The organism is Streptococcus sp. A11 (genome assembly GCF_043674225.1).
GTDB lineage: Bacteria > Bacillota > Bacilli > Lactobacillales > Streptococcaceae > Streptococcus > Streptococcus suis_V.
In genome coordinates this window covers 1-54,455 of record NZ_JBIMJS010000016.1, presented here as the reverse complement: position 1 = coordinate 54,455, position 54,455 = coordinate 1, and the positions used below count along the sequence as shown (strand labels likewise).

Here is a 54,455-nt window from a genome sequence, read left to right as displayed (position 1 = left end):
TGAGTGGTGGTACTCTTATCATATCAGGGAATCTTCTTTTTGACTTCTAGAAGTCTCACATCTATTGTAACGCTACAAGATAGAGGGAGTTTTTCTAGGGATATTTATTGCCAAACTTTCTTATTTTTGATAGAATATTCTTAATTGAATAGAAGTCTGTGAGACTAGTACACCTATGGAAACTGCCCAGGGAGTTGAGCCGTGACTGCAAGCTCAATCAGTGAAAGTTGGTCGAATTCACTCACGCAAGGACTTAGAATGAAGGTCTGCCTAGCAGATGAAAACGGATGGTACCGCGTGACAACGCTCCGATACGAGTGGTGTCATGCGTTTTTTTTATTGGAGGAATTATGTCAAATATTGAACAACAGTTGGCTGAATTAAGCCAAACCACACTTGAAAAGTTAAAAGAAATCCAGCACAAAGGAGAAAAAGAACTGCAAGACCTGCGTGTTGCAGTTTTGGGTAAAAAAGGGTCCTTGACGGACCTGTTGAAAGGTTTGAAAGACCTGTCTAACGACATGAAACCAATCGTTGGTAAGCAGGTTAATGAAGTGCGCGATGTGCTGACGGCTGCTTTTGAAGAAACAGCTCAGAAGGTTGCAGCAGCAAAAATCCAACAACAATTAGCATCCGAAACCATTGATGTGACCCTGCCAGGTCGTCAGGTCAAGGTCGGAAAACGTCATGTTTTGACCCAAACTTCTGAAGAAATCGAAGATATTTTCTTAGGCATGGGCTTCCAAATCGTTGACGGATTTGAAGTGGAAAAAGATTACTACAATTTTGAGCGGATGAACTTGCCAAAAGATCATCCAGCGCGTGATATGCAAGATACCTTCTACATCACAGAAGAAATTCTTATGCGGACCCATACCTCACCTGTTCAGGCACGGACTATGGACCAACATGATTTCTCAAAAGGTGCCTTGAAGATGATTTCGCCTGGACGTGTATTCCGTCGTGATACGGACGATGCGACCCACAGCCACCAGTTCCACCAGATTGAAGGCTTGGTTGTCGGTGAAAATGTATCCATGGGCGATCTCAAAGGTACGCTTGAAATGATTATCAAGAAAATGTTTGGTGAAGAGCGTCAGATTCGCCTGCGTCCATCATACTTCCCATTCACAGAGCCTTCTGTTGAGGTAGATGTTTCCTGCTTCAAGTGTGGTGGTGATGGCTGTAACGTATGTAAGAAAACAGGCTGGATTGAAATCCTCGGTGCCGGTATGGTACACCCACAAGTATTGGAAATGAGTGGAATTGACTCAACCAAGTACTCTGGATTTGCCTTCGGTCTTGGTCAGGAACGTATTGCCATGCTTCGCTACGGTATCAACGATATTCGTGGTTTCTACCAAGGTGATGTACGCTTTTCGGAGCAGTTTTAACGTAGCACTACTTAAGGCTGACAAAGTCAGCTCTTAAGTAGACGGGAATCGCTATTCTGCGACTTTCCTAGCTACCTTACGACGGATTTCAAGCAAAAAAATCGTTTTGCTTGAAATCCGTCGTAATCTGATAAAGGTTAGTAGATTGTTGTTTGAGAGAAACGGAAGCCGCTCTAGCGGTCTACCTACTCCCCTCACTAGGTTTAGAGTTGAAAAGTATCGTTTTCAACTCTAAACCGTTGGACTCCGATACTCATAAATGGTGCTGAAGCACCTATTTATGAGACGACAGTCGCTATGGAGAACTGTCTAATTGTCTCACTAGTTCTAAGGTTGAAAAAATGTCGTTTTCAACCTTAGAACGTCGTAACCACGGACGAGTAAAGTGAAGGGGAAATCGCTATTGAGCGACTTTCCTAGCCCGGTTAGAAATGAGAGGCAATGAGATGCAGATTGATCCTATACGTTTGGAAGAGGTTTCCGTTTTGCAGGAGTTGGCCAAGCAGACCTTTGCTGAAACCTTTGCTCACGATAATGACACTAAAGAATTAGAAAACTTCTTCGAGGAAGCTTATTCGTTAGATGTTTTGACCCGTGAGATGTCGGACCCCAATTGCCAGCATTATTTTCTAAGGATTGATGATCAGGTGGCTGGTTATCTCAAGCTCAACCAAGGTCCTGCCCAGACGGAGCAGGAGTTGGAAAATGCCTTTGAAATTCAGCGGGTCTATCTCTTGCAGGCTTTTCAAGGCCGTGGTCTTGGGAAGGTCTTGTTTGAATTTGCTTTGGAAAAAGCAGAGCAGTCAACTTGTGACTGGGTCTGGCTGGGAGTCTGGGAACATAATTATAAAGCTCAGCAATTCTATGCAAAATACGGATTTGAAAAATTTGGCCAGCATGAATTTGCGGTCGGTGATAAGATTGATGTGGATTGGCTACTGAAACGGCCTTTGCACCAGAAAGGATAATATGTTAGTAAGTTACAAATGGTTAAAAGAACTGGTTGACTTTGATGCGACAAGCCATGACTTGTCTGAAAAAATGTCAACAACAGGAATTGAAGTAGAAGGTGTTGAGCAAAAGAGTGCTGGCCTTTCTAAGTTGGTTGTCGGTCAGGTTGTGTCTGCTGAGCCAATTCCAGATACCCACCTCAACATCTGTCAGGTCAATGTGGGTGACGAAATCACGCAAATCGTTTGCGGTGCTCCAAATGTCAAGCCAGGCATCAAGGTGATCGTCGCTCTGCCAGGAGCTCGTATCGCTGGCAACTACAAGATTAAGAAAGGCAAAATCCGCGGGGTTGAGTCTTTGGGTATGCTCTGCTCATTGAGCGAAATCGGCGTGTCCGACTCAGTTGTGCCAAAAGTCTATGCGGACGGTATCTACCACCTGCCGGAAGATGCAGTCGTGGGTGATCCAGTCTTTTCATACCTTGACCTCGACGACGAGATTATTGAGTTGTCCATCACACCAAACCGTGCCGACGCCCTCTCTATGCGTGGTGTGGCTCACGAAGTGGCAGCTATCTATGACAGCAAGGTCAACTTTAAGCCTGTAGCCTTGGATGAAAGCGACAAGAAGGCCAGCGATGTGATTGAAGTGGCCATTGAGTCAGACAAGGTGACTGCCTACACGGCCCGTGTTATTGAAAATGTGACTATCGCACCGAGCCCGCAGTGGTTGCAAAACCTGCTCATGAACGCAGGTATTCGCCCGCTTAACAACGTGGTGGATATCACCAACTACATCTTGCTCTACTTCGGTCAGCCAATGCACGCCTTTGACTTTGACAAGTTTGATGGCAAGAAAATCGTGGCTCGTCAGGCAAAAGAGGGTGAGAACTTGGTAACTCTTGACGGCGAGGAGCGTGACTTGATTGCTGACGACATCGTCATTTCCGTTGCGGACAAGGCGGTTGCCCTCGGTGGTGTCATGGGTGGTGCTAATACTGAGATTGACAATAATTCTAAAACGGTTGTTTTGGAAGCTGCCCTCTTTGACGGCAAGTCTATCCGCAAGACCTCAGGTCGCCTCAACCTTCGCTCTGAGTCCTCTTCTCGATTTGAAAAGGGTATCAACGTAGCGAGCTTGACGGAGGCTATGGACACAGCAGCTGCTATGATTGCAGAGCTGGCTGGTGGTCAGGTCTTGTCTGGTATCGTTGCTGCGGGTAGCGTGGACACTTCGAACGTCCCAGTCACAGCAACTATTGATTACGTTAACCGCTCGCTCGGGACTAATCTTGACTATGCCAAAATCGCAGATATTTTCCGTCGTTTAGGTATGGAAACAACTGGCGATGCAAGTCGGTTTACAGTCGCAGTACCACGTCGCCGTTGGGACATTCGCATTCCAGCAGACTTGGTAGAGGAAATCGCTCGTATTTATGGTTACAATAATCTGCCGACCACTCTTCCGAAAGAGGACGGAACAGCAGGTGAGTTGACCCTGACCCAGAACCTCCGTCGCCAAGTTCGTAGCCTGGCAGAAGGTGCAGGTCTGACAGAAATCATTTCTTACGCTCTGACAACGCCTGAGAAGGCTGTGGAGTTTGCGGCTCGTCCAACCACAGTCACCGAACTCATGTGGCCTATGACTGTTGACCGCTCTGCCCTTCGTCAGAACATGGTGTCTGGTATGCTAGAAACAGTGGCCTACAACGTGGCTCGTAAGAACAAGAACTTGGCTCTCTACGAAATCGGTAAAATCTTTGAACAGTCTGGCAATCCAAAAGAAGACCTGCCGCAAGAAATCAATAAGTTTGCCCTTGTCTTGACTGGTTTGGTAGCTGAGAAAGACTTCCAGACACCAGCTGTGCCCGTTGATTTTTTCCATGCCAAAGGTATCTTGGAAGCTATCTTTGGTCATTACAAGTTGGCTGTTGACTTTGTGGCAACCAGTGAGATTGCTGCCTTGCACCCAGGTCGTACAGCTGAAATCCATTTGAATGGGGCTGTGATTGGCTTTGTCGGTCAGGTACATCCTCAAACGGCTAAGGACTACGGTATTCCAGAAACCTATGTGGCTGAAATCAATCTGGATGCGATTGAGGAAGCTCTCCAGCCTGCTCAGCCATTTACCGAAATCTCTAAATTCCCAGCGGTTAGCCGTGATATTGCCCTGCTCTTGAGCAGTGATGTCAAACACCAGGATGTCCTGGATGCCATTGCGGCTGCGGGCGTGAAACGCTTGACCAAGGTAACCCTCTTTGATGTCTATGCGGGCAATAATATTGAGGTTGGTAAGAAGTCTATGGCTTACAACCTGACTTTCCAGAATCCAGCGGATAGCCTGACGGATGAAGAAGTGGCTAAGTACATGGAGAAAATTAGTAAGGCTTTGGTAGAGCTTGGTGCTGAAATTCGTTAAACTTTAGTCTTTCATTTTATCTTTTATTACTTCGTTAACTCGCTTTGCCGTACTCCAGTACTGTCTGCAGCTCGTTGCCTAGTACTAAAAGCAAACTGAAAGACTATACTACTAAATCCTAGTCAGCGGGCTAGGATTTTTTGGAGGGAAGTATGAACACTCAAGATATTCAAGAAAAATTTTTTCGAGATGGGAAGCTTATCGTTATTCCTAAAAAATTAAACAGCAAGCAGGTCTTATTTGCCTACTTGCGTGATAAACTAGGTGAAAGAGGTCAGGTTTTTACTGAAAAAGAAGTCAATGCTTTCTTGGCAGAAATCTACGATGATTTTGCCATTTTGCGGCGATATTTGGTGGATTATGGCTACCTGACACGAGATGACTATGGCCGTGAGTATAAGATAGCAGAAGAGAGGTGACCAAAATCACCTCCCTTATCTTTTATAAAATAAATGGTTCAATTTTCAAGTCTACTTGCTCACCGTATTTAGCCAGCAAATCTTCTGCCAAGGGGTGATAGAGTTCCCTCAGTTGCTCAATCTTGTCTGGAAATTGTTTGCCGATGTAGTCAAATTTACATTCTACAGTGTGAAAGAGTTGGTGGAAGAGCTCGTTGATGGCATGAAGTCTAGCAATCATCTCCTCATCCCCTTCCAGCCATTCAGGGATTTCGACGCGGTTGTCGACAAAACCATCAATCAATTTTACAGGGAAGGACCCGTATTCTAAGACAAATTCGTACATAGTTGTTCTCCTTGAGTTTTCCATATTTTAGCACAATCCTCACAAAATGGGTAGAAAGTTGATTGTTGATATAGTAAGTATTTGCAAGAAAGGATTTTTTCCCGTAAAATGGAGAAAAAAACACGAGGAGTAAACATGGATAAATATCATATTCCACCGGTTTTGGTGTTTGAAAATTATGAGTTGGTTGAGGTCTCAAATGGTCGAGTGGTCATTGAGACAAGAGTAGTTGAGTCTTCCTTGAATATTTATGGCATGACCCACGGAGGTTATCTGTTTACCTTTTGTGATAATGTTGCTGGACTGGCTGTTTTCTCTCAGGGATACAAGTGTGTGACCCTCCAGTCCAATGTTCATTTTACAAGGGCGGGCCATCTGGGAGACAAGTTGACTATCACGGCAGAAATTGTTCACGATGGTCGTTCAACCAAGTTGGTAGAAGCAGTTGTTACCAATGAAAAAGGTCAAAAATTAGTCAGAGCTAGCTTCACCATGTTTGTGACGGGAACCTTTGAAGAAGAATCTTAAAATTTTTGTGATTTTATGAGCATTATTTTTGAAATCGGTAACAGACATGTGTATAATGGATAATGTAAAAAAATATATTTTCGAAAGTGAGATTTTCCATTATGGCTAAAATCGTCGTTGTGGGTACAAACCACGCTGGTACTGCATGTATCAAAACAATGTTGTCAAACTACGGTGCTGAAAATGAAATCGTAACATTTGACCAAAACTCAAACATTTCTTTCTTGGGTTGTGGTATGGCACTTTGGATCGGTGAACAAATCGATGGTCCAGAAGGTCTTTTCTACTCAGATAAAGAGCAATTGGAAAGCATGGGCGCAACCGTTCACATGCAATCACCAGTTGTAGACATTGACTTCGAGAAAAAAGAAGTTACTGCAATTGTTGACGGTAAAGAGCACGTAGAATCATACGAAAAATTGATTCTTGCGACTGGTTCACAACCAATCATCCCACCAATCAAAGGTGTGGAAATCAAAGAAGGTTCAACTGACTTTGAAGCAACTCTTGAAAACCTTCAATTTGTTAAATTGTACCAAAACGCTGAAGACGTAATCAACAAGCTTGAAAAGCCAGACATTAACCGTGTAGCTGTTGTTGGTGGTGGTTACATCGGTGTTGAGCTTGCAGAAAGCTTCAAACGTAAAGGTAAAGAAGTTGTTCTTGTTGATATCGCTCCAACAGTTATGGGTGCATACTATGACCGCGACTTTACTGAAATGATGAACAAAAACCTTGAAGAAAACGGTGTGAAATTGGCTCTTGGTCAAGCTGTTCAAGCTGTTGAAGGTGACGGTAAAGTTGAGCGTCTTGTGACTGATAAAGAAACATTTGACGTTGACATGGTTATCATGTGTGTAGGCTTCCGTCCTAACACAGGTCTTGCTAAAGGTCAATTGGAAACCTTCCGTAACGGTGCATGGATCGTTGACAAGAAACAAGAAACAAGCATGAAAGACGTTTATGCAATCGGTGACTGTGCAACTATCTACGACAACGCTCGTCAAGATACAAGCTACATCGCTCTTGCTTCAAACGCTGTTCGTACAGGTATCGTAGCAGCACACAACGCAACTGGTCATGAGTTGGAAGGTGTTGGTGTTCAAGGTTCAAATGGTATCTCAATCTTCGGTCTTAACATGGTTTCAACTGGTTTGACAGAAGAGCGCGCGAAAGATGCTGGTTTCAACGCAGCAGTAGCGTCATTCACAGACCTTCAAAAACCTGAATTTATTAAACATAATAACCACGAAGTAGCAATCAAGATTGTCTTTGACAAAGATACACGTGTTGTTCTTGGTTGCCAAATGGTATCACGCGAAGATATGTCAATGGGTATCCACATGTTCTCACTTGCTATCATGAAACAAGTGACAATCGAAGAGTTGGCATTGATGGATCTCTTCTTCTTGCCACACTTCAACAAGCCATACAACTACATAACAATGGCAGCACTTGGTGCGGAATAAGCTTAATTGATAAAATAAGGTCCAGAGTTTTCTCTGGGCTTTTTTACTGGTCTGACATTTCGTAAATGAAGTATATTTTGGTATAATGGAGAGTAATTACATTTTGAGAAAGTATGAGAATATGAACCCTTTATTAAATGGAATGAACGATAGACAGGCGGAGGCTGTTCAGACAACGGAAGGTCCGCTCTTAATTATGGCAGGTGCGGGCTCAGGCAAGACTCGTGTTCTAACCCACCGCATTGCTTATCTGATTGATGAAAAAATGGTTAATCCTTGGAATATTTTGGCCATTACCTTTACCAATAAGGCTGCGCGGGAGATGAAGGAGCGGGCCTATGCGCTCAATCCTGCTACGCAAGACTGCTTGATTGCCACTTTCCACTCCATGTGTGTACGGATTTTGCGTCGGGATGCGGATCACATTGGCTATAACCGTAACTTTACCATAGTAGATCCGGGTGAGCAACGCACGCTGATGAAACGGATTTTGAAAACTCTAAATCTGGACCCGAAAAAATGGAGTGAACGAACCATTTTGGCAACCATTTCCAATGCCAAGAATGATTTGATTGATGATGTGGCTTATGAGGCGCAGGCAGGCGATCTCTATACGCAGATTGTTGCCAAATGCTACAAGGCTTATCAGAAAGAACTCCGTCAGTCAGAGGCAGTCGATTTTGATGACCTAATCATGTTGACGCTCCGCCTATTTGACCAAAATCCTGACGTCCTGACCTACTACCAGCAGAAATTTCAATATATCCATGTCGATGAGTACCAAGATACCAACCACGCCCAGTATCAGCTGGTCAAACTCTTAGCGTCACGCTTTAAGAATATCTGTGTGGTCGGTGATGCGGACCAGTCCATCTATGGCTGGCGTGGGGCGGATATGCAAAATATCTTGGATTTTGAGAAGGATTATCCAGAAAGCAAGGTGGTTTTGCTGGAGGAAAATTACCGCTCGACCAAGACAGTCCTTCAGGCAGCCAATGAGGTTATTGAGAACAATCGCAACCGCCGTCCGAAGAAGTTGTGGACGCAAAATGCTCAGGGAGATTTGATTACCTACTATCGTGCGCGCGATGAGGGCGATGAGGCGATTTATGTTGCCAGTCAAATTGACCAACACCATCGTGAAGGCAAGCCTTATAAGGACTTCGCCGTTCTTTACCGGACCAATGCCCAGTCTCGTACCATTGAGGAGGCCCTGCTCAAGGCAAATATTCCTTACACTATGGTGGGCGGGACCAAGTTCTATAGCCGTAAGGAAATCCGTGATGTGATTTCCTATCTGAATATTATTGCCAACCCTGCGGACAATATTTCTTACGAGCGCATTGTCAATGAACCCAAACGCGGAGTAGGACCGGGAACAGTCGATAAGATTAGGGACTTTGCGACGACGCATGCCATGTCCTTGCTTGAAGCATCACAGGATATTATGCTGTCTGGTGTCAAGGGTAAGGCTGCTCAAGCCGTTTTTGACCTTGCAACCCTGCTATACAATCTCCGCAATCGACTGGATGAGATGACAGTGACCGAATTGGCCGAGGTGGTCTTAGATAAGACTGGCTACCTCAATGCCTTGGCTGTACAAGGAACGATTGAGGCCAATGCCCGCATTGAAAACATTCAGGAATTTCTTTCGGTGACCAAAAATTTCGATGAAAAAGAGGTAGAGGAAGAAGAGACAGGGCTGGATAGGCTCAGCCGATTCTTGCTGGATTTGGCCCTGATAGCTGATACAGACGACGGCGACAAGGAAACGTCGGAAGTCACGCTCATGACCCTTCATGCGGCCAAGGGCTTGGAATTTCCAGTGGTCTTTCTCATTGGTATGGAGGAAAATGTCTTTCCTCTCAGTCGTGCAGCGGAAGAAGAAGCTGAGTTAGAAGAAGAGCGCCGTCTGGCTTACGTTGGTATCACCCGTGCCGAGCATATTCTTTATTTGACCAATGCCAATTACCGCCTCTTGTTCGGTCGGAGCAATTACAATCAGCCTAGTCGTTTTATTCGTGAGATTTCAAGTGATCTCTTGGATTATCAAGGTCTGGCCCGTCCAGCTAATACCAGCTTTAAGGCTTCTTATGTCAATGGCAAAGCGACCCAGTTTGGACAAGGGATGAGTTTGCAGCAGGCTCTCCAAAGTCGGAAATCTTCTGTGCAACAGTCCACTCGATTTGGGGGGACCATGCCTTTTGCTAGCTCCAATCCATCTAGTTCAGCCACAACATGGTCCGTTGGCGACATTGCTGTCCATCGAAAATGGGGTCGCGGTACTGTACTTGAAGTTTCAGGATCGGGCAGCAACCAAGAACTCAAAATCAATTTTCCAGAAATGGGTCTGAAAAAAGTTTTGGCCAGCCTAGCTCCGATTAGTAAGGAGAACTAGTGTGGAGCCAACTATTTGTTTGGATTGTACTAGCTGTTACCATAGTTTTATTAAGTCTATCCCCCATTCTCATCTATGGATTTTACTACCTTAGCAAGCGGAAAAAAGAACTCTGTACTGCAAAGGTGACAGGCTGTGTTGAAGACTACTCATTCATGTCCTACAATGGCGTTAGCCTGCCTGTCGTGGCTACTGGGTGAGACAAAGCTATTATTGGGCTGTTGGTCCACATTTCCAATCCTGTCGATACGTCACGGTTTTAACACCCTTATCATGCTTGGTAACGGGACAGCATATAATTTGCTAGATAGAAAATATTTACCAGATTCTTTAATTATTTATCGAAATAAGAATAGTCTGTTCAGTCTAACGTCCAGTTCTTTGCTGGACCTTTTTCCATTGGTTCTAGCGTCGATGTTTACTACAATCCACTTAAGCCAAAGCAGCCCTACGTCCATCGGCATATTACGATTTTGTCCAAAGGTTTAGTGTATTTGCTGATAGGATTGCATTATTTATATATGGTGGTCTGTTTGGGTCTGTGGCTGGCGATGGTCTAGGTTTGACAAATAGGAGGAGGTGACAAGAGTGACAAATCTCAAGTACTCTCAGAAGAAATGGGCAAGAGAGAAATATCTGGTCATGGCTCACTCTCAGCATCACTATAATGCCTTGCGTCAGCTTTTTAAGGGAAATGTTTGGTCAGTTGACAAAGAACTTGAATTTGAACGTTTGCTAGCGGAGGCTTTAGCTCACAATCCTAGTATAAAAACTTTGCGCACTGCCTATCAGCATATTTGGGGTTATTTTAAAAAGTGTGCAAGTGATGAAGAAAAGGAACGCTTCAAGGAATTGGACCTGTTTCTGGAGAGTCATGCCCAGGAAATGCACGAGTTTTTGAAGTGTATGACTGACAAGTACCGGCTGCCCTACCTGCTCCAGAGTCGGATAATGCAAGTGGACAAAATACAATAAGGCAGTTATGACTTGTTTTGGGTCATTTCTGTCTTTTTTGAATGGTGATAAGCACAAGTCGAAATTGTATGACAATTTACTCAGTCTAGTGTGAACTTTTCAGCAGATTGATTGTAAATTTAGCACATTCCAGCTTTTCATTCAGGAAATTTGTGGTATAATTATGAAATAACAAATTTTTAGAAAATTTTGAAGAATTAACCTAAAGGAGATTTCTATGGCTTATGTAGTAGCTGTTGTTGGTGCAACTGGTGCAGTTGGTGCCCAAATGATAAAAATGTTGGAAGAGTCAACACTTCCAATCGAGAAAGTGCGTTTCCTTGCTTCTGCCCGTTCAGCAGGTAAGACCTTGCAGTTTAAGGGACAGGACATTGTCATTGAAAAAACAACAGAAACAGCCTTTGAAGGAGTGGATATTGCCCTCTTCTCAGCTGGTGGTTCTACATCTGCCAAGTACGCTCCTTACGCGGTTAAAGCTGGCGCAGTTGTCGTGGACAACACTTCTTATTTCCGTCAAAATCCAGATGTTCCTTTGGTTGTTCCGGAAGTAAACGCTCATGCCTTGGATGCCCACAATGGTATCATTGCTTGTCCTAACTGTTCGACCATCCAGATGATGGTTGCTTTGGAGCCTGTTCGTCAGAAATGGGGCTTGGAGCGGATTATCGTATCGACTTATCAGGCAGTTTCTGGTGCAGGTATGGGAGCTATCTTGGAAACCCAAGCTCAACTTCGTTCTGTCTTGAATGATGGCGTGGAACCAAAAGCGGTAGAAGCAAATATTCTTCCTTCAGGTGGCGATAAGAAGCACTACCCAATCGGTTTCAATGCGATTCCACAAATTGACCTCTTCACTGAAAATGACTACACTTATGAAGAGATGAAGATGACCAGAGAAACCAAGAAAATCATGGAAGATGACAGCATTGCTGTTTCTGCAACCTGCGTCCGTATTCCAGTCTTGTCTGCCCACTCTGAGTCTGTCTACATTGAAACCAAGGCAATCGCGCCAATTGATGAGGTAAAAGCAGCCATCGCAGCCTTTCCAGGTGCTGTTTTAGAAGACGATGTGGCTAATCAAATTTATCCGCAAGCAGTCAATGCAGTTGGTAGCCGTGATACCTTTGTAGGTCGTATCCGTAAGGACTTGGACAAGGAAAACGGTATTCACATGTGGGTTGTTTCTGACAACTTGCTCAAGGGTGCTGCATGGAACTCTGTGCAAATCGCTGAAACCCTTCATGAACGTGGCTTAGTTCGTCCAACTGCAGAATTGAAATTTGAGTTGAAATAAAATCTTCTATTACCTCTTATCCAATTTACAAGCTTGTCTAACCAAACGGCCAGATTCTTGCTATTTTAGAAAGTAGATATATACAAATGAAACTTAAAATTATAAAAGGTAATTTTTCGGTTTGTAAACTCGAAGATTATACAAAGATTAACTTGACTAGTTCTTATGTTTTTATCGGTAAAACGGATGAAGAAAACTCACTGGTTTGTCTGAGTCAAGAAGTTCCTGATAATGTTATAGAAGAGGACAAAGATTGGATAGCTTTTCGTGTTGTAGGGGTACTTGACTTTTCATTAGTGGGTATCCTTTCACAGATTAGTCAAATATTAGCAGAGGCAAAAATCAGTATCTTTGCAGTATCTACTTTCAATACTGATTACATACTTACTAAAGCTAATAATTTCCCAGCAGCTATTGAAGTTCTTCAGAAAGCTGGATACGAATTTATTGATTAGGAGGTTCTATGTCTATTAAAGATTTACAAGATGTAAAAATCATTACGGCTATGATTACGCCCTTTAAAGAAGATGGAGCGATTAACTATGAGGTTTTGCCAGAGTTGATTGAGCATCTCCTGGCTCATCATACGGAAGGAATTTTGTTAGCAGGAACAACTGCTGAAAGTCCAACCCTTACACACGCGGAAGAATTAGAATTGTTTGCAGCCGTGCAAAAGATCGTTAATGGTCGCGTTCCTTTGATTGCAGGTATTGGTACCAATGATACCCGTGACTCGATTGAGTTTGCTAAGGAAGTAGCGGCTTTCGGTGGATTTGCAGCAGGTCTTGCTATTGTGCCTTACTACAACAAGCCTTCTCAAGAGGGAATGTATCAGCACTTCAAAGCCATTGCGGATGCTTCTGATTTGCCAATCATTATCTACAATATCCCAGGTCGTGTTGTCGTTGAAATGACGCCAGAAACCATGTTGCGTTTGGCGGAGCATCCAAATATCATTGGTGTAAAAGAGTGTACCAGCCTTGCCAACATGGCTTACTTGATTGAGAATAAGCCAGAGGATTTCTTGATTTATACTGGTGAAGATGGCGATGCCTTCCATGCTATGAACTTGGGTGCAGATGGTGTGATTTCGGTCGCATCTCATACCAATGGTGATGAGATGCATGAGATGTTTACTGCCATTGAGCAGCAAGATATCCGAACAGCAGCCGCTATTCAACGCAAGTTTATTCCCAAAGTTAATGCTCTATTCTCCTATCCTAGTCCTGCACCAGTCAAGGCAGTTCTCAATTACATGGGATTTGAAGTTGGACCACTCCGCTTACCATTGGTACCATGTCCAGAAGAAGACGCCAAACGGATTATCAAAGTCGTAGTGGACGGCGACTACGAAGCAACCAAAGCCACAGTAACAGGAGTTGTTAGACCGGATTATTAAAATAGTCAGGGGAGTGACTATTTTAACGTGAGCTTTGAAATAAGAGAGCGAACAATGTCTGGGGGAGTGAAACAGTTCGGGGAACTGTTTCAGCTGGTCATCAAGAAATACGAAAGTGACCAAAGCAAACCCGAGCCTAGAAATTCGAGAGAGAGATCGACCAAGGCGTTAACTGCCATTTTCGACCTTTTATTTAAATTTATTCAAGCACATCATAAAATAGGTGTGCTTTTTTGTTTGGATGTGTAAACCTTTTCAATAAGAATTTGCCTTGTCAATGCTATAATGGAGGAGAAGGGAGGAAGCGGGATGAATATTTTGATCATTGGTGCTTCATTCGCTGGTTTGACAGCTGCAATGGAATGCCAGAAACGCTATCCACAAGCGATTATTTATGTGATTGACAAGGAAGAAAGTACAGGCTACTTTCCCAATGCACTCAATTGGAAAGTAAAAGGGGAAATTTCAAGCTGGGAAGAAGCGAGGGTTGGCTATTTTGAAGGGCTAGAGCAGTCGGCCGTTCATTTCTTACTTGGATGGGAATGCATTTCTATAGAAGCTGTATCTAAAAAAATAAGGCTAAAAAAAGAAGAAAGCATACGGGAATTATCCTACGACTATCTCATTTTAGCTATGGGTGCTCAACAAGTTTGGGGACACCAGTCGGTTGATCTATCGGAAAAGATTTTGACAAGTAAATCTATTGGAGAAGCTAAAAAGAGTTTCGAAAAGATTGAAGGGGCCGGAAGGGTAACAGTCATAGGAGCTGGTCAAATTGGTCTTGAAAGTTTGGAGGCTCTCAGTCGTTCATCCATTAAGATCAGGTTGATTGAATCACAAGAATGGCCCTTAGCCAAATATTTCGATCAAGAAATGGTCGATTTTATCTGGGGAGAGTTTGACCGAATTGGACTCGACTATCATTTTTCGGAAACAGTTAATGAAGTTAACTTGGATGAGATAGGTCAAGTCCAGTTACGCAGTTTGCAGGGAACATATCATTCGGACTTGGTGCTTTTGGGTACCAACTTTAGACCCCATACAGATTTGGTGGAAGGACTAGTGGACCTGCATACAGATGGTAGTATTCTGGTGGATGAGTATCTTGAAACCAGCCAAGCTGGAATTTTTGCGGTAGGGGATTTAATTCGGATGCCTGTTACCATGTTTGGGCAGGCCTACCTGCCCATGATCAACCACGCTATGTTGACAGGGCGTCTGGTTGCTGAAAATCTACTGGTTAAGCAGAAGAGCTTAAAGCCTGTTCAACGCATTGTCTCCACCCATGTGTTTGGCTATAATCTGACTAGCGTAGGATTGACAGAAAGGGAAGCAAACCTGTGGTTAGACACAGACACTATTCGCATCCGTCATCCATTCAGTCAATGGGATAAACATGAAATAGACTTTAAAATGGTAGTCAGTCGAAGGGATGGACGTGTACTTGGTGGTCAATTGGTATCTTCCTCTAACCATATAGAGCAGATGAATGTATTGGCACTCGCTATTTCAAAACATATGACAGTCGAGGACTTGTTACAAGAATCCTGGCTTTGTTTGCCTGGTAGAACCGCTCTGCAATCATTCATTGTAGAAGCAGCCAATCAGTTTTCCTGGCAAAAAAATAACCAAGAATAGGTGGTGATTGTGTGCATATTCTAGACTTATTGGAAAAACGTGAGCGCGCTATTTACCAGCTCTTTCTTCTCTTGCGTAAGTCCCTGTCACCTATTGGAATAAAGGAAGTTGCCCAGGAGCTCCATCTGTCTAAATCTACCTTGTTACGCTATATAGAAAGTTTCTCTGAAGAGGTTGAAGAGGGCCAGTTTGGTCTAGTTTTTCAAATTAGAGAAGAAGAAATTGTCTTACAACGCGGAGCTAATTTATCCAGACAAGACCTGTTTGCCTATCTCTTTAGAACTAGTATCAAGTACCAGATTTTACTTTATTTTTTTGATAAAAATGAATGCTCCATCCCCATGCTAGCTCAAGATTTATTGCTGAGTGAAGCTACTTTGAACAGACACCTTTCGACATTAAACAAAGTCCTGAAAGAGTTTCAGGTGAGCATACGGAACGGTCGTTTGCGGGGTAGTGAGTTGCAAATTCGCTATTTTTATTATCAATTATTCTGGCTGACCAGGCCTTTCAAGGAATTAGAACAAGATCGGGTCTTTAGGGAGCAACTTGCTCATCTGCCGATTTTTGAACGCTTTTATCAATCCCAGTTTAATCCTCGACAGGCCCATCAGTTGGCTCTCTGGTTGATGATTGTCCAGAAAAGAATGCGATTGAAGGATTTGGATTTCCAGACAGTTTATCAGTTAATGGCACCCTATGAGCAACATAAATTTTACCGTCACCTACGCCAGCTCTTTTTAACCTTACGCCAGCAAGCATCCGCTTCCTTTCAAGAGGGGGACACCATGTCTGTTTTTGCCTTCTTGTTTAGTCAAGGGATAGTGGCAGCCCATCAATTAGAACAGGTCTTGGGCTTCGGTGGACCCATTATGGAAGCAACTAGTTGGGCCTTTCAACGGGTAAAAATTCTCTTGAAGACAGATTTAACAATGGAAGAAGGCGAACTATATCATCTCAATCAAGTTTTTAGTCAGCTCTATTTTTTCACTTCCTGCATCGATAGTGGCTTTGATGAGTTGACTAGCTATGATTCTTTCATGCAAGAGGCTGCTTCTAGTATCTTGCACCATGTATCTGAGGAGATTTTTGGGAGAAGGCAAGCCCCAGCCACCAGTCATTTGCTATCTTTGACGCAATTATTTTCATATTTTATGCAGGTGGAGCCAACCATGGTGAAAATTGGGTGGGCATCCAGTTATCCATCTGTCATCAGTTCTCCCATTTTACATGTCTTATGTCAGTCCTTAGAACGCAATCGGTCAATTCAAATCGAGCCTGTCCAATCAGACCAATCCTATGATTTGGTTATTTGCCATGATTATCCTTGGCAGCAAGATCCATCTTATCAGATCTATGGATTGCCAACTGATCAGGAGTTGAAGGATGTAAAGAGCCTTATCCAGACCATTCATCAGCGCAAGTTAGAGCAGTCTATACGTTTGGTCGAACGCAAGCAGTTTCGGATTGAACGGCGGTGATAAACTTTCTAGTTTCCTAGGAAGTTTTTCTTTTGCCGCAAAAAAACAACTTTATCAGTTTTTTTTGAAATTATAAAAAAATTGATAAGATTTTTTTTGAAAAATAGATTACAATAAAATCACAAGGAAGTCGGAAACGCTTTCAAAAGTAATAATAAATCTACAAGGAGGACAGGAAATGTCAACTGAAAAATACATTATGGCCATCGACCAAGGTACAACAAGCTCACGCGCCATCATCTTTAATAAAAAAGGTGAAAAAGTTGGTAGCTACCAAAAAGAATTCACACAAATCTTCCCTAAACCAGGTTGGGTAGAGCACAATGCCAATGAGATTTGGAATTCTGTACAGTCTGTTATTGCAGGTTCCTTTATTGAAAGTGGTGTTCGTCCAGACCAGATCGAAGGGATTGGTATCACTAACCAACGTGAAACGACAGTTGTTTGGGACAAAGAAACAGGACTTCCAATCTACAATGCCATTGTCTGGCAATCCCGTCAAACATCACATATTGCTGATCAGTTAAAGGCGGATGGACACGCTGATTTGATTCATAAAAAGACTGGTCTTGTAGTAGATGCCTATTTCTCAGCAACAAAAGTTCGGTGGATTTTGGACCAAGTTCCAGGTGCACAAGAACGTGCTGAAAAAGGTGAGATTCTCTTTGGAACTATTGATACTTGGTTGGTTTGGAAATTGACCAATGGTAAGTGCCATGTAACGGATTACTCAAACGCTGCCCGCACCATGCTTTACAATATCAAGGAACTCAAGTGGGATGATGAAATCCTTGAACTCCTCAATATTCCAAAAGCTATGTTGCCAGAAGTTCGTTCCAATTCAGAAATCTACGGTACAACAGCGCCATTCCACTTCTATGGAGCAGAAGTTCCTATTTCTGGTATGGCAGGTGACCAACAAGCAGCCCTATTTGGACAATTGGCATTTGAGCCAGGTATGGTGAAAAATACATATGGAACAGGTTCCTTCATCGTTATGAATACAGGTGAGGAAATGCAGTTATCTGAGAATAGTCTCCTCACCACTATCGGTTATGGCATTAACGGAAAAGTTTACTATGCATTAGAAGGTTCAATCTTTATCGCTGGTTCTGCAGTTCAATGGCTGCGTGATAGTATGCGAATGGTGGAAACATCGCCTGAGTCTGAAGAACTTGCTCGTAAGTCTACTAGCAACGATGAGGTCTATGTAGTACCAGCCTTTACAGGACTTGGGGCACCGTATTGGAATTCAGATGCGCGTGGATCTGTCTTTGGCTTAACTCGTGGTACAAGCAAGGAAGATTTTGTAAAAGCTACTCTACAATCTATTGCCTATCAAGTTCGTGATGTTATTGATACCATGCAATTGGATACAGGAATTGATATTTCTGTCTTGAAGGTAGACGGTGGTGCTGCTATGAATAGCCTACTCATGCAGTTCCAGGCAGATATTCTTGGTATCGAGATTGCCCGTGCTAAAAACTTGGAAACAACTGCACTTGGTGCAGCCTTCCTAGCAGGTCTTGCAGTTGGCTTCTGGAAAGATTTGGATGAATTGAAAGAATTGAACGCAGTTGGACAATCCTTCCAGCCAGCTATGAATGCAGCCCGTAAAGAACAGCTCTACAAGGGTTGGAAAAAAGCTGTTGCTGCAACGCAATTATTTGCACAATTGGATGAAGAGTAAAAAGTTAGAAAGTGTGAAAACATGGAATTTTCAAAAGAAACACGTCGCTTGGCGATTGAAAAAATGCAGGATAGACAGTTGGACCTTCTGGTTATCGGTGGCGGTATTACGGGGGCTGGTGTAGCCCTCCAAGCTGCTGCTAGTGGTATGGAAACAGCCTTGATTGAAATGCAAGACTTTGCTGAGGGAACTTCAAGTCGTTCAACCAAGTTGGTTCACGGTGGGCTTCGTTACCTCAAACAGTTTGATGTAGAAGTAGTATCCGATACAGTTTCAGAACGTGCAGTAGTGCAAAATATTGCACCTCACATTCCAAAACCAGATCCAATGCTCTTACCTGTCTATGATGAAGAAGGATCTACCTTTAGCCTCTTCCGCTTGAAAGTGGCCATGGATCTCTATGATTTGTTGGCTGGTGTCAACAATACGGACCTTGCCAATAAGGTGTTGACGAGAGAAGAAGTCTTAGAGCGGGCACCTCACCTGAAAAAAGAAGGTTTGCTTGGCGGTGGAGTTTACCTTGACTTCCGTAATAACGATGCCCGCTTGGTAATTGAAAATATCAAACGTGCAGCCAAAGACGGTGCCTTGATTGCCAGCCGTGTCAAAGCGGAAAAATTTATCAAGGATGAGGCTGGAAAAGTTGTCGGAATCGTCGCTCGTGATTTGCTGACAGACAGCACCTTTGAAATCCGTGCGCGTTTGGTCATCAATACAACAGGACCATGGAGTGACGAAGTGCGTAATCTTGGAGGAGAAGGCTCAGGTGTTCTCCAAATGCGTCCAACCAAGGGTGTGCACCTAGTTGTCGATAGCTCTCGCTTGTCTGTCCCTCAGCCAACCTATTTCGACACTGGTCACGCTGACGGCCGTATGGTCTTTGTCCTTCCTCGTGAAAACAAAACCTATTTTGGTACGACAGATACGGACTATACAGGCGATTTGGCAAACCCAACGGTCACTCAAGAAGATGTCGATTATCTATTGGATATCGTTAACAATCGTTTCCCAGAAGCAAACTTGACCCTGGATGATATTGAAAGTGGCTGGGCAGGTCTTCGTCCACTCTTGTCTGGAAATGGTGCTTCTGACTACAACGGTGGGAACAATGGAAAACTCAGCGACGATAGTTTCAACAGCTTAATTGAAACAGTCAAAGGTTACTTGAACAATGAAAAGACCCGTGATGATGTGGAACACGATTTGACCCATCTGGAAGGTAGCGTTTCTGAAAAACACTTGGATCCGTCTGCTGTATCGCGTGGATCTGCCCTTGACCGTGATGACAATGGTTTGCTGACACTTGCAGGTGGTAAAATTACCGATTTCCGTAAGATGGCAGAAGGTGCTTTAGAAAAAGTAGCAGATATCCTCAAAGAAGAGCATGGTCGTAGCTTTAAACTCATCAATTCTAAGACCTATCCTGTATCTGGTGGTGAATTGAACCCAGCTAATGTAGCAGAAGAAATCGAACACTTGGCTCAATTAGGTGTGAAAAAAGGTTTGGACTACGACGATGCCTTCTATCTTGCTAACTTGTACGGTTCAAATGCACCTAAAGTTTTTGCCTTGAACCATAAAGTAGAGGCTGTGTCTGACCTTAATCAACGTGATTTGCTATCTCTACATTATGCCATGAAGGAAGAAATGACCTTGACAGTAGTGGATTATCTTCTCCGTCGTACCAACTACATGCTCTTCATGCGAGAACAATTGGATGCAGTAGCACCTGAAATCATCAAGGAAATGGCGGCTTATTACAATTGGTCAGAAGAAGAGGCTGCTGGTCAAGAAGCTCTGCTTATGGAAACTCTAAATAAAAACGATTTGACCTATCTGAAGAAGGTGTAATACAATTTATGAAAAGGCTTACCAAGCTGAACAATAGAAAAGAACCCAAGGAGGCTTTATGAAATTTTTACGTTCTACCATCGGCTATATGATTGCCGGTATGCTTGTTATGAGTGTCTGGGGGGCATTTGCGGATGCCTACGGCATTATTGGAGGCTACTTTGCTGCCTTTATTATCATCGGTCCAATGTGGTTTATGAACCATTATCTGGGGCTAATCAAACACGATGATGACTCAGCTTTTGTCGATATGGGGCTGGGAATCGGTCTGTGTGGTATTTTCCGTGATGCCTTTATTAATGGATTTGGTACTGTGGTTGAATCGCTTCCGACCATCGTCTTGGTTGTCATCGGCGCAACCATCGCTGGACTGGTTGCAGCCAAGATTGAAGAAGATATGGAAAAAGATTAAGGAGGGTATCACATGACAGTTCAACAAGCAATTGCTACTTTAGTTGGTGCGTTTCTCTTCCCCTTCATCATTCGGATGGCCTGGGGACAGATGGTTGAAAAATTTGGTCCGATTGGTGGTTGGATCGCTGCGTCAATGATTGTCGGGACGGCCTGGACCATTAACCACGGTGTGGGGCTTATCACCCAATCGGGTTCTGCCTGGGTTGATATGGGACTTGCTGCGGGTATCGGTGTATTTGTCGCATCAGTTGCGCGTGGTGGTAAGGCTGGCAAAGCCAAAACCAATCTCCTAGCAGCCCTGGTCGGAGGAATTTTAGGCGGTCTAATCCTATCATTTATCCTTTAAAAGCAAAGTTTCAAGTCGGGATGAAATGTTCCGACTTTTTATGATAGTGAATGAACCCCAGCAAGTCCTAGGCTTAACCAAGTGTAGAGTCTTTTCAAAGTGAATGATGCTTGTCGTGACAATATGATCTTTTAAGAATGTGAGCAAAATATTTTACACTATCACTAATTATTGATAAAATAATACCAAATCAGAAACGAGGTAGTTTACATGAACAATACAGGTATTCATCACATTTCGACTTTGGTGGGCAACATCCACCAGGCTTATCATTTTTATCACCATATTCTTGGCTTGAAGTTGACCCTGAAGACAGTGAATCAGGATGATTCGTCCATGTATCACCTCTTTTTCGGGGATGAAGATGGCCGGTTCGGTACAGAATTCACGATTTTTGACATGCCAAACTTCCAGATGGAACGCAAGGGAACCAATCGCCTAGAAAGAACGATTTTTCTAGTCAAGGATAAGGCAGCTCTGGAGTTCTGGGCACAACGTTTGACGGATTTTGAGGTCGAACATGGTGGAGTAGAAGTGATGGGAGACAGACATATTCTCAATTTCCAAGATGAGGATGGGCAAGATTTGGCCTTGACCTATCATGATACTATTGGTCCTATGTATCCAATGGAGACTGCCGAGATTCCTGAATCGGTTGCGATTTTAGGAATTGCTGGGATTCAGATGCGGGTGCGGGAGGAGAAAGCCCTGCTGGACATGCTGACAGAGAGATTTGGTTTTGAAGAGGAAAGCCGTTTTGATTATCAGGGACATCAGGTCATTTCGCTCAAATTCGACAATGATTTCCAGCATCGCGTGCAGATTATCGTCGATCAGGTTTCAAAAATCTCCGTCATTGGGGTTGGTGCCATTCACCACGTAGCCTTTGGTGTCTTGGATACATTAGATTTAGAGGATATGGTTCATACACTTGACCTGCTCAACCGTCCGCACTCAGGCATTATTAATCGAGACTTTATGCACTCCCTCTATTTCCGCGCGCCGAACTACCTTATGTTTGAAGTGGCAACAATGGAAGGTCAGCACGAGGCCAAGAAAGCTGAGCAACATGATAAACTCGATGATGTTGAACTCTTCTTGCCAAGCTTCTTTGAGGAAGACCGGGCTGAGATTGAAGAAGTTCTGAGAAATCGTTATTAGGAGACAGTCATGAACTATCATTTTGTGGAGGGGACTGCGCCCTGTCTCCTGGTCTTTTTTCACGGAACAGGTGGCGATGAGCAGTCCATGCTCTTTCTGAGGGAAAAATTGAATCCTGAAGCAGCTGTACTATCTTTTCGGGGTAATGTTGGTCGGGGGAAATCCCGTCGCTTTTTTGCTCCGCTGGTTGACGGGCAGCTGGATTTGCTTGATTTTGAGCAACGTTTGACCGATTTTATAGACCAGTGGCCACAAATTGCAGTAGCAGATTACCAGCAAATTATCTTTGTCGGCTTTTCAAACGGGGCTAATTTTATAGCAGGGCTCCTGACCAAGCGGGCTGATTTGGCTGACTGCTATCTTTTGCTCCATCCATCAGCTCTTGATTTTTCAGTGCCTTTGGAAAATAGCCGAGCGGACATTCTTGTGACAGTTGGCTTGCAGGACCAGTTGGTTGCCCCAGTCGCAGTTCAAGAACTCTACCAAAATTGGCAGGAAACTGCCTTTCCCAAACTTCAATTAGCCATTTTTGACAAGGGCCACTTTTTAACGATTGATGAAATTGACCGCATCATCAACTGGTATCAGACAAAATAAAGACCTGAACTCTTGTGTTCAAGTCTTTTTTGCTATTAGACCAATGATTCCAACTTGTCGACCAAGGAACCAACGTAAGCGATTGTTTCTTTAAGTGGTTGGTCTGTTGATACATCAACGCCTGCGTGTTTAGCCAGGTCTTGGGCAGACAGGCTAGCGCCCAGTGACAGGGTTTCCAACCATTTTTCAACGATTTCTTCTGGATTTTCTTCCAATTGCTTAGCCATAGCCGTACCGATGGTCAAGCCAGCTGAGTAGGTGTATGGATAGAGGCCAATGTAGTAGTGAGGCTGGCGCATCCAGATAAGACCAGCATCGTCGCCGATTTCAAAGTCCTCACCCCAGAATTCTTTAATGACACCCAGCTTGATTTGGCAGAGAATGTCGCCGTTGAGGTATTCGTCATTGTCCAGACGAGTGTAAACCTCACGTTGGAAGGCTGCCTCAAGCAGGTGAGTGACCATATTGTGGAAGTAAGTACGACTGATTAACTCGCTAATTAGGTAAGCCTGGAAACCAGGGTCTTGGTTGTTTTTCAAGAGAGTATTACAAGTCAAAACTTCGTTGGCAGTTGATGGTGCCTCGATAAAATAGAGCGATGGGTCATAGCTGAGAATGCTTTGTTTCTTAGCCAATTGGAAATGCCCTGCATGCCCCAGTTCGTGAGCTAATACCAGGACTTCATTCATGAGACCAGTCCAAGAAAGCAGGATATAAGACGGTCCGTCATAGAGAGTCGCACAGAAACCACCAGTCGCCTTGCCCTCATTTTGCGCAAAGTCAATCCAGCGCTCATCGAAGGAACGTTCAATCATCTTGACATAATCGTCGCCAAGGATGCCCAAACAGTCAATCAAGAATTGTTTAGACTCTTCTGGCGTAATGCGTTGGTTAAATTCGGACGGTAGGCTGATTTTCAGGTCGGCGTGGGTAATTTTCTCCAAGCCATGAGCCTTGGCAACCAGCTTGACATAGCGACGCATGTGCGGTGCCAATTCTTTCATGATGACGTCAATCTGACGGTCGAAGAGGTCGCGGGAAACATTTTGGCGGTGGAGAAGGTAGTCAATAGTTGTGTCAAAACCGCGGAGGCGCGCCTCAATCTGCTCATTTTTAATGTGTGATAGATAGGTTGCAGCTGTTGTGTTCTTGTATTTTTTCAAGGTATTGTAGAAACCAGCAGCGGAATTACGACGAATTTCGGTGTCGTGACTGATTTCGTAGTCATTTTCAAACAAAACATAGCTGTTGCCGTAGGTCTGACCGTTGGCTTCAAAACTGTCAAAGGTCATATCCTCAAACTTGGTAACCCCGTAGTTATTGTAGGGTTGGCCAAAGGTTGGTACAAAATTGGCCAAGAGTTCTTCTTGAAGAGGGTGGAGTTGGTGAGGTTTTTGGCGAATGATTGCCTCGAAAAACGCCTTCCATTGAGGCTGTTCAGCAATCAAGTTGTTCAAGACTGCCTCGTCAAGTAAGCCCAGTTCGGTGTCCAGGAAGGACAATTTTGGAATGGCAAAGGCACGCACTAATTCGTATTCATTGGCAAGGCTGGCCAATTCTGTATTCATCTTGTCGACTTCAAGTGGCAAGAAGGAATAGTGATCCAGCTTGCTGAGGAGGATAGACAGGTCTTCGTATTCTTTCAGTGCAGCGACAATACTTGCTTTTTCGGTCAATTGACCTTTATAGGTTTTCTCAAATTTCTCAACTTGTTCCTTGTAGCTAGCAAGGGCATCCTTGTAGGCCTGGTTGTCTGGGAAAATCAGGTTGGTATCCCAGGTGAGTTGCACGTCAATTTCATGGCGTTTTGGCATTGCTTGTGACATAGAATTCTCCTTTATTTTCAGAATTTTAAGTATATTATATCATAGAATGAAAATTATAACTTGACAAAACCATGAAAAACCTAGATAATAGGAGTATGAAAGGGTTTACTGAAAACCAGAAAGGAGCTTAATATGCAAGTCATTAAACGTAGTGGAGAGATTGTTGAATTTGACCCAGAAAAGATTTATCAAGCCATTTTAAAGGCTGCGCAGACAGTTTATGTGATTGATGATACCTGGCGGAAAAACCTTGCCCAGGTGACTAAGAAGGTCGTACTTGACTTGGAAGAGGCTCATACAGAACGCCCAACCATCAGCATGGTACAATCCCAGGTGGAGCACCGTTTGCTGGATGCCGGCTATATCTCAATCGCAGAGCATTATATTTCTTATCGCCTGCAGCGTGATTTGGAACGCAATGGCTACGCGGATAAGATTGTCGTTCATTTGCGATTTGAGCAAGTACGTTAAAAGTAGTTATAGTTTATAGCTATAGGTTCATGTAACTAAAAACTATTGGTAATTTATGACATAATATGCTAGAATAAATGAAATCCATCCTTTTTGATAATCTGGATTTTATAACTAGTCATTCCCTAAGTTCGTGCCTTAGGGATTTTTTATTTCCTCTTATCTTTTTTGAAAATCCAGACTAAAATTTTATTTTTAAATCGGTTTTAGCTGGACGAATTCTCTGAAATGTTTTATTATAATAACAGATAGAAAACGGAGAGGAGGTAAGGTAGAGAGGTTGGGAAGCTGACTCTATCCTATATCAAAATCGGAGGTTATCAAATGAATAGAGAATTTAAGGCTACGGTTGTTGAGCAAGTAGGCGACGAGATTGTATTTGCTCCAAAAACCATTACAGTGGATGATTTGCATGAAGGTCAAGTCCTTATCAAAGTTGCCTACAGTTCGGTCAACTACAAGGACATGCTGGCTGTGCAGAAAAATTCCGGTGTCATCCGGAATTATCCCATGATTCCAGGTATAGACTTGGCTGGTACTGTAGTTTCTTCGGAGACAGATGAATTTACTCTTGGTCAGGAAGTGCTGGTGACCGGCTATGAAATGGGCATGTCCCATACAGGCGGATTCTCTGAATATGCCCGCGTTCCAAAAGATTGGGTTGTGCCATTGCCAGAAGGGTTGACAATGAAAGATGCCATGATCCTTGGCACGGCGGGACTCACAGCTGGTTTGTCTGTCCTGGCGCTTGAGAAAGCTGGGATGACAGTGGACAAGCAACCACAGATTCTCGTGACAGGCGCTAGTGGTGGCGTAGGTTCGGTTGGGCTTGCCATTCTCAAATCTCAGGGCTATGAGCACATTAGCGCTCTAACCCGAAAGGACAATCAGGATGAGCTGGTTTGCCGGCTGGGTGCTAGCAAGATTATCAAGCCAGATCAAGTCTTTATCAAGGAGAATCCACTCCTGCTCAAAGGGGTTTACAATTATGTGCTGGACACAGTAGGTGGTGATGTGGTCGCTCATCTGATTCCACAGATTGACTATGACGGTGCTGTTTCGCTTTGTGGAAATGCCGGAGGTGTCAAGATGATGACCAATGTTCTGCCATTTATTCTCCGTGGTGTACAGGCTTTGGGAATTGATTCTGTCCAAATTAGCCATGAAAAACGGACAGCAGTCTGGGAAAAATTCGCCAAGGAATGGAAGATTGTAGACCAGCTGGCTTATGATGAAATCAGCTTGGAAGAACTGCCTGAGACCATGACTCTTTTGAAAGAAGGGCGGCATTTGGGTAGAACCATTGTCAAAATTGGATAAACTGGACTGCTGAGATTTGATGTACAATAAAATCTATCAGTGGCGGAAGTCTGTTGCACACCAAAGGACCAACAAACGATAAGATAATTTTGAATAGTATGAAACGGCTAGGGATTACTTTAGTCGTTTCTTTGGTATAATGATAAGTATGAATCTGATTGTGACAACGAGTTTGAGGATGGATAGTCAGCTAGTTTCCCTTGCAGAGTCCATTGCCAAAGAACTACCTGCTATTTATCTGCCGCGTAATAAGCAAGCCTTGAGCCGTTTTTTTACGGATGTGGAACAGGTTTTGGTAGTTTACAAAGACCGGCTGGTTTTGGAACAAGTGGGTGGGCAATCCCTCTTTTTTCACCCAGATACTGCTATGCTTCGTATCAAAGCTGGACGTGACCCTCTCCTAGAATTGATTGGCGACAAGCCAAAGACTATTTTAGATTGTACCATGGGGCTGGCTTCTGATAGTATTGTCCTAGCTAGTGCGGGACATCAGGTGACAGCCTTGGAGAGTTCTCTGCTTATTCATTTTATGGTAAGCCGAGGTCTGAAAGAGTTTGATAGTGGCAATGAAGCGGTTAATCAAGCCATGCGGTCCATTGAGGCCATCTGGACAGACAGTTTGCCCTATTTGAAAAATCAGGCAGATAAGTCGGTTGATGTGATTTATTTTGACCCTATGTTTTCGAAGGAGATTAAGGAATCGCAGAATTTGTCCGGATTAGCAGGGCTAGCAAATGCTGCCCCCTTGTCAGGGGAATTGTTGGCTCAGGCCAAGCGGGTGGCCAAGGAAAAGATTATCTTGAAAGCTCATTTTCGTGATGCGGTCTTTGAGCGATTTGGCTTTAAACGTCATGTAAGACCCAATCAAAAATTTCATTATGGAGAAATTCGTTTGAAGGAGTGAGAACAGAATGAAAATATTAGTAACTGGTTTTGATCCATTTGGAGGTGAGTCTATCAATCCAGCACTGGAGGTCATTAAATCATTACCAAAGCAGATTGCAGGCGCAGAGATTTTTCTTGAGGAGATTCCAACTGTTTTTTATCAAGCTGCAAGTGTTCTTGAAGAAGCCATGGTTAAGTATGCACCAGATATTGTGCTATGTATTGGACAGGCTGGTGGAAGGACGGAATTAACACCTGAGCGTGTTGCCATTAACCAAGACGATGCTCGCATTCCAGATAATTTAGGACAACAACCAATTGACACTATGATTCGTGAAGATGGGCAACCTGCTTATTTTTCAACCTTACCCATCAAAGCAATGGTTGAAGCCATTCGTGCAGCAGGTCTTCCAGCCTCTGTTTCTAATACCGCAGGGACCTTTGTCTGCAACCATCTCATGTACCAAGCTCTTTACTTAGCTGATAAACAATTTCCAAAGACTAAGGCTGGTTTTCTTCATATTCCGTTTCTACCGGAACAGGTTCTTGACAAACCAGGCTTTGCCTCTATGTCTCTAGCCGATATTGTTAGAGGAGTTGAAGCAGCCATTGGAGCAATAGTTGCATATAAAGACAAAGAGGATGTGAAGAACGTTGGAGGTGCAACACATTGATGGAGGGATTGTATGGAAGCTAGGAAACGTGTCGAGGAGATGGAAAAAATATTTAATATGCATCTGGAGATGAACAAGTCCCTTGCTGATAGTGTTACCCAGCTCAATCAGGCACAATCAAGTTATTTACGGTTGCTAGATTATTATCAGAGCCAGACCTATATGGAAGATCTTGATTTATCCAATAATGGTTATTTTGATGGTATTCCTTGCGGTGTATTGAGTGAAGATGGAGTCTATAATTTGCTTTTTGACCGCTCGAATTTAGCAAGTCAACTGAGAGAACTAGCAGATCTGCTTGAGCAATAAAATTTTTAAAAAGTGTCAAGTTTTTTTCTTGACACCAGATGAAAGTGTGTTATAATAGAACATGTGCTAAATAGCTCTGCTATTTCACCAACCAAAAAACATATAAGAAAAGAGAAGATAAAAAATGGCAGTAAAAATCCGTTTGACTCGTATGGGTTCTAAAAAGAAACCTTTCTACCGTATTAACGTTGCAGACTCACGCGCTCCACGCGATGGTCGTTTCATCGAAACAGTTGGTACTTACAACCCACTTTTGGCTGAAAACTCAGTAACTCTTAAAGAAGAGCGTGTACTTGAGTGGTTGGCAAAAGGTGCACAACCATCTGACACAGTTCGTGCCCTTCTTTCTAACGCTGGCGTTATGAAGAAATTCCACGAATCAAAATTCTCTAAATAAGAACAGTAAGCGAGACTACTTATGGACATGATTGAAAATCTCATTATTGCGATTGTGAAACCCTTGATTTCACAGCCTGACAGCTTGACGATTAAAATCGTTGATACACCTGAATTTTTGGAATATCATTTGGATTTGGATCAATCGGATATTGGCCGTGTTATCGGTAGAAAAGGACGCACGATTTCTGCAATTCGTACGATTGTCTATTCTGTCCCAACAAGTGGTAAAAAAGTTCGTTTAGTGATTGACGAGAAAGAATAAGAGGGTCACCATTTGGTGGCTTTTTACTTACTTCAAGATAAAAAACTAGAAAGGGAATTATGAAACTTATTTGGAACTATCTGAAACACTATCCAAAATGGTTGATATTAGATCTGTTTGCCGGAATTTTGTTCGTAGCGGTCAACCTTGGTTTGCCAACCTTCTTGGCTCGGATGATTGACCAGGGGCTCACGCAAAATAATCCTGACCAAGTCTATTTCTGGGCTTGGATGATGTTGATAATCGTTGTGTTGGGCATTGTCGGTCGTGTCCTTTTGGCCTATGCTGCTGGACAGTTGACGACCAATATTGTCAAGGATATCCGCAATGATTTGTATGAAAAAATCCAAGATTATTCCCATCATGAATACGAGCAGATTGGTGTTTCCTCGCTTGTGACACGGATTACCAATGATGCCTTTGTCCTCATGCAGTTTGCGGAGCAGGTTCTGCGACTGGGTGTTATCACGCCTATGATGATGATTGCCTCGGTCATCATGACCCTGGTGACCAGTCCTGGACTGGCTTGGACAGTAGCAGTGGCTATGCCTTTCTTGGTCTGGGTCGTCTATTATGTGGCCATCAAGACCCGTCCTTTGTCTGAAATGCAGCAGCAAAAGTTGGACACGATTAACCAGTACGTCCGTGAAAATCTCATGGGGTTGCGGGTCATCCGGGCTTTTGCGCGCGAAGAATTTCAAGAAGAACGATTTGAGCAGGTCAATGAGGATTACACCGGCATTTCTAAGAAACTCTTCATCTTGACAGGTTTGACGGAGCCACTATTTGTACAAATCATTATTGCCATGATTGTGGCCATTGTCTGGTTTGCCCTTGCTCCGCTCAGAGAAGGTAGCTTGCAAATCGGTGACCTGGTTGCCTTTATTGAGTATGGTTTTCATGCCCTTTTCTCCTTCTTGCTCTTTGCCAATCTCTTTACCATGTATCCCCGGACGGCAGTTTCAGCCAAGCGGATTCAGGAAGTTCTGGACATGCCGATTTCGATTTCTAAAAATGAAGACGGGATTACAGAGACAGAAACCCGCGGTTACCTGGAATTTGACAATGTGACCTTTGCCTATCCAGGTGAGACCGAGTCGCCTGTTCTCCACAATATCTCCTTTAAGGCAGAACCTGGTCAGACCATTGCCTTTATTGGCTCGACGGGTTCTGGTAAGTCTACTCTGGTCCAGCTCATTCCGCGATTTTTCGATGTGACCCTGGGCCGGATCTTGGTAGATGGTGTGGATGTCAGACGCTACAATTTGAAAGCCCTCCGCAGCAAGATTGGCTTTATTCCGCAGAAAGCTCTGCTATTTACCGGAACAATCGCCGAAAACCTCAAGTATGGAAAGCTGGATGCCAGCATGACGGAGCTGGATGCGGCGGCTGATGTGGCTCAGGCCAAGGATTTTATCGAAAGCAAGGAAGACCGGTTTGAGACCCATTTGGCAGAAGGCGGTAGCAATCTGTCTGGCGGGCAAAAACAGCGACTGTCTATCGCGCGTGCCATTGTCAAGGAACCAGAAATCTATATCTTTGATGATTCCTTCTCTGCCTTGGACTATCGGACAGATGCGATTTTACGCAAGCGCCTCAAGGAAGTGACGGAAAATGCGACTGTCCTTATCGTTGCCCAGCGTGTGGGAACCATTATGGATGCGGATCAGATTATTGTCCTCAACGAAGGGGAAATTGTCGGTCGTGGTAAGCACGATGAGTTAATGGAAAGCAATGAATTCTACCGTGAAATTGCCAATTCTCAACTCAATCGTCAGTCCTTGACAGAAGAAGAATAGGAGGGTGATATGAAGAATACAAATGTTTTTAAGCGTGTTTGGACCTATTTGCGGACCTACAAAAGCTCTATCTTTATTGCTATCCTTATGAAGATTCTCAGTGCCATTATGAATACCTTAGAGCCCCTGGTGCTGGGTATGGTTATCACCGAGCTAACAGCAAACTTATTGGATATGGCCAAGGGTGTTGAAGGAGCCGGTATCAACGTGCCTTATGTCGCAACCCTCCTAGCAATTTACGCCTTCCGTGCCCTCATGTACGAAGTTGGAGCTTATTTTTCTAACTATTTCATGACCAAGGGTGTTCAACATGCTGTCCGTGATATGCGCCAGGACTTGAGCCAAAAAATCAATCGAATCCCGGTTTCCTATTTTGACAAGGAGCAGTATGGTGACCTCCTGGGCCGCTTTACCAATGACGTTGAGACGGTTTCCAATGCCCTACAGCAGAGTTTCCTGCAAATTGTCAATGCGGCCTTGATTTTGACCTTTGCGATTGGCATGACCTTCTACCTCAATGTTTCCCTGGCCTTGGTCGTTCTGCTCTTGGTACCCCTGACTTACTTTAGTTCCAGCTATATCATCAAGCGCTCCCAGCCTTATTTCAAGGAACAGGCTGCTATCCTGGGTCGCCTCAATGGCTTTATTCAGGAAAATCTGACCGGTTTCCATGTTTTGAAACTCTACGGACGGGAAGAGCAGTCTAAACTTGAATTTCGCCAAATTACAACGGACCTGCAGGAGGTTGGTTTCAAGGCTAGCTTTACCTCTGGCATGATGATGCCGGTGGTTCAGGGCTTGTCAAACCTGACCTATGTTATCATTGCCCTCTTGGCTGGTCTCCAGGTTTTGGCGGGGCGTCTGACAGTTGGTAATTTGCAGGCCTTCGTCCAATATGTCTTCCAAATTTCTCAGCCGGTGCAAACCCTGACCCAGCTAGCTCCCCAGTTGCAGTCTGCTAAATCTTCCCTGGAGCGCATTTTTTCAGTCCTAGATGAGGTGGATGAGGTCAACGCCAATGAGCAAGCCTTGACAGACAATCTGACCGGCCAAGTCAGCTTTGAAAATGTTGAATTCGGCTATTCTGAGGACAAGCCTCTCATTCGCAATTTCAATCTGGAAGTCAAGCCAGGTGAAATGGTGGCCATCGTTGGACCAACGGGTGCCGGAAAAACTACACTCATTAACCTGCTGATGCGATTTTACGATGTAACATCTGGAGCCATTAAGGTTGACGGTCACGATATTCGTCAATTATCACGCCAGTCCTACCGTAGTCAATTTGGTATGGTTCTGCAGGATGCCTGGCTTTATGAAGGAACTATCAAGGAAAACCTTCGTTTTGGTCGCCTAGATGCCACTGATGAGGAAATTGTTGAGGCAGCCAAGATTGCCAATGTGGACCACTTTATCCGTACCCTACCTGGCGGTTACAATATGGAGATGAACCAGGAATCCAGCAATATTTCGCAGGGGCAAAAACAGCTTTTGACCATTGCGCGTGCCTTGCTAGCTGATCCCTCCATTCTCATTCTTGATGAGGCGACCTCATCCGTTGATACCCGCTTGGAATTGCTGATTCAGAAGGCTATGAAACGGCTCATGCAGGGCAGAACCAGCTTTGTCATTGCCCATCGTCTGTCAACCATTCAAGAGGCGGATAAGATTCTGGTCCTCAAAGACGGCCAAATCATTGAACAGGGCAATCATGAAAGCCTGCTAGCCCAGGAAGGATTCTACTATAATCTCTATCAAAGCCAGTTTAGCAGCAGTCAGTAAGGTTTTTACAGTGATATTTTCCGAAATTGGCTAGATTTGTTATGCTAATACTAGAAATAACAGGGAGTATGAGTACATGAATAAATCTCAACTGGTTTTAACAATCCTATTGCTCATCGTCCTGGCTGTCTATCTAGGCTTTCGAAAGACAAGCATCGACCTTCCGGAGGCGGACAGAATTGTTATCTAAAACGCAGACTTTCAGCAAATTGCTGTTCTAGAAGGAAAGGACGCTGCGCGCCTTCATTCAGATGTGACATATATTCGCCCCTATTTCTTTGATAATCCTAGCAAGCAGGACACCCCCGCAGGTAGATAAGTTCTACTTTTTAGAATTTTTGCCCAGCAGAAAAAACGCCTACCTCAAAAATCCAAAGGAGCAACCTATCTGGAATTTCCCTGTGAAAAAACTGTCAAAACCAAGAAAGATATCGAGGAGATTCTCCCAAGATAAGTCGGCGCAAGCCGGCTTTTTCAATCCCTTGAGAAATCTCTGCTCCCATGTTAAAATAGATGAATAGAAAAACAAACGGAGAACACATGAATTATTTTAACGTAGGAAAAATAGTCAATACCCAAGGCTTGCAAGGAGAAATGCGTGTCCTGTCTGTGACGGACTTCGCTGAGGAACGTTTTAAAAAAGGCGCAGTCTTGGCGCTTTTTGATGACAAGGATCAGTTTGTCATGGAAGTGGAAATTGCCTCCCACCGCAAGGCCAAGAACTTCGATATTATCAAGTTCAAAGGGCTCTATCATATCAACGACATTGAGAAATACAAGGGCTTTAGCCTCAAGATTGCGGAGGAAAATCTGACAGATTTGGACGAAGGCGAGTTTTACTACCATGAAATCATCGGGCTGGATGTCTATGAAAATGACCAGTTCATCGGACAAATCAAGGAAATCCTTCAGCCGGGTGCCAATGATGTTTGGGTGGTCAAACGAAAAGGCAAGAAAGATTTGCTTTTGCCGTATATTCCGCCGGTTGTTCTCAATATTGACATTGAAAACAATCGCGTCGATGTAGAATTGCTCGAGGGGCTGGACGATGAAGATTGATATTTTGACTCTCTTTCCAGAAATGTTTGCGCCACTGGAACATTCTATTGTCGGCAAGGCGCGGGACAAGGGATTGCTGGAAATCAATTATCATAATTTCCGTGAGAAAGCCGAGAAATCGCGCCACGTGGATGATGAGCCCTACGGTGGAGGTCAAGGTATGCTCTTGCGGGCTCAACCGATTTTTGACACTATGGATGCCATTTCCCAAACCAATCCGCGCGTGATTTTGCTGGACCCAGCCGGTCGGACTTTTAATCAAGCCTACGCTGAGGAATTGGCTCAGGAGGAGCAGTTGATTTTCATCTGTGGTCACTATGAGGGCTACGATGAGCGAATTAAGGCCTTGGTGACAGACGAGATTTCTCTTGGTGATTATGTATTGACTGGTGGGGAGTTGGCTGCCATGACCATGATTGATGCGACGGTGCGCTTGATTCCAGAGGTGATTGGCAAAGAAGCTAGCCACACTGATGACAGTTTTTCGTCTGGTTTGTTGGAATATCCCCAGTACACGCGCCCTTATGAATACCGTGGCATGGTCGTCCCAGATGTGCTTATGAGTGGGCACCATGAAAATATCCGGAAATGGCGCTTGGAGCAAAGCCTACGCAAGACTTATGAGCGTCGTCCTGACTTGTTAGAGAAATATGACATGACGGCAGAAGAGGAAGAAATTTTCCAGAAAATCAAAGCAGAAGTATCACCAGAAGACTAGGGACAATCCTTGTTCCTTTTCTTTTTTATTAGATTGACAAAATTTTCTGAATTTTTCTTGAAATTCATCATCAAAAGTAGTAGAATAGTAAAAAATAAGGAGCTGTATCCAGTAATTTTGCTGGAATTTTGACAGTGTCTCAAGAAAATGAAGGCTGAGTGGTAGAAAACCAACCTTCGTTAGAGGCGCTGAGCTGTAAATCGAGCTTCTAACAAGGAGTGAACACTATGACTGTAAATCTTGATTGGGAAAATCTAGGCTTTTCCTATATGAAATTACCCTACCGTTTTATTGCGCATTTTAAAGATGGCCAATGGAGCGAGGGAGAGTTGACAGATGATGCAAATTTGCACATTTCAGAAAGTTCTCCAGCCCTCCATTACGGCCAACAAGCTTTTGAAGGGCTAAAAGCTTATCGCACCAAGGAGGGAAAACTCCAGCTCTTTCGTCCAGACCAAAACGCTGAGCGCCTGCAACGAACAGCAGACCGCTTGCTCATGGAGCCTGTTCCGACGGAGCTCTTCATCAAGGCTTGCAAAGAAGTGGTCAAAGCCAACGCAGACTACGTTCCTCCCTATGGAACTGGTGGCACCCTCTATCTTCGCCCGCTCCTCATTGGTGTCGGTGACATCATTGGCGTAAAACCTGCTGAGGAGTACATTTTCACCGTTTTTGCCATGCCAGTTGGTAACTATTTCAAAGGCGGTTTGGCTCCGACCAATTTCCTCATCCAAGATAAGTATGACCGTGCAGCACCTAACGGAACTGGAGCAGCCAAGGTCGGTGGTAACTACGCAGCATCGCTCTTGCCGGGCCAATATGCTAAAAAGCAGGGCTTCTCAGATGTGATTTATCTGGACCCAGCTACCCACACCAAGATTGAAGAAGTCGGCTCAGCAAACTTTTTTGGGATTACAGCTGACAACGAGTTTGTTACGCCAATTTCACCGTCAATTTTGCCCTCTATTACCAAGTATTCTCTTTTGTACTTGGCAGAGCATCGTCTGGGTATGAAGGCTGTGGAGCGTGAAGTCCTTGTCGAAGAATTAGACCAGTTTGTCGAAGCAGGAGCCTGCGGAACAGCAGCCGTTATCTCTCCAATCGGCGGAGTGCAGCATGGCGATAAATTCCATGTCTTCTACAGTGAGACTGAGGTAGGACCTGTTACTCGTAAGCTCTATGAAGAATTAACAGGAATCCAATTCGGTAACGTTGAAGCACCTGCAGGCTGGATTGTTGAAGTGGAATAAAAATAATACTCTATTTTTGCATGTTCATGTGCAGAGGTAGGGTATTTTGTTTTTTAGGCACCAAAATGCTTTTTTTTCTTTTTAAGTGTTTATGCTTCCCAATTTGTAAAATTAAGCAAGACAGAAAAAGCCATCTATATTAGGCTCAGATAAACTACCACATTTGTCTGAAAGGAACTAACATAAATGACCTATACCCATGAACCACAAATGAACTCGTAATGATAGAGGCTTACTACAAAGAAGGTATAAAAGTTACAGATATCATGATAGTCCTTAGAAGATCAAAGCAGACCGTCTATCATGTTATCAACTTTCTCAAAGATGGGCATTCTGCCTATGACTATTATGAACACTACAAAGCCAATAAGAAACGCTGTGGTCGGAGGAAAACAAGTCTTTCGCAAGCAGAAAAAGACTTTATTCAAACTCATTTAGATCAAAGCTGGAGCCTTGATGTCATTAAAGAAACTTATCCAAATAGGATTTCTTGTTCTATTAGAACTCTCTATCGACTGGCTGACCGTGGTGTTTTCAAGAAGGAAGACCTCCCTTGGAAAGGAAAACGAAAAGCAAATGGTCATAGCGAAAAAAGAGGGAAACAAGCCTTTCGCAGAGATTTACGTGAAAGAGTTGAACTCTATCCTGATTTTCATACAGAGCTCGGACACCTAGAAGGAGACACCATTGTTGGCGAGAAACACAAAAGTGGGGTCATTACCTTAGTAGAACGACTTTCAAAAGCCATCATTACACTGAAAACTAAGGGACGAAAAGCAAGTGATATTGAGGAAGCCATCAATCAATGGCTTTCTCAAGTTCCTAGTCATCTCTTTAAGTCGATTACTTTTGTTTGATTGCGGGAAAGAATTTTCCAATTGGAAGTCTATTTCGAATGCACATGACATTGACATTTTCTTTGCCGATCCAGGTTGTCCCGGTCAACGAGGTATCAATGAGCATTCAAATGGCTTATTACGGCAGAATGGACTTCCGAAACAGATGGACTTTACTGGCATTTCTCAGCAATTTTTATCAGCTATAGCTGATAAAAGGAATAGAATTCCTAGAAAGTCTTTGAATTATCAAACACCCTACCAAGTTTTTCTGAGTTTATTGAAAAAGTCTAGCTTAATTTGACAAATTGGGAAATATAAAAACGAAAAAGAGGAAAATAGTATGACATACCAAAAGCAAACAACTTTGAAAGAAATCATGAAGAAGTTACCAGCAGATTACCAGTTTACAGATACCTATCAGCCAGCGGAAGAATGGTGGGACTATAAGGGGCATCGCCTGCATTTGGACACGTTTAGAAATCCAGAAGCCCCTGCTAAGATTATTGCCTTTCACGGCGTAGGTACCAATGGGAGACAGATTTCAATGATTTTGGGTGGCCCACAAGCTAAGAATGGTTACTCTTTTTATAGATGAAATATCTCAGGGCCATGCTTTTCTTGACTTTCTATCCTATTTTGAATACAATGTATTATAAAGGAGGTCGGGTGATGACTACTATGACGTTACGGATTAACGATGAGGATTCTAAACTGATTAAGAACTATATCCAGTTGCATGGGCTAACGATTTCAGAGTTTGCACGTCAGGCTATGTTGGAGAGGATAGAGGATGAATATGATTTGGCTGTTCTTCGTCAGGCTATGGCAGAGGATGACGGAGTTCGCATTTCGCATGAGGAGTTAATGGCGGAGTTTGGGCTATGACCTATAAGTTAACCTATACTTCAAAGGCCGTAAAACAACTGAAGAAATTAGATGCTTTTACTCGAAAATCAATCTTGACTTGGATTGATAATAACATTGCACATACCGACAACCCACGCTTGCATGGCAAGGGATTGACAGCTAATCGGTCAGGAGAATGGCGTTATCGTGTAGGAAATTATCGGATTTTGGCAAATATTTACGATGATGAAATTGTCATTGAAGTGTTCGCCATCGGTCACCGCAGAGATAGTTATTAGCATCCGAGTCAAAGGATGTTTTTCTTGACTTCAAACCTATCAACCCAAAACAAATTTAGGAGCAAGCATGACAGTATTTAGAGATGATTTACAAGATTTAGAACCCTATAAATTACCGGGACAGGCAGTTCACAATCTGGGCGACAATGAAAACCGCCTGATTGATTGGACTTTTTTGTTGGAGGAAAGTTTGGAGCAATTGAAAGCGGGCGAATTGACTTTTTACGGTGACAATCGCTACGCAGAATTGATTGAAATCTATGCCAATTATCTCGGTGTCCAGCCCCAACAAGTGACAGCAGGAGTCGGGTCGGATTTTCTGGTACACATGATTGTTATCGGCGCCCTCAAGCACGATGAGGTCTTTTTGACCATCAATCCAGACTTTTTCATGTACGAGGTCTACAATCAGATACATGGCAGTCGGTTTGTCTCTTACGACCTGCCACAAGACAAGCAAACCTTTGTCCTCAAGGCGGATGATTTGCTGGCCTATGCCAAATCAGTCAAGGCCAAGATGATCATGTTTTCCAATCCTAACAATCCCTCTTCAGTCGCATTTGACTCAGTCCAAGTCGAGAAAATTATCGCCCAATTCGATGGTCTGGTCGTTATTGATGAGGCCTATATCGAGTTTGCGGACAGCAGTAGTTTTGTAGAGAAAATCAACCAGTATGACAATCTGATTGTCCTGCGCACCCTGTCCAAGGCCTTCGGACTAGCTGGCATCCGGCTCGGATTTGCGGTAGCTCAGGAGCAACTGATTGTTGAGCTGGACAAGATTATTCCGCCCTATAGTTTGTCCAATGTCACGGCGAAAATCGGCACACTAGCCTTAGCTCATAGGGATTTGGTTATTGAAAAAATAGCAGAGCTGAAATCTATACGCACTGCGTTTATCGAATTCTTGCAGGCTATTCCTGATTGCCGTGTTTTACCTAGCCAAGCGAATTTTGTGACCTTTTCTGCGCCTTGGAGCAAGGAATTGTACGAATTCGCCCTTACCAAAGACTGGAATTTCAAATATTATTCCCAAGGCGTCCTTGCCAATCACATTCGTATGGCTATTGGACGACCAGAAGAAATGGATACAATGAAGAAAATGATAAAAGAAGTGGCAGGAATTTAAATTTCCTGCTGTTTTTAGATATTTTTTGAAAGAATTTGATAGAAAATGATTGACAATGAGATATTTTTGTATATAATAGAATTTGTAAACGATTTCAGGAGGTGGTGACATGCTCAAATCGGAACGCAAACAAGTGATTCTTGAGAAGATAAAGGAAGAACAGTTTGTCCGTCTGGAAGAATTGGTCGACATCTTGAATACTTCAGAATCAACGGTGCGTAGGGATTTGGATGATTTAGAGGCAGCAGGAAAACTTCGTCGTGTCCACGGTGGTGCAGAGGCACCAGCCAATCTGCAACTGGAAGAAAGCATACGTGAAAAATCTGTCAAAAACGTTCAAGAAAAACGACAGGTTGCTGAAAAAGCAGCAGAGCAGATTGTTTCAGGGGATGTGATTTTCCTGGATGCAGGCACCACGACAGGGCTTTTGATTGATTTGCTGGACCAAGAAAACCTGACAGTCGTGACAAACTCCATTCATCACGCCGTTCGACTGGTTGAAAAGCAGATTAAAACCATTATCATTGGTGGAAATGTCAAAAGTTCGACCGATGCATCAATTGGTGCGGTGGCTTTAGAACAACTGCGACAACTTAATTTTGACAAGGCCTTTTTGGGAATGAACGGGATTGACAAGGATTTCTTGACAACGCCTGACATCGAAGAGGCGACCATAAAACGGACAGTCTTGGACAATGCCAAGGAAAGTTTTGTCCTGGCTGATGCCTCCAAAATTGGTCAATTTTCCTTTGTCAAGGTTGCTGCAGTCGAAAAAGCCTCCATTATCTGTCAATCCAGCGACAGCCATGTGTTTGATATTATCAAAGAAAAAACGAGGGTAATAGAAGTATGATATATACGGTTACGCTCAACCCAGCCATTGACTATATCGTTCGTCTTGACCATGTCGAGACAGGTAGTGTCAATCGTATGGAGAGCGATGATAAGTATGCTGGTGGTAAGGGAATTAACGTCAGTCGCATCTTGAAGCGATTGGGACATTCCAACACCGCTACTGGTTTTCTCGGTGGTTTTACTGGCCAATTCATCAAGGATGGCTTGATAGCCGAGGGTATTGATACGGATTTTGTTCAAGTTGACCAAGATACCCGCATAAATGTGAAAATCAAGGCCGACCAAGAAACGGAAATCAACGGTTTGGGTCCAATTGTGACAGATATTCAATTGGCAGAACTAGAAATGGTTTTGGCTGGCTTAACAAAAGATGATACCGTTGTCTTTGCTGGTTCAGCTCCGGCTAGTCTTGGAAATGAAATCTACAATAGACTGATTCCTGTGGCGAAAAAAGCGGGTGCTCAGGTAGTTTGTGACTTTGAAGGGCAAACGCTTCTGGATTCACTTGCTCACCACCCACTCTTGGTCAAGCCGAACAATCATGAATTGGAAGCTATTTTCAATGTTGAATTGAATAGCATGGCAGATATCGAGACCTACGCTAAGAAAATCTTAGATATGGGAGCTCAGAATGTTATCATTTCTATGGCAGGGGATGGGGCTTTGTTGGTTACTCCGACAGCAACCTACTTTGCCAAACCAATCAAGGGTACGGTGAAAAACTCTGTCGGAGCTGGAGATTCTATGGTGGCAGGATTTACTGGTGAATACGTTTGCTCACAAGACCCAATCGAAGCCCTCAAATGGGGAGTTGCTTGCGGTACGGCAACAGCCTTTTCAGATGATTTGGCAAGTATCGAATTTATTAAGGAAATTTATGAAAAAGTTGAGGTAGAAACTCTATGAAAATTCAAGACGTTTTGAAAAAAGATGTCATGTTGCTTGATTTGCAAGCAACAAGCAAGGAAGCAGTTATCGATGAAATGATTGCTAGTTTGGTTGATAAAGGCTATGTAACGGATTTTGACGTATTCAAAACAGGTATCATGAACCGTGAAGCACAAACAACTACTGGTCTTGGCGATGGTATTGCAATGCCACATGCTAAGAATGCGGCTGTAAAAGAGGCAACTGTTCTCTTTGCAAAATCAAACAAGGGTGTTGACTACGCAAGTCTTGATGGTCAACCAACTGATTTGTTCTTCATGATTGCAGCTCCAGAAGGTGCCAACGACACGCACTTGGCAGCCCTTGCGGAATTGTCTAAATACTTGATGAAAGCTGGATTTGCTGATAGAATTCGTGCGGCAACAAATCCTGAAGAAGTGATTGCAGTCTTTGATACAGCTGAAGCAGCAGACAAGGCAGCAGAAGAAGTGGTTGCAGCTCCAAGTGGCGACCGTCCATTTATCGTTGCTGTTACAGCATGTACAACAGGTATTGCTCACACTTACATGGCAGAAGAAGCTCTTAAGAAGCAGGCTGCTGAGATGGGTGTTGACATCAAGGTTGAAACAAACGGTGCATCAGGTGTTGGTAACAAATTGACTGCTGAAGACATTAAGAATGCGGCAGGTGTTATCATCGCAGCAGATAAGGCTGTTGACATGCCTCGTTTCAATGGCAAACCATTGGTATCTCGTCCAGTCGCAGCTGGTATCAAACAAGCAGAAGAATTGATTAACATCATCTTGGACGGTAAAGCGTCAACTTATACAGCGACAGAAGGAGCAGCTACTGTGGAATCTTCAGAAAAACTCAGCGTTGGTAAAGCATTCTATAAACACTTGATGAGCGGTGTTTCTCAAATGTTGCCATTCGTTATTGGTGGCGGTATCTTGATTGCCCTTGCTTTCTTGTTTGATAACTTGCTCGGTGTACCAAGCGACAGTCTTGGTAGCCTGGGGTCATACAACGAAATCGCAGCGATGTTCATGAAGATTGGTGGAGCAGCCTTTGGCTTCATGTTGCCACTTCTTGCAGGTTACATTGCTTACTCAATCGCTGAAAAACCAGGTTTGGTTGCAGGTTTCGTAGCTGGTGCAATCGCTAGTAGCGGTCTTGCTTTTGGTAAAATCCCTTACGCAGCTGGTGGTGAAGAAACGCTTGCTCTTGCAGGTGTATCATCTGGTTTCTTGGGTGCCCTTGTTGGAGGTTTCCTTGCTGGTGGTGTAGTGCTCGTTCTTCGTAACGCTTTGCGTAACATGCCAAAATCACTCCAAGGTTTGAATGCAATCTTGCTCTTGCCACTTTTGGGTACAGCTATCACTGGTTTCTTAATGTTCTTTGTCAACATCCCAATGGCAGCTATCAACACTGGTATGAACAACTTCCTTGCAGGTCTTGAAGGTAGCTCTGCTATTCTCCTTGGGCTTGTCCTCGGTGGTATGATGGCAGTCGATATGGGTGGTCCAGTTAACAAGGCAGCTTATGTCTTCGGTACGGGTACCCTTGCAGCAACTGTTGCAGACGGTGGTTCTGTTGCCATGGCAGCGGTTATGGCTGGTGGTATGGTTCCACCATTGGCAGTCTTTGTCGCAACTCTCTTGTTCAAGAACAAGTTCACGCAAGAAGAGCGTAACTCAGGTTTGACAAACATTGTTATGGGTCTGTCATTCATCACTGAAGGTGCGATTCCGTTCGGTGCTGCTGACCCAGCTCGTGCAATCCCAAGCTTTATCGCTGGTTCTGCCCTCGCAGGTGCCTTGGTAGGTTTGTCAGGCATTCAATTGATGGCGCCACACGGTGGTATCTTCGTTATCGCTTTGACCTCTAACCCATTACTTTACATCCTTTACGTATTGATTGGTGCGGTTGTGTCTGGTGTCCTTTACGGAGCTCTTCGTAAAGCTAAATAAGTTTGAAAACCTTGTCAAGTGACAAGGTTTTTTAGCTATTTCACAAGGTTTATGGTATAATGTGAGTATTATTGTTTAAGAGGAGTCTTAAAAATGAAAATCATTCGCGATAAAGAATTTGTCAACCAGTATCACTTTGATGCTCGCAACAAAGAATGGGAAAAAGAGCATGGTGAGCCAAAAACTGGCTTGAAAGTTGATTTTCAATTGGTCAATAGGGACGAAGAAGCACAGCGGACAACCATGGTTGTTATCTTGCGCTTTATGATTGTCTTGAATCATCATGTGATTTCTGGTGCCTTTAGCCAAGGTGTCCATGTGGACGGTCGCATTATCAATGAACCAACCGAATTTACTGAAGAAGAGAAAAAAGAGTTGGTATCTCCTCTCTTAGACATGCTGAAACGCATGACCTACGATGTTACTGAAATAGCCTACGATGCCCCAGGTATCAATTTGGAGTTCTAAATGAAATTAGCAGTTATTACGGATTCGTCGGCCGTCTTGCAGCCGACGACGCTTGCAAACAAAGATGTATTTGTTTTGCCTATTCCGGTCACCATTGATGAGGAATCCTTTGTCGAAGGACAAAATCTGACTGCCGAAGAATTTTATCAAAAGATGGCAGCCTCCGAGGATTTGCCAAAAACCAGCCAACCCAGTCTCTTGGAGTTGGAAGAAATTTTGACAGCCCTGCAAGCCAACGGCTACACGCATGCAGTCGGTCTCTTTCTCTCATCAGGGATTTCTGGATTTTACCAAAATATCCAATATCTGGCAGATGAATTTGAGGGGCTGACAATCGCCTTTCCAGATAGCAAAATCACGTCAGCTCCACTGGGTATGATGGTGGAAAATGTATTGAAATGGGCAGCAGCTGGTCAGTCTTTTGAGGAAATCTGTGCCAAACTGGATCAACAAATTGCCCAAACGTCCGCCTTTATCATGGTGGACGACCTGGATCATTTGGTCAAGGGTGGTCGCTTGTCCAATGCAGCAGCCATTCTCGGCAACCTTCTTAGTATCAAGCCGATTTTGTATTTTACGGATGAAGGGAAAATCGAAGTATACGAGAAAGTTCGGACGGAGAAAAAGGCTGTCAAACGTCTCTTGGAAATTCTTCAAGAAAAAACATCCGACGGCAATTACCAGCTGGCTATTATTCATGCCAACTGCCCAGAAAAGGCAGATAGTTTCAAAGAACAGTTGGAGCAGGCTGGTGTGACTAGTCAGTTGCCAATCGTGTCATTTGGTTCCGTTATCGGGACGCATTTGGGTGAAGGGGCCATTGCTTTCGGGATTTCGCCCATTATCGAATAGGAGTTTACATGACAATTAAGGTAATTATTGCAGGTTTTAAGGGAAAAATGGGCTCAACAGCGGTTGAGATGGTCAAGGGAGATGCAGACCTTAGTCTAGCTGCCTTGGTAGACCCATTTGCCACTGAGACAGAAGTAGATGGCGTGCCAGTTTTTAAGACAAAAGAAGAAGTTGCAGAGCTAGATGCTGATGTCTGGGTGGATTTCACCACGCCAAAATTTGCCTATGAAAACACACGCTTTGCTTTGGAGAATGGCTTTGCGCCAGTAGTTGGAACGACTGGATTTACACCGAAAGAAATCGACGAACTGACTGCACTTTCGGCTGAAAAAGGCTTGGGTGGCTTGATTGCGCCAAACTTTGCTATCGGGGCTATCTTACTCATGCAATTCGCAACACAGGCTGCTAAGTATTTCCCTAATCTGGAAATCATCGAATTGCATCATGACAAGAAAAAGGATGCTCCAAGTGGAACAGCTATTAAGACTGCCGAGTTGATTTCGCAAGTCCGTCAGGCGCAGCCACAGGGTGCAGCCGATGAAGAAGAGTTGATTACCGGAGCTCGTGGTGCAGAATTTGATGGATTCCGTATTCATTCTGTTCGCTTACCAGGTCTGGTGGCCCACCAAGAAGTGATTTTCGGTGCCCAGGGAGAAGGATTGACTATTCGTCATGATTCTTATGACCGTGTCTCCTTCATGAGCGGTGTCAATCTCGGTATCAAAGAGGTTGTCAAACGCCAGCAACTTGTATATGGTTTGGAACATTTACTATGAAATTAACACATCTGCCTTCTGAATTTCAGGAGGCTTTGCCGATTTTAGAGAAAATTAAGGCCGCAGGTTTTGAGGCCTATTTTGTGGGTGGATCGGTCCGCGATGCCATTTTGAGAAGAACCATTCACGATGTGGACATTGCAACATCCAGCTATCCGCAGGAGACCAAAGCAATCTTCCCACGGACCATTGATGTGGGGATTGAACATGGAACGGTCTTGGTTCTGGAAGGGCATAAGGAGTACGAAATTACGACCTTTCGGACGGAGGAGGATTACGTGGACTTCCGCCGGCCTAGCCAGGTTTCTTTTGTCCGTTCACTAGAAGAAGACCTCAGACGCCGTGATTTTACAGTCAATGCCTTTGCCTTGGATGAACATGCTCAGGTCATCGACTTGTTTTCTGGACTAGAAGATTTGGAGCAGAAGCGTTTGCGAGCAGTAGGAATCCCTGCAGAGCGATTCAATGAAGATGCCCTGCGAATCATGCGTGGCTTTCGATTTGCGGCTAGTCTGAACTTCGAGATTGAACAAGAAACATTTGAGGCCATGCAGGAAACAGCACCGCTTTTGGAAAAAATCTCTGTGGAACGCATTTTTATCGAATTTGATAAATTGCTGACGGCACCCCATTGGCGCAAGGGGCTGCAGGCTATGATTGATTCTAAAGCCTTTGATTTTTTACCAGATTTGGCTGGAAAAGGGCAGGAATTGGAGAAAATGCTATCTAGCTTGCAGGCAGATTTCATCTTTGAAACTTCTGAACAGGCCTGGGCCATGCTCTTTGTCTGTCTGAAAGTGGACAACATCAAGTCCTTCCTCAAAAAATGGAAAACCAGCAATGACTTTCAACGGACGGTCGTGCAATTGGTGGAAATTTATCAGCACCGCCAGACAGGACCAGTGACCAAGCAGATGGCTTACGAATACGGTAGGACAATGATTGAACTGGTCGAAAACCTGCGTCAGGCTCTGGGGCTCTCGGTTGATTTTGAAGAGATTGCTCAACTCGATAAGGACTTGATTATCCATGAACGACATGAGATTGTTGTGAATGGTGGCATGATTATGAAGAATCTAGCTGTCAAGCCTGGTCCTCTCTTGGGTCAGGTCCTAAATGCAGTGGAGTATGAGATTGTCGAGGGGAATTTGGCCAACAGAGAAGAGGACATCATGGCTTTTGTAAAGGAGTTTTTAAGTAATGAGTGATTTTATCGTTGAAAATTTGACCAAGTCTGTCGGCGACAAGACCGTCTTTTCAAAGATTTCCTTTATCATCCACCCAGGCGACCGCATTGGGATTATAGGGGTCAATGGCACTGGTAAAACAACGCTTTTGGATGTGATTTCAGGCAAGCTTGGTTTCGATGGAGATATTTCACCCTTTACCAGTAAGAATGATTTTCAGATGGCCTATCTGACCCAGGAGCCTGATTTTGATGAGAGCAAGACCGTTCTGGACACGGTATTGTCATCCGATTTGCGAGAAATCCAGCTTATTCGCCAATACGAGCAGCTCATGGCAAATTATGACGATAAGAGTCAGGCTCAACTTGAAAAAGTCATGGCAGAGATGGATGCCCTCAATGCTTGGGAAATTGAAAGCCAAGTCAAGACGGTTCTGTCAAAATTAGGATTACAGGATGTGACCAGCAAGGTGGCGGATTTATCTGGCGGCCTGCGTCGCCGTGTACAGCTGGCTCAGGTTCTTCTGGGCAATGACGACCTCCTACTTTTGGATGAGCCGACCAACCACCTGGATATTGAGACCATTGAGTGGTTGACGACCTTTTTGAAAAACACCAAAAAGTCTGTCCTCTTTATCACCCATGACCGCTATTTCTTGGACAATATTGCAACACGCATCTTTGAATTGGACAAGGCCGGTTTGACCGAGTATCAGGGGAATTACCAGGACTATGTTCGATTAAAAGCGGAGCAGGACGAGCGGGATGCAGCTCTCCGTCACAAGAAAGAACAGCTCTATAAGCAGGAGTTGACCTGGATGCGGAGACAGCCCCAGGCTCGTGCCACCAAGCAACAAGCCCGTATCAATCGTTTCCATGACCTCAAGAACCAGGTTCATCAAGCTATTGATGACTCAAGTCTTGAAATCAATTTTGAAACCAGCCGAATCGGTAAAAAGGTTATTCAGTTTGAGCAGGTCAGCTTTTCTTATCCTGGAAAGCCGATTTTACAGGATTTTAGCCTGCTAATCCAAAACAAGGACCGTATCGGCATCGTCGGTGATAATGGTAAGGGCAAATCCACCCTACTCAATCTGATTGCAGGCGACTTGCAGGCTGATGCAGGAAAGGTAGACATCGGAGAAACGGTTCGTATCGGTTATTTTTCTCAAGATATTCGTGGATTAGACGAGAGCAAGCGGGTCATCAATTTCTTGCAGGAAGTGGCAGAAGAAGCCAAGACCACATCGGGCATGGTGTCTATTGCTGAACTTTTGGAGCAGTTCCTCTTTCCGCGTAATACCCATGGTACACTGATTGAAAAATTGTCGGGTGGGGAGAAAAAGCGGCTCTATCTGCTGAAAATCCTTCTGGAACGGCCTAATGTCTTGCTTCTGGACGAGCCGACAAACGACTTAGACATAGCGACTTTGACAGTCTTGGAGCATTTCTTGCAAGGTTTTGCTGGTCCTGTCATCACCGTCAGCCACGATCGTTATTTCTTGGACAAGGTTGCTAATAAAATCCTTGCTTTTGAAGACGGTGGTATCCAGACCTTCTTTGGAAACTACACGGACTATCTGGATGAAAAGGCCTTTTTGGCTTCCAGCTCTGCTATTTCTTTGGAAAAACCAAAGGAGAAAATCGAGAAGGTCAGAGAGAACAAGAAGCGGATGTCCTATTTTGAGAAGCAGGAGTGGGCAACCATTGAGGATGAGATTGCTGGTTTGGAGGAGCGGATCGAAGCCATTGAGGCGGAAATGTTGACCTGTGGCAGTGATTTTACCAAATTGTCGGACCTGCAGAAGGAGCTGGACCAGAAAAATGAGCAGCTCTTGGAGAAGTACGAGCGCTTTGAGTATTTGAGTGAGATGGAGGGCTAGGATGAAAACTCTTATCATAGGCTACATGGCCCTTTACCTACTGGTCACATTGGTTTCAGCCCTTTATAGCTTTCTGAAAACCAAAAAGATGAACCTGCTGCGGCTGAGTTTGACATTTTTGGCAATGCTTGTGCTGGCAGTAACCCTTTATTATTACAGTCAAAGCTACCATGCCTTCCAGATGATTGGTTTTGCCCTTGGTTTTACCTTTATTTCTACGCTTTTTCTCTTCAATGGGACCAAGGAAGGAACTAATTTTATAGCTGCTATGTTGCTGAGTGTTGGGCGCTTTGTTCTCCATATTCAATTTCTAGTTCTGCTTTATCTTTTTAGATAAATTGTCCGTACAAGTTGTTTGAAAGGGCTTTACGAAAAGGTTTGCATTGTGGTATAATAGAGAAAATGAAGTGAGGTAATGATTATGTCAAAGAAAATTATCGGTATTGACCTTGGCGGTACATCTGTCAAATTGGCTATTTTAACGACTGCTGGCGAAATCCAGGAAAAATGGTCCATCAAGACCAACATTTTGGATGAGGGCAGCCATATCGTTCCGGATATTATCGAGAGTATCAAAGATCATTTTGAGAGCCACAATCTGACCAAGGATGATTTCTTGGGAATTGGTATGGGTTCTCCTGGCGTGGTCGATAGCAAAGCTGGTACTGTGATTGGTGCCTATAACCTCAACTGGAAGACCTTGCAGCTGGTCCGTGAACAGTTTGAGACCGCACTTGGTTTGCCTTTCTTTATTGACAATGATGCCAACGTAGCAGCTCTGGGTGAGCAGTGGGTCGGTGCCGGCGAGAATAATCCTGACGTGGTCTTCATGACGCTAGGAACTGGTGTCGGTGGTGGTGTTGTTGCTGCTGGAAATCTGATTCGCGGATCACGCGGTGCAGGTGGCGAACTTGGCCATTTGACGGTTGATTTTGAAGACCCTATCATGTGTACATGTGGTAAGCCAGGTTGCCTGGAGACGGTTGCCTCAGCGACAGGTATTGTCAATTTGACTCGCCGTTATGCAGCCCAGTATGCTGGCGATTCTGAGTTGAAGAAACTCATTGATGATGGTCAAGATGTGACAGCTAAGGATGTCTTTGACTTAGCAAAAACAGGTGATGACCTAGCTCAGATTGTCTACCGCAACTTTGCTCGCTATCTAGGAACAGCTTGCTCCAACATTGCAGCGACGCTAAACCCAGCCTACATTGTCATCGGTGGTGGTGTATCAGCTGCAGGCGATTTCCTCTTGGACGGTGTTCGCAAGGTCTTTGAAGAGACAGTCTTCCCACCGATTAAGGAATCAACTAAGTTGGCTCTTGCAACACTTGGCAATGATGCCGGGGTTATCGGTGCAGCGTCACTCGTTTTGAAATAAATTTGGAAAGCAGGGGTATCTCTGCTTTTTTTTTTTTTTTTTTATATTACTCCTTTCAAAAATTCAATACAGCTAAATGATTGAAGAAGGTGAAGGATCGATTGTATATACATTCTTTATTTGCAAATATTGATGTATAATGGTATAACGATATGTAAGCGCTATCATGATTCAATTATTATTAGGAGGTTAAATCATGGAAAAGAATCATAAGTATGGTTTTCGTAAACACAAGGCTGTAAAAGGACTTGGCGTAGCTCTATTGGGTACAGTTGGTGTACTCGCCGGCTCATCTTTAGTCTCTGCAAATGAAGTAGGTATTTCTGAAGCAGTTCAAACCAATCGAACGATAGATGCTACGATTAGCAGAGTCGATTACAATGAATTAACGGAAGAACAGAAGGCACACATTAAATCTGGAATGATTGATGAACAATTATCATGGATCAATCCAGAGACTGGGAATTTTGAATGGATTACTGGTTTTGTTGCTGTATATAAATCAACTGGAGATTGCCAAGTAATTCCTATTGATCCTAAACCAATTGAACCGAACGTTACGACTCCACCTACCCCTGGTTCTAACATTCCTGTTTTACCACTTACACCAAATAATCAACCTGTCTCGAAGGTTACTGGAATACCTAGGAAATCTAATCTACCAAAAACAGGCTTAGTCGGATCCAAAACCATTGCAGTAGCAGGATTAGGTTTGCTAACCTTTGGCGGATACTTATTGTTTAAGAACCGTAAAACTGGTAAACATGTTGCGATTGCACTATTAGTTGCAGGAGGGGTAGGAGTTTCTAGTCCAGTTCTTGCAAATTCTAGAACATTCCTTGACTTGGTTGAAAATGTAACCCTTCAACTTAATTCTCGCTTTACTCATACTCTTGAATCAGATCCTTGTTGGGAATATATTGGATACTATCCAGAAATCGCATCTGTACCTGCAGAAACACCTACAAGCCCCAATACTCTAACTTCAGCAGATTTGATATCTGAGTCACAGGAGACTAAAGGTAAAGTAACAGTTCACTATGTTGATGAGGAGGGGAATACAATAGCTGATTCCCAAGAGCTAGTAAATGCAGTTGTTTCCACCACTTATCGTACTAAAGTAACAATCAATGGTGTAGAAAAAGTCATAGAAAACACTGTACCTACTGAGGTTGACTATGATACTTCTGCACTTAAAGTCAATACTATTTTGTTTAATGGGGCAAGCTATGAGTATGTATCTGTTAAGGGTAGCGAAACAGGCAAAGTTGTGGCAGGCGAGACAGAAGTTACCTATGTTTACCGAAAAGTGACTCAACCTGTCGTAACTCGTGAAGAGCTTGATCCAATCCAAGAAACTGGTAAGGTAACAGTTCATTATGTCGATGAGGCTGGCAATAAACTTGCAGATTCTAAAGAATTGGTAAATGCCATCATTTCGACAACCTTCCGTACCAAGGTAACAACTGACGGTGTTGAAGAAATTAAGGAAAACAAAGTAGTTAGCGACGCTACTTACAACGCTGCAGCTGTTAAGGCGACTAGTTTGGAGTCAAATGGTGAAACCTACGAGTTTGTGGCTGTTCAAGGTACCGAAACAGGCAAAGTAGTGGCAGGTGAAACGGTAGTTACCTATGTTTACCGTAAAGTAACTCAACCTGTCGTAACTCGTGAAGAGCTTGAACCAATCCAAGAAACAGGTAAGGTCACAGTTCATTATGTCGATGAGGCTGGCAATAAACTTGCAGAGTCTAAAGAATTGGTAAATGCCATTATTTCGACAACCTTCCGTACCAAAGTGACAACTGACGGTGTTGAAGAAACTAAAGAAAACAAAGTAGTCAGCGATGCTACTTACAACGCTGCAGCTGTTAAAGCGACTAGCTTGGAATACAATGGTGAAACATACGAATATGTATCAGTCAAGGGCAATGAAACAGGCAAAGTTGTGGAAGGTGAAACAGAAGTTACCTATGTTTACCGCAAAGTAACTCAACCTGTTGTAACTCGTAAAGAACTCGAACCCCTTCTTGAAACAGGTACAGTAAATGTGCATTTTGTGGATGAGGCTGGTGTGACAATTGCACCATCAAAAGTTTTAGTAAACACGATTGTAAGCTTCACTGAACGGACCGAAACAATTACCGATGGAATCTCAAATATTGAAAAAACCAAGCGTGAAACCAATGCAAGCTACGATGCAAGCAATCTAAGACCTGATCGAATCGAGTTTGAAGGTGCATTATACGAATATTCTTCTGTCGATGGAGCGGTATCTGGTAAGGTCTTACCGGGTGAAAACCATGTAACTTACATCTATCGCAAGGTACCGAATACGACTGAAGAGTCAATACGAGAAATCAAGGGTAAAGTTATTACTCGCTATATCGATGAAGTGACAGGTCAAGAAATTCTTCCTGAAACCATTGTAAAAGAAGGAGTTATTGCCCTTGAGAAGACGACGGTAACTAAGGATTCCTTGGGCAATACTGTAGACACCCAAATTTCGAGTACTCCTGCTAGCTTTGACTACAGTACTGAAGCAGATAAGATTGTCAAAGAAGTAGAGATTGCTAAGAAGCGGACTGTTGCAACACATTGGATTAACCCTGAGACCAAGCAAACTGGCCTTGTTGAAAATAATGTAGCTCAAGGTTTATTAGATAGTGTGACTAGCCGTGTTCGTATCTATTCTCCAAGTAACCCAGGGGATCCTGATAATATTGCTGAAACACTGGATCACGTTCGTAATGAAGGATTTGATGAATCTTCGCAAACGATTGTAGAAATTGGAACAGGTAATAATACTACCATATATGGTACGAGGGATTATACAGACTATAGTTATTCCTATACAAGACCATCTAGAGCTATCGTACCTGAAGCTGAATATGAATTCAGTCGTGTAGAAGGGCAAGAAGTCGGAAGCAGTAATCAAAAAGTACAGACCATCACCTATTATTACAGGCCAAAAGTTGTAGAAGTTAAACCAATTATCCAAAAAATTGAACCAGAAGTACTACCAGTAGAATCCGTCAAACCTGCCAATACAGTGGAAGAGAGCCAACGAGAAATCAAGGGTAAAGTTATAACACGCTATGTAGATGAAAGTACTGGTCAAGAAATTTTGACAGGTTCAACTGTTGCTGAAGGGGTTGTAGCAATCGAAACAACCACCACAACAAAGGACTACAAAGGCAACATAATAGATACCAAGGTGACCACAGAACCAACAGATCTTAAATACGATACGACTGCAGATAGGGATTTAAACAACTCACGGATTGCTACTATGAGGGTTGCGCCGTTAGAAGCTTTTAATACCCTGACAGGTCAAACAAGTCCAATTGTAAACGGAAAAGCAACAGTTGCGGCAGAAACCTTGGATGTGTATATTCCGCTGACCGATCCTCAGTTGGATGGTAAATTCCTAAGCGACCGCTATGCAAAAGAGAGAGGCTTTGATACTACAACTTCCCAACTAGTTGAATCCGAAGCTGTCACAATGGATTTAAGCTCAACTGCGCAACAAGCCCTTCTTATCCCTAACATAGTGACGCAAGAAGGTGTTGTTACTCCTGAGCTAGAGATTGCTAATGGTCAAGTCTATTATGTCCAGCACTATGTTTATACCAAACCAGTTGATCTTGAAGAAAACCCTGTGCCGTATGAATTCACCAGGGTTGATACAGCTGAAACTGGTACAGTTGCGGAAGGCGTAACTGTAGTAACTTACTATTACAAACGAGTTAGTCTCTCTGTAGCTCCGCGGTCAAATTCGATAAATATCTACTTTTCACATACAACCGTGAAAGCTTAGAATATCCAAAAGGGAGAACACATGTGACACTATATACCTTGAGAAGTTGGATGTCGGACAAAACGTTTGGCTATGAAACCACACAAGTTTTTCGACAAAACGTATTAAATGACTTGGGTATTGCCAACTACCTTTTGCTCGGAACTCCTTATTCAACGCCATTTTGGAAGGAACAGCTTCAAGCACAAGGCTATAAACTGGATCATGTCATTATCTTACCTCACCTTTATTCGGATATTGACACTTGCCTGCGTTCCTATCAACTAGATGACTTTGAAGCCGATTTAACTAAAAAGCAAATCCTTTGGAAGGATAAGCAAATTTTCTCTCCAACGACAGCTATGTACACAACTGACGAGGGTTACTTTGACCTGAACTTAACAGCTGAAGGAAATATTTTATCCATCATCGAACGGAGTAAAAATTTAGAATTAAAAGCAGTAACTTCAGTTTTTGAAAAGCCGTTTTTTACCAATTTTTCGGACGACAGCTTCTGTTATTACGATAAAAATGGCAATATTGTCCTACAAGGGAGAATTGAAGATAAGGAGTGTTACTATTTTTACCAAGGTCAAAAATGGACCATGATCGATCTATTTGTGAACTTTCTGTCAGACAGAATAGTTCCTGATCAAGATATAGTCTTAAATGACCAGTTTATTAGCCAGACGCTAGAAACATTTTGTCAAGATCAAGGCATTACCTATCGCTTTATCCTTCATTATAACCATTACTTTTCACAAAAGAATGTCGAAGGCTACAATATTAAACTCGGAAAAGAAATTTTTGTTGCAAGTCCCTACATTATCGAGCCACTGGCTAAAGATGGCATTCAAGCAGAGTTCCTGCCTCCGATTGCCATTCAAGTAGCTCAGCAGCTGCCTAGAGGCTTGAAGAGCAATAAGCTACTTCTGGTTGGTAATATTTATGATCACAAACGAGTGGCTATGGCAATCCAGGCTATGAGAGAAGTTCCTGACTTAGAGCTTCATATTTACGGAGGTCGGGTTGAAGCAATTCAAGCATTGAAAGAACAGCACACGATTCCAGACAACGTGATTTTCAAAGGCTTTGTCCCTAGTAGTCAAATACCACGGTCAGAATATTGTGCTTATCTATCCTGTTCTCTTAGTGAAATGTTTGCTAACGCAATGGTAGAATGTCTTGGACTTGGCTTGATACCTATACTTTCCAGGGTTGATTTTGGACATAATCAAGTTTTAGAAGAATTGGATATTTACCAACAATGTGGTTTCGATAGTGTAGAAGATCTTGTGAAAGCCTTGAAAAATCTAGCAAGTTTACCTCTAGAAGATAGGCAGCAATTGTCTAATAAAATTCTTGACTATGCCAACAAATTCAGCTATGCGGAAGCACAAAAGCAATATAAGCTTGCTCTAGGTTATAACTAAATTCATGAAAGCAGGGCATCCCCCTGCTTTTTTCAATTCCGCTGTCACACTTTCTTTATATACATATATTGAAAGTTGGTTAATAAAAGGGTACAATAATAGTGAAAAGAGAAAGGAGTGTTGGTGTATGAAACAAGTAAACATACCTAAATTAATTGACTATCTAACTATAGTCGGGCTTTTGATTTTACTGTCTGCCTTTTTCCTTGATAATTGGATTCGTGACTGGTTTTTCCCATCGAGTTGGGGCAACGTAGCGACCATGATGATTTTGCCGGTTCTGTTGCAAAGTTTTAAATAAAGAATAAAATCCCTTACGGTATCTATGATTTAATCTGGGATTCCCAATAAT

Annotated in this window: 50 protein-coding genes and 1 pseudogene; 49 read left to right on the top strand and 2 right to left on the bottom strand. The window is 43.5% G+C overall.

Annotation, left to right across the window (positions count from 1 at the left end):
* The first annotated feature begins 350 nt into the window (after positions 1 to 350).
* From pheS to ACHBIF_RS09195, 4 genes are all read left to right on the top strand, one after another.
* Positions 351 to 1,394, top strand: a complete 1,044-nt coding sequence (gene pheS / locus ACHBIF_RS09210) for a phenylalanine--tRNA ligase subunit alpha (RefSeq protein WP_105112012.1) — start codon at positions 351 to 353, stop codon at positions 1,392 to 1,394.
* A gap of 446 nt (positions 1,395 to 1,840) precedes the next feature.
* On the top strand, positions 1,841 to 2,362 hold the full coding sequence (locus ACHBIF_RS09205; RefSeq protein WP_105112011.1) for a GNAT family N-acetyltransferase: 522 nt from the start codon (positions 1,841 to 1,843) through the stop codon (positions 2,360 to 2,362).
* Position 2,363: 1 nt separating this feature from the next.
* Positions 2,364 to 4,763 (top strand): phenylalanine--tRNA ligase subunit beta, encoded by a 2,400-nt coding sequence (pheT, locus tag ACHBIF_RS09200; RefSeq protein WP_394720072.1) that lies wholly within the window; start codon positions 2,364 to 2,366, stop codon positions 4,761 to 4,763.
* 152 nt (positions 4,764 to 4,915) lie between these two features.
* Positions 4,916 to 5,182, top strand: a complete 267-nt coding sequence (locus ACHBIF_RS09195; RefSeq protein ID WP_105112009.1) for a DUF2087 domain-containing protein — start codon at positions 4,916 to 4,918, stop codon at positions 5,180 to 5,182.
* A 22-nt stretch (positions 5,183 to 5,204) separates the two neighbouring features.
* Here the strand turns inward: ACHBIF_RS09195 and ACHBIF_RS09190 are convergent, their stop codons facing one another.
* Positions 5,205 to 5,507 carry a hypothetical protein gene (locus tag ACHBIF_RS09190; protein ID WP_105137801.1) on the bottom strand — a complete coding sequence of 101 codons (303 nt, stop codon included), beginning with the start codon at positions 5,505 to 5,507 and terminating at the stop codon, positions 5,205 to 5,207.
* A 135-nt stretch (positions 5,508 to 5,642) separates the two neighbouring features.
* Here ACHBIF_RS09190 and ACHBIF_RS09185 point away from each other — a divergent pair, with 135 nt between their 5' ends.
* The 15 genes from ACHBIF_RS09185 (at position 5,643) to ACHBIF_RS09115 (ending at position 22,748) form a co-directional block, all read left to right on the top strand.
* A complete protein-coding gene (locus ACHBIF_RS09185) occupies positions 5,643 to 6,035 on the top strand; it encodes a PaaI family thioesterase (RefSeq protein WP_105112007.1) in 393 nt (130 codons plus the stop codon).
* Between the two features lie 101 nt (positions 6,036 to 6,136).
* Positions 6,137 to 7,504, top strand: a complete 1,368-nt coding sequence (gene nox, locus ACHBIF_RS09180) for a H2O-forming NADH oxidase (protein ID WP_105122213.1) — start codon at positions 6,137 to 6,139, stop codon at positions 7,502 to 7,504.
* A 121-nt stretch (positions 7,505 to 7,625) separates the two neighbouring features.
* The gene (gene pcrA / locus ACHBIF_RS09175; protein ID WP_394720068.1) at positions 7,626 to 9,902 is read left to right on the top strand and encodes a DNA helicase PcrA; all 2,277 of its coding nucleotides are present in this window, start codon (positions 7,626 to 7,628) and stop codon (positions 9,900 to 9,902) included.
* Positions 9,903 to 10,544: 642 nt separating this feature from the next.
* Entirely contained in the window at positions 10,545 to 10,877 is a 333-nt protein-coding gene (locus ACHBIF_RS09170) for a YbgA family protein (protein ID WP_394720075.1), read from the top strand.
* 217 nt (positions 10,878 to 11,094) lie between these two features.
* Positions 11,095 to 12,171, top strand: a complete 1,077-nt coding sequence (locus ACHBIF_RS09165; RefSeq protein WP_394720065.1) for an aspartate-semialdehyde dehydrogenase — start codon at positions 11,095 to 11,097, stop codon at positions 12,169 to 12,171.
* Between the two features lie 86 nt (positions 12,172 to 12,257).
* Positions 12,258 to 12,626, top strand: a complete 369-nt coding sequence (locus tag ACHBIF_RS09160; RefSeq protein WP_105122216.1) for an ACT domain-containing protein — start codon at positions 12,258 to 12,260, stop codon at positions 12,624 to 12,626.
* 8 nt (positions 12,627 to 12,634) lie between these two features.
* Positions 12,635 to 13,570: a 4-hydroxy-tetrahydrodipicolinate synthase gene (gene dapA, locus ACHBIF_RS09155; protein ID WP_394720063.1), complete on the top strand. Its 936-nt coding sequence runs from the start codon at positions 12,635 to 12,637 to the stop codon at positions 13,568 to 13,570.
* 309 nt (positions 13,571 to 13,879) lie between these two features.
* A complete protein-coding gene (locus ACHBIF_RS09150; RefSeq protein ID WP_125265493.1) occupies positions 13,880 to 15,208 on the top strand; it encodes an FAD/NAD(P)-binding oxidoreductase in 1,329 nt (442 codons plus the stop codon).
* An 11-nt stretch (positions 15,209 to 15,219) separates the two neighbouring features.
* A complete protein-coding gene (locus ACHBIF_RS09145; RefSeq protein ID WP_394720060.1) occupies positions 15,220 to 16,689 on the top strand; it encodes a helix-turn-helix domain-containing protein in 1,470 nt (489 codons plus the stop codon).
* 178 nt (positions 16,690 to 16,867) lie between these two features.
* On the top strand, positions 16,868 to 18,379 hold the full coding sequence (gene glpK / locus ACHBIF_RS09140) for a glycerol kinase GlpK (protein WP_172021365.1): 1,512 nt from the start codon (positions 16,868 to 16,870) through the stop codon (positions 18,377 to 18,379).
* A 21-nt stretch (positions 18,380 to 18,400) separates the two neighbouring features.
* Complete coding sequence (gene glpO / locus ACHBIF_RS09135) at positions 18,401 to 20,230, top strand: type 1 glycerol-3-phosphate oxidase (RefSeq protein WP_394720058.1); 1,830 nt, start codon at positions 18,401 to 18,403, stop codon at positions 20,228 to 20,230.
* Positions 20,231 to 20,288: 58 nt separating this feature from the next.
* Positions 20,289 to 20,642: a Lin0368 family putative glycerol transporter subunit gene (locus ACHBIF_RS09130; RefSeq protein ID WP_105137809.1), complete on the top strand. Its 354-nt coding sequence runs from the start codon at positions 20,289 to 20,291 to the stop codon at positions 20,640 to 20,642.
* A 12-nt stretch (positions 20,643 to 20,654) separates the two neighbouring features.
* Positions 20,655 to 20,990 carry a Lin0368 family putative glycerol transporter subunit gene (locus tag ACHBIF_RS09125; protein ID WP_105137810.1) on the top strand — a complete coding sequence of 112 codons (336 nt, stop codon included), beginning with the start codon at positions 20,655 to 20,657 and terminating at the stop codon, positions 20,988 to 20,990.
* Between the two features lie 210 nt (positions 20,991 to 21,200).
* Positions 21,201 to 22,151 (top strand): VOC family protein, encoded by a 951-nt coding sequence (locus tag ACHBIF_RS09120; RefSeq protein WP_394720055.1) that lies wholly within the window; start codon positions 21,201 to 21,203, stop codon positions 22,149 to 22,151.
* Between the two features lie 9 nt (positions 22,152 to 22,160).
* Positions 22,161 to 22,748, top strand: coding sequence for an alpha/beta hydrolase (locus tag ACHBIF_RS09115; RefSeq protein WP_172073511.1), 588 nt, complete (start codon positions 22,161 to 22,163; stop codon positions 22,746 to 22,748).
* A 35-nt stretch (positions 22,749 to 22,783) separates the two neighbouring features.
* On the opposite strand, the gene pepF is transcribed toward ACHBIF_RS09115, so the two are convergent.
* On the bottom strand, positions 22,784 to 24,574 hold the full coding sequence (pepF, locus tag ACHBIF_RS09110) for an oligoendopeptidase F (RefSeq protein ID WP_394720052.1): 1,791 nt from the start codon (positions 24,572 to 24,574) through the stop codon (positions 22,784 to 22,786).
* Positions 24,575 to 24,706: 132 nt separating this feature from the next.
* Between pepF and ACHBIF_RS09105 the strand changes: the two genes are divergently transcribed.
* The 30 genes and pseudogenes from ACHBIF_RS09105 to ACHBIF_RS08960 all read left to right on the top strand — a co-directional run bounded on the left by ACHBIF_RS09105 (position 24,707) and on the right by ACHBIF_RS08960 (position 54,404).
* Positions 24,707 to 25,045 carry an ATP cone domain-containing protein gene (locus ACHBIF_RS09105; RefSeq protein ID WP_105111991.1) on the top strand — a complete coding sequence of 113 codons (339 nt, stop codon included), beginning with the start codon at positions 24,707 to 24,709 and terminating at the stop codon, positions 25,043 to 25,045.
* Positions 25,046 to 25,369: 324 nt separating this feature from the next.
* Entirely contained in the window at positions 25,370 to 26,365 is a 996-nt protein-coding gene (locus ACHBIF_RS09100) for a YhdH/YhfP family quinone oxidoreductase (RefSeq protein WP_394720050.1), read from the top strand.
* Between the two features lie 148 nt (positions 26,366 to 26,513).
* Complete coding sequence (locus tag ACHBIF_RS09095) at positions 26,514 to 27,269, top strand: class I SAM-dependent methyltransferase (protein ID WP_172021373.1); 756 nt, start codon at positions 26,514 to 26,516, stop codon at positions 27,267 to 27,269.
* Positions 27,270 to 27,276: 7 nt separating this feature from the next.
* On the top strand, positions 27,277 to 27,924 hold the full coding sequence (pcp, locus tag ACHBIF_RS09090; RefSeq protein ID WP_394720047.1) for a pyroglutamyl-peptidase I: 648 nt from the start codon (positions 27,277 to 27,279) through the stop codon (positions 27,922 to 27,924).
* 12 nt (positions 27,925 to 27,936) lie between these two features.
* Positions 27,937 to 28,233 (top strand): DUF4298 domain-containing protein, encoded by a 297-nt coding sequence (locus ACHBIF_RS09085; protein WP_105123269.1) that lies wholly within the window; start codon positions 27,937 to 27,939, stop codon positions 28,231 to 28,233.
* 124 nt (positions 28,234 to 28,357) lie between these two features.
* Entirely contained in the window at positions 28,358 to 28,630 is a 273-nt protein-coding gene (gene rpsP, locus ACHBIF_RS09080; protein WP_105111987.1) for a 30S ribosomal protein S16, read from the top strand.
* A gap of 21 nt (positions 28,631 to 28,651) precedes the next feature.
* A complete protein-coding gene (locus ACHBIF_RS09075) occupies positions 28,652 to 28,894 on the top strand; it encodes a KH domain-containing protein (RefSeq protein ID WP_105111986.1) in 243 nt (80 codons plus the stop codon).
* 59 nt (positions 28,895 to 28,953) lie between these two features.
* Positions 28,954 to 30,693, top strand: coding sequence for an ABC transporter ATP-binding protein (locus tag ACHBIF_RS09070; RefSeq protein WP_170239461.1), 1,740 nt, complete (start codon positions 28,954 to 28,956; stop codon positions 30,691 to 30,693).
* A 9-nt stretch (positions 30,694 to 30,702) separates the two neighbouring features.
* Entirely contained in the window at positions 30,703 to 32,472 is a 1,770-nt protein-coding gene (locus ACHBIF_RS09065; RefSeq protein ID WP_105111984.1) for an ABC transporter ATP-binding protein, read from the top strand.
* A 540-nt stretch (positions 32,473 to 33,012) separates the two neighbouring features.
* Entirely contained in the window at positions 33,013 to 33,531 is a 519-nt protein-coding gene (rimM, locus tag ACHBIF_RS09060) for a ribosome maturation factor RimM (RefSeq protein WP_105111983.1), read from the top strand.
* The gene (trmD, locus tag ACHBIF_RS09055; protein WP_105123272.1) at positions 33,521 to 34,249 is read left to right on the top strand and encodes a tRNA (guanosine(37)-N1)-methyltransferase TrmD; all 729 of its coding nucleotides are present in this window, start codon (positions 33,521 to 33,523) and stop codon (positions 34,247 to 34,249) included. The genes rimM and trmD overlap by 11 nt, the downstream gene beginning before the upstream one ends.
* A 227-nt stretch (positions 34,250 to 34,476) precedes the next feature.
* Complete coding sequence (locus ACHBIF_RS09050; protein ID WP_105123273.1) at positions 34,477 to 35,499, top strand: branched-chain amino acid aminotransferase; 1,023 nt, start codon at positions 34,477 to 34,479, stop codon at positions 35,497 to 35,499.
* A 186-nt stretch (positions 35,500 to 35,685) separates the two neighbouring features.
* A pseudogene (locus tag ACHBIF_RS09045) lies at positions 35,686 to 36,639 on the top strand (IS30 family transposase).
* A gap of 39 nt (positions 36,640 to 36,678) precedes the next feature.
* Positions 36,679 to 36,933 (top strand): hypothetical protein, encoded by a 255-nt coding sequence (locus ACHBIF_RS09040; protein WP_394720042.1) that lies wholly within the window; start codon positions 36,679 to 36,681, stop codon positions 36,931 to 36,933.
* Positions 36,934 to 37,007: 74 nt separating this feature from the next.
* Positions 37,008 to 37,223: a type II toxin-antitoxin system RelB family antitoxin gene (relB, locus tag ACHBIF_RS09035; protein ID WP_105111980.1), complete on the top strand. Its 216-nt coding sequence runs from the start codon at positions 37,008 to 37,010 to the stop codon at positions 37,221 to 37,223.
* A complete protein-coding gene (locus tag ACHBIF_RS09030) occupies positions 37,220 to 37,483 on the top strand; it encodes a type II toxin-antitoxin system RelE/ParE family toxin (protein WP_105123274.1) in 264 nt (87 codons plus the stop codon). Before relB ends, ACHBIF_RS09030 begins: the two co-directional genes overlap by 4 nt.
* Before the next feature lie 67 nt (positions 37,484 to 37,550).
* A complete protein-coding gene (locus ACHBIF_RS09025; protein WP_394720039.1) occupies positions 37,551 to 38,612 on the top strand; it encodes an aminotransferase class I/II-fold pyridoxal phosphate-dependent enzyme in 1,062 nt (353 codons plus the stop codon).
* Between the two features lie 109 nt (positions 38,613 to 38,721).
* The gene (locus ACHBIF_RS09020) at positions 38,722 to 39,465 is read left to right on the top strand and encodes a DeoR/GlpR family DNA-binding transcription regulator (RefSeq protein ID WP_105111977.1); all 744 of its coding nucleotides are present in this window, start codon (positions 38,722 to 38,724) and stop codon (positions 39,463 to 39,465) included.
* On the top strand, positions 39,462 to 40,373 hold the full coding sequence (gene pfkB, locus ACHBIF_RS09015; protein WP_394720036.1) for a 1-phosphofructokinase: 912 nt from the start codon (positions 39,462 to 39,464) through the stop codon (positions 40,371 to 40,373). The genes ACHBIF_RS09020 and pfkB overlap by 4 nt, the downstream gene beginning before the upstream one ends.
* The gene (locus ACHBIF_RS09010; RefSeq protein WP_105111975.1) at positions 40,370 to 42,325 is read left to right on the top strand and encodes a fructose-specific PTS transporter subunit EIIC; all 1,956 of its coding nucleotides are present in this window, start codon (positions 40,370 to 40,372) and stop codon (positions 42,323 to 42,325) included. The genes pfkB and ACHBIF_RS09010 overlap by 4 nt, the downstream gene beginning before the upstream one ends.
* Positions 42,326 to 42,418: 93 nt before the next feature.
* Positions 42,419 to 42,793 (top strand): DUF1149 family protein, encoded by a 375-nt coding sequence (locus ACHBIF_RS09005; RefSeq protein WP_394720034.1) that lies wholly within the window; start codon positions 42,419 to 42,421, stop codon positions 42,791 to 42,793.
* Complete coding sequence (locus ACHBIF_RS09000) at positions 42,794 to 43,645, top strand: DegV family protein (protein ID WP_105111973.1); 852 nt, start codon at positions 42,794 to 42,796, stop codon at positions 43,643 to 43,645.
* An 8-nt stretch (positions 43,646 to 43,653) separates the two neighbouring features.
* Entirely contained in the window at positions 43,654 to 44,421 is a 768-nt protein-coding gene (gene dapB, locus ACHBIF_RS08995) for a 4-hydroxy-tetrahydrodipicolinate reductase (RefSeq protein ID WP_105123278.1), read from the top strand.
* The gene (locus ACHBIF_RS08990) at positions 44,418 to 45,629 is read left to right on the top strand and encodes a CCA tRNA nucleotidyltransferase (protein ID WP_394720031.1); all 1,212 of its coding nucleotides are present in this window, start codon (positions 44,418 to 44,420) and stop codon (positions 45,627 to 45,629) included. The genes dapB and ACHBIF_RS08990 overlap by 4 nt, the downstream gene beginning before the upstream one ends.
* Entirely contained in the window at positions 45,622 to 47,490 is a 1,869-nt protein-coding gene (locus tag ACHBIF_RS08985) for an ABC-F family ATP-binding cassette domain-containing protein (protein ID WP_394720029.1), read from the top strand. Before ACHBIF_RS08990 ends, ACHBIF_RS08985 begins: the two co-directional genes overlap by 8 nt.
* Position 47,491: 1 nt before the next feature.
* On the top strand, positions 47,492 to 47,827 hold the full coding sequence (locus ACHBIF_RS08980) for a hypothetical protein (protein WP_170243196.1): 336 nt from the start codon (positions 47,492 to 47,494) through the stop codon (positions 47,825 to 47,827).
* Positions 47,828 to 47,911: 84 nt separating this feature from the next.
* Positions 47,912 to 48,871, top strand: a complete 960-nt coding sequence (locus tag ACHBIF_RS08975; RefSeq protein ID WP_105138701.1) for an ROK family glucokinase — start codon at positions 47,912 to 47,914, stop codon at positions 48,869 to 48,871.
* A 196-nt stretch (positions 48,872 to 49,067) separates the two neighbouring features.
* The gene (locus ACHBIF_RS08970) at positions 49,068 to 52,691 is read left to right on the top strand and encodes an LPXTG cell wall anchor domain-containing protein (protein WP_394720026.1); all 3,624 of its coding nucleotides are present in this window, start codon (positions 49,068 to 49,070) and stop codon (positions 52,689 to 52,691) included.
* 23 nt (positions 52,692 to 52,714) lie between these two features.
* A complete protein-coding gene (locus tag ACHBIF_RS08965; protein WP_394720024.1) occupies positions 52,715 to 54,103 on the top strand; it encodes a glycosyltransferase in 1,389 nt (462 codons plus the stop codon).
* 127 nt (positions 54,104 to 54,230) lie between these two features.
* Positions 54,231 to 54,404, top strand: a complete 174-nt coding sequence (locus ACHBIF_RS08960) for a hypothetical protein (RefSeq protein WP_394720022.1) — start codon at positions 54,231 to 54,233, stop codon at positions 54,402 to 54,404.
* Positions 54,405 to 54,455: the final 51 nt, after the last annotated feature.

Coding starts and splice junctions, on each gene's coding strand:
- pheS (WP_105112012.1), top strand. CDS start 351: ATGTCAAATATTGAACAACAGTTGGCTGAATTAAGCCAAACCACACTT.
- ACHBIF_RS09205 (WP_105112011.1), top strand. CDS start 1,841: ATGCAGATTGATCCTATACGTTTGGAAGAGGTTTCCGTTTTGCAGGAG.
- pheT (WP_394720072.1), top strand. CDS start 2,364: ATGTTAGTAAGTTACAAATGGTTAAAAGAACTGGTTGACTTTGATGCG.
- ACHBIF_RS09195 (WP_105112009.1), top strand. CDS start 4,916: ATGAACACTCAAGATATTCAAGAAAAATTTTTTCGAGATGGGAAGCTT.
- ACHBIF_RS09190 (WP_105137801.1), bottom strand. CDS start 5,507: ATGTACGAATTTGTCTTAGAATACGGGTCCTTCCCTGTAAAATTGATT.
- ACHBIF_RS09185 (WP_105112007.1), top strand. CDS start 5,643: ATGGATAAATATCATATTCCACCGGTTTTGGTGTTTGAAAATTATGAG.
- nox (WP_105122213.1), top strand. CDS start 6,137: ATGGCTAAAATCGTCGTTGTGGGTACAAACCACGCTGGTACTGCATGT.
- pcrA (WP_394720068.1), top strand. CDS start 7,626: ATGAACCCTTTATTAAATGGAATGAACGATAGACAGGCGGAGGCTGTT.
- ACHBIF_RS09170 (WP_394720075.1), top strand. CDS start 10,545: ATGGCTCACTCTCAGCATCACTATAATGCCTTGCGTCAGCTTTTTAAG.
- ACHBIF_RS09165 (WP_394720065.1), top strand. CDS start 11,095: ATGGCTTATGTAGTAGCTGTTGTTGGTGCAACTGGTGCAGTTGGTGCC.
- ACHBIF_RS09160 (WP_105122216.1), top strand. CDS start 12,258: ATGAAACTTAAAATTATAAAAGGTAATTTTTCGGTTTGTAAACTCGAA.
- dapA (WP_394720063.1), top strand. CDS start 12,635: ATGTCTATTAAAGATTTACAAGATGTAAAAATCATTACGGCTATGATT.
- ACHBIF_RS09150 (WP_125265493.1), top strand. CDS start 13,880: ATGAATATTTTGATCATTGGTGCTTCATTCGCTGGTTTGACAGCTGCA.
- glpK (WP_172021365.1), top strand. CDS start 16,868: ATGTCAACTGAAAAATACATTATGGCCATCGACCAAGGTACAACAAGC.
- glpO (WP_394720058.1), top strand. CDS start 18,401: ATGGAATTTTCAAAAGAAACACGTCGCTTGGCGATTGAAAAAATGCAG.
- ACHBIF_RS09130 (WP_105137809.1), top strand. CDS start 20,289: ATGAAATTTTTACGTTCTACCATCGGCTATATGATTGCCGGTATGCTT.
- ACHBIF_RS09125 (WP_105137810.1), top strand. CDS start 20,655: ATGACAGTTCAACAAGCAATTGCTACTTTAGTTGGTGCGTTTCTCTTC.
- ACHBIF_RS09120 (WP_394720055.1), top strand. CDS start 21,201: ATGAACAATACAGGTATTCATCACATTTCGACTTTGGTGGGCAACATC.
- ACHBIF_RS09115 (WP_172073511.1), top strand. CDS start 22,161: ATGAACTATCATTTTGTGGAGGGGACTGCGCCCTGTCTCCTGGTCTTT.
- pepF (WP_394720052.1), bottom strand. CDS start 24,574: ATGTCACAAGCAATGCCAAAACGCCATGAAATTGACGTGCAACTCACC.
- ACHBIF_RS09105 (WP_105111991.1), top strand. CDS start 24,707: ATGCAAGTCATTAAACGTAGTGGAGAGATTGTTGAATTTGACCCAGAA.
- ACHBIF_RS09100 (WP_394720050.1), top strand. CDS start 25,370: ATGAATAGAGAATTTAAGGCTACGGTTGTTGAGCAAGTAGGCGACGAG.
- ACHBIF_RS09095 (WP_172021373.1), top strand. CDS start 26,514: ATGAATCTGATTGTGACAACGAGTTTGAGGATGGATAGTCAGCTAGTT.
- pcp (WP_394720047.1), top strand. CDS start 27,277: ATGAAAATATTAGTAACTGGTTTTGATCCATTTGGAGGTGAGTCTATC.
- ACHBIF_RS09085 (WP_105123269.1), top strand. CDS start 27,937: ATGGAAGCTAGGAAACGTGTCGAGGAGATGGAAAAAATATTTAATATG.
- rpsP (WP_105111987.1), top strand. CDS start 28,358: ATGGCAGTAAAAATCCGTTTGACTCGTATGGGTTCTAAAAAGAAACCT.
- ACHBIF_RS09075 (WP_105111986.1), top strand. CDS start 28,652: ATGGACATGATTGAAAATCTCATTATTGCGATTGTGAAACCCTTGATT.
- ACHBIF_RS09070 (WP_170239461.1), top strand. CDS start 28,954: ATGAAACTTATTTGGAACTATCTGAAACACTATCCAAAATGGTTGATA.
- ACHBIF_RS09065 (WP_105111984.1), top strand. CDS start 30,703: ATGAAGAATACAAATGTTTTTAAGCGTGTTTGGACCTATTTGCGGACC.
- rimM (WP_105111983.1), top strand. CDS start 33,013: ATGAATTATTTTAACGTAGGAAAAATAGTCAATACCCAAGGCTTGCAA.
- trmD (WP_105123272.1), top strand. CDS start 33,521: ATGAAGATTGATATTTTGACTCTCTTTCCAGAAATGTTTGCGCCACTG.
- ACHBIF_RS09050 (WP_105123273.1), top strand. CDS start 34,477: ATGACTGTAAATCTTGATTGGGAAAATCTAGGCTTTTCCTATATGAAA.
- ACHBIF_RS09040 (WP_394720042.1), top strand. CDS start 36,679: ATGACATACCAAAAGCAAACAACTTTGAAAGAAATCATGAAGAAGTTA.
- relB (WP_105111980.1), top strand. CDS start 37,008: ATGACTACTATGACGTTACGGATTAACGATGAGGATTCTAAACTGATT.
- ACHBIF_RS09030 (WP_105123274.1), top strand. CDS start 37,220: ATGACCTATAAGTTAACCTATACTTCAAAGGCCGTAAAACAACTGAAG.
- ACHBIF_RS09025 (WP_394720039.1), top strand. CDS start 37,551: ATGACAGTATTTAGAGATGATTTACAAGATTTAGAACCCTATAAATTA.
- ACHBIF_RS09020 (WP_105111977.1), top strand. CDS start 38,722: ATGCTCAAATCGGAACGCAAACAAGTGATTCTTGAGAAGATAAAGGAA.
- pfkB (WP_394720036.1), top strand. CDS start 39,462: ATGATATATACGGTTACGCTCAACCCAGCCATTGACTATATCGTTCGT.
- ACHBIF_RS09010 (WP_105111975.1), top strand. CDS start 40,370: ATGAAAATTCAAGACGTTTTGAAAAAAGATGTCATGTTGCTTGATTTG.
- ACHBIF_RS09005 (WP_394720034.1), top strand. CDS start 42,419: ATGAAAATCATTCGCGATAAAGAATTTGTCAACCAGTATCACTTTGAT.
- ACHBIF_RS09000 (WP_105111973.1), top strand. CDS start 42,794: ATGAAATTAGCAGTTATTACGGATTCGTCGGCCGTCTTGCAGCCGACG.
- dapB (WP_105123278.1), top strand. CDS start 43,654: ATGACAATTAAGGTAATTATTGCAGGTTTTAAGGGAAAAATGGGCTCA.
- ACHBIF_RS08990 (WP_394720031.1), top strand. CDS start 44,418: ATGAAATTAACACATCTGCCTTCTGAATTTCAGGAGGCTTTGCCGATT.
- ACHBIF_RS08985 (WP_394720029.1), top strand. CDS start 45,622: ATGAGTGATTTTATCGTTGAAAATTTGACCAAGTCTGTCGGCGACAAG.
- ACHBIF_RS08980 (WP_170243196.1), top strand. CDS start 47,492: ATGAAAACTCTTATCATAGGCTACATGGCCCTTTACCTACTGGTCACA.
- ACHBIF_RS08975 (WP_105138701.1), top strand. CDS start 47,912: ATGTCAAAGAAAATTATCGGTATTGACCTTGGCGGTACATCTGTCAAA.
- ACHBIF_RS08970 (WP_394720026.1), top strand. CDS start 49,068: ATGGAAAAGAATCATAAGTATGGTTTTCGTAAACACAAGGCTGTAAAA.
- ACHBIF_RS08960 (WP_394720022.1), top strand. CDS start 54,231: ATGAAACAAGTAAACATACCTAAATTAATTGACTATCTAACTATAGTC.